This window comes from Actinophytocola sp. KF-1 (genome assembly GCF_054661535.1).
The window spans coordinates 344,076-401,252 of the sequence record NZ_BAAFVK010000003.1; the positions used below are offsets into that span (position 1 = coordinate 344,076).

Sequence of the window (57,177 nt, forward strand, 5' to 3'; positions counted from 1 at the left end):
AACCGGCCCCTCCCCTTCCTTGCTTCTTTGTGTGGGGATGGGTGGTGACCTCGTCCAAGCGGGGCCATAAATTGGACATCTATATAGTTAATTGATGATGCCTGTACTTGAAGGGGGAGTGGCGGCAACAGAGGACTGACCTCCCCGCGTTGGATGCCCCCAGGGCTGATGAGGCGGCCACCGGCTCGCCTGCCCACCCCCTCCTCGCCCCCCCGGAGATCGCTCCGCGGCGCGTCGAGCCCTCCCCCGGCCCACGTCTCCGCGGTGGCCCATGTCCCCTTCCCCGGCTTCGTGTGATCGCGGTCTGGACGGCGGCGATCTTGACCGATAGAATCGGAAAACTATATAGGCAATAGCTGTTTGCAGCATGGAGGGTGGAGCCAGTGGAGACCGACGTCGGTGAGGTCGGGCGGTTGTTGTTCGGCCGTCCGTGTCGGCTTCGGGTGGCGTTGTGGATCCACGCCCGCGGCGCGCGGCGCTTCTACCAGTCAGAACCACCCGACGAGGTGATCCCCCAGAGCGCGGCGGGCACCGAGCTGCGCCGGTTCGTGCACCTCGGCATGCTGACCGAGCACCGCGAGGCAGGCAGCCGCCGCGTCTACTACGAGACCACCAACAGCCCGCTGTGGAGCATCATCGTGGCCGCGGCCCGGGTCATGGGCCCGCCGAAGTGAGCTAGAACGCCGGCCACGGGATCGCGCGCCAGTCAGTCCCCGGCGTGGGGAACTCGCCGGTCGACAGCAACGCCGACAGCCGCCCCCGCAACGCCTTGACCTCGGCTTTCGTCACGTGTTCCGCGAGCGCCACGGACAGGTCGTCCAGTCCGGACTCCAGCGTCTTCAGCATGTCGACGACGTCGTCCGGCAACGGCTCGCCGACCCAGCCCCACAGCACGGTGCGCAGCTTGTGCTCGGTGTGCAGGCAGATGCCGTGGTCGACGCCGTACACCTTCCCGTCCGTGCCGTGCAGCACGTGGCCGCCCTTGCGGTCGGCGTTGTTCAACACCACGTCGAGCGCCGCCAGCAGCCGCACACCCGGGTGGTCCGCGTGCGCGAGCACGGCGGGCTCGCCGAAACGGTCGTGCGCGCGCAACACCATGCGCCACCCCGGCGGCAGATCCTCCGGCGCGCACACATCGACGAGGTCGTCACCCTCCTTCGTGTCCACCCACAGCTGCACCATGCCGGGCCCGAACGGACCGGACCGCAGCACGGTCGGCGGGATCACCGACAGGCCGGCGGCCTGCGACACGAGGTAGGAACCCACCTCGCGGCCGGCGAGCGTGCCGTCCGGGAAGTCCCAGAGCGCCCGCTCGCCGCTGACCGGCTTGTACACGCAGTGGGCGACCTCGTCCCCACCGGAGATCTCGCAGTAGAGGGTGGCGTTCGAGGCGTCGACCAGGCGCCCCTCGATCTCGATCCGTCCTCGCGTGAGCAGCTCGAGGACACCCGGGTCCGACGGCAGCAATCCCTATTCCGCCTCGTCGTCCTCGGTGCGCCGGTAGCCGTTCTGCCGGGGGCACACGTGCCCGGCCGGGTCGAGCGGCTCGCCGCACAGCGGGCACGGCTTGCGGCCCGCGTTGATCACCCGGTCGGCGCGCTCGGCGAACGCCCGCGCCTCCGCCGGGGTGAGGAACACGCGGACCGCGTCCGGGCCCTCCTCGGTGTCGTCGAGCACGATCGACTCGTCGACCTCGTTCTCGGTGATCGCCAGCAGTTCGATCACGACGGCACGGGTCTCGGAGTCCCACCCGAGGCCCATCGTGCCGACGCGGAACTCCTCCTCGACCGGGACGTTGAGCGGGTCGGCGTCGACGAGCTCGTCCGGCGTCTCGTCGGGCAGGTCCGCGCCGAACCGGCGGTGGACCTCCTCGAGGAGCGAGCCGATGCGCTCGGCGAGCACCGCCATCTGCTGCTTTTCCAGCGCGACGGACACCGTGCGGGCGCTCTCCGAGGCCTGCAGGTAGAACGTGCGGTCGCCGGGTTGGCCGACCGTGCCCGCGACGAACCGATCGGGCTGGCGGAAGACGTGAATTACTCGAGCCATGGCACCTCCGACCCTACGGCAAACGCCGCGTTCGAGCAGGTCTGTTCCCACCCCGACACGCTGGCCGGCGCAACCGTATCGAAGCCGCCCGGACCCACCACCGACCCGATCCCCCGGTTAGGGTCTCCGGCGTGGTGAAGATCGCGCAGTTCGGTAGCTGGGAGTCGCCCCTCACGGCGGAGACGGTGGCCACGTCGGGCGTCACGCCCAAGTGGGTCGACGTCCACGACGGTGTCGTGTGGTGGGCGGAGGGGAGGCCCTCCGAGGAGGGCCGCGTCGCGCTGATGCGCGAGGGACCGGACGGGACGCCGGTCGAGGTGCTGGCCGCGCCGTGGAACGTGCGGAACCGCGTGCACGAGTACGGCGGGCGGCCGTGGACGGTCATCGGCGACACCGTGGTGTTCACGAACTGGGCCGACCAGCGGATCTACGCCTATGACGGGTCAGGTGACCCGCGTCCGCTGACGCCGGAGCCCGCCCGCAGGCACGGTCTGCGGTACGCCGACCTCTCCCCCGGCCATGGCGGTATGTCCGTACTGTGCGTGCGCGAGACGATCACCGGGGACCGGCCGACCGACGTCACCCGCGACCTCGTCGAGGTCCCGCTCGACGGCTCCGGCCCGCGCTCGCTGGCCGCCAGCCACCACTTCATGAGCGGTCCCCGGGTGTCCCCGGACGGCACGCGCCTGGCATGGATCGGGTGGGACCACCCGAACATGCCGTGGGACGGCGCCGAGCTGTGCGTCGCGGAAACCGGTCAACCGCACCGCGTCCTCGCAGGCGGGCCGAGGGAGAGCGTGTGCCAGGCGGAGTGGGAGTCGGCCGACTCGCTGCTCGTGCTCACCGACCCGGACGGCTGGTGGAACCTGTTCCGCGTCGGTCTCGACGGCAGCTCGGTCAACCTCGCGCCCTGCGCCGAGGAGATCGGCGGGCCGCTGTGGGTCCTCGGCTGCCGCTGGTTCGCGCCGCTGGGCGGCGGCCGGTACGCCGTGCTGCGCTCGGACCGCCTCGCCGTGCTCGACGAGCGCAGCGGCACCGTCACCGACGTCGCCACCGACCTGACCGCCTGGTCGTCGGACTTGCGGGTCCACGACGGCGTGGTCGTGTCGGCGGCGGGCAGCCCGCAGCGGGAGGCCGCGGTGGTGCGGCTCGACCTCGGCACCGGCGTCGAGACCGTCGTGTCGGCGCAGCGGGAGGACGATCCGGACGACGCGTACCTGCCCGTCCCGGAGCACCGGGTCTTCACCAGCAAGGACGGCCGGGAGATCCCGGCGTACGTGTACCAGCCGCGCAACCCGGACTTCGCGGGCGAGGACGGCACCGCGCCGCCACTGCTCGTGCACGTCCACGGCGGGCCGACCGGCAAGGTCACCGACGTGCTCAAGCGCGACCTGGCGTACTTCACCAGCCGCGGCTTCGCGGTGGTCGCGGTGAACTACGGCGGTTCCTCGGGCTACGGGCGGGCGTTCCGCGAGTCGCTGAACGAGCAGTGGGGCGTCGTCGACGTGGAGGACTGCGCGACGGTCGCCGCCACGCTCGCCGCGGAGGGCGTCGTGGACGGCACCCGGCTCGCCGTGCGCGGCGGCAGCGCGGGCGGGTGGACCGCCGCGGCGTCGATGACGTCGGTGTCCACCTACGCGTGCGCCACGATCATGTACCCGATCCTCGACCTCACCGGCTGGACCCAGGCCGGTGGCGAGACACATGACTTCGAATCCCGCTACATCGAGGGCCTGGTCGGCACGCTGCCGGAGCACGCGGACCGGTACGCGGAGCGGTCGCCGTGCAACCACGTCGACCGGCTCGCCGGCCCGGTGCTGTTGCTGCAGGGACTCGAGGACGAGGTGTGCCCGCCGGAGCAGGCGGACCGGTTCGTCGCGAGCCTCGACGGGACCGGGCTGCCGCACGCGTACCTGACGTTCGAGGGCGAGCAGCACGGGTTCCGCCGCGCGTCGACGGTGGTCGCGGCGCTCGAGGCGGAACTGTCCTTCTACGGCCAGGTGTTCGGGTTCACCCCGCCCGGCGTGCCGGTGCTGGAGCTGAAGTCGTGACCCGGACCCGGCCCGGGCGGCTGCGTGCGGGCGACAAGGTCCGCCTCGTCGCGCCGGCCGGGCCGGTCGACGAGGCGCTGCTCGCACGCGGGGTGTCGATCCTGGAGAGCTGGGGGCTGGTCGTCGAGGTCGCCGAGCACGTGCTCGACCGGCACCCGTCGCTGCCGTACCTGGCCGGGCGGGACGTGCACCGCGCCGCCGACCTGCAGGCGGCGTGGTGCGACCCGTCGGTCGACGCGGTCGTGTGCGCGCGGGGCGGCTACGGGACGATGCGGATGGTGGACCTGCTCGACTGGGACGCGATGGCGCAGGCCGGGCCCAAGCTGTTCACCGGGTCCAGCGACGTCACCGCGCTGCACCAGGCGATCGGCGCGCAGCTGCACGTGGTGACGTTGTTCGCGCCGCTGATCGCGAGCGAGGTGTCCTTCGACGCCGGCGGGCAGAAGCACTTCCGGCAGACGCTGTTCGAGCCGGAGTCGGTGCTGACGCTCGCGGGCCCGAACTCGGTGTCGCTGAACGACGGTGTCGCGTCGGGGATGCTCGTCGGCGGCAACCTGTCGCTGCTGTCGTCGGGCGTCGGCGCCGGTGGCGAGTTCGTGCCACCGGACGGGTCGATCGCGGTGCTCGAGGACGTCAACGAGGAGCCGTACCAGGTCGACCGCATGCTCACGCAGCTCCTGCGGTCGGGCTGGTTCACCGGTGTGTCGGGCATCGTGCTGGGGTCGTGGACCGGGTGCGGTCCGCCGGACGAGGTCCTGGCCGTCGCGTCGGACCTCCTCGTGGGGCTGGGCGTGCCGGTCGTGTGGGAGATGGGTTTCGGGCACTGCGCCGACCAGCTCACGATCCCGCTGGGCGTGCGGGCCACGCTCGACGGGGACCTGTGCACGCTGACGCTGGACGAGCCCGCGCTGCGCTGAGCAGTCAGCCGAGTGCCGCGCGCATGGCGGCGCCCGCACCACCCACCACCGACGTGCCGTGGCCGACGCACACGGTGTCCGGGTCGAGGTCTGCCAGCATGCGGTACGACGCGAGCATCGCGTCGCGGTCGACGTTGAAGGCACCGGGGATCACGCCGGTCTCCGGCAGGCACGCGACGGTGTCGCCCGCGAACAGGACGTTGTGTTCGGTCAGGTGTATCGCGATGCTGCCCGCGGTGTGGCCGGGGATCGCCAGGACACGGGCGCCGTCGCCGAAGGGCAGTTCCTCGCCACCGGTCAGCTCGACGTCCACTGTGGACGGCGGGATGGTCATGGCGGTGATCCCCAGCTCCGTCACCCGTTCCCAATACGGGCGTTCGAAGTCGGTGATCACCGGCTCCGCGCGCGGGCGTTCGCCGCGCACCACGGGCGCGTCGGCGGTGTGGGCGTACACGGCCGCCCCGTCCCACGCCCGGATCTCGGCGGCCGAGCCGGCGTGGTCCTCGTGCCCGTGCGTGATCACGATCCGGCGGATCGCCGTGCGCGGCAGGCCCAGCGACTCGACCGCGGCCGCGATCGCCGGGCCGCTGCCGGAGATCCCGGTGTCGACCAGTGTCAGCTCGTCGTCGTCGCGCCACAGGTACGCCTGACCGAACTCGAGGTCGACCTGGTGCAGGCGCGGGAGCAGCCGGGTGATCTCCATGCGCCACAACCTAGGTCAGGTGACCCGATACCCGGCATCCGTTTCGCTGTCGGCGCATACCATGCTCCGATGGACGAACTGGGGCGTCGCGCCGTTCTCACCGCAGGTCTCGCAACCGCGCTCGCCGCCTGCACCACCACCGGGCAGGCACCACCCGCGCCCGCGCGGTTCGACCCGGCGGACTGGGACGACGTCCGCGCGCTGTTCCCCCTCGACCCGGACCTCGTGCACACCGCCGCGTTCGTCCTCGCCGCGCACCCGAAGCCGGTGGCCGAGGCGATCGAGCGGCACCGCGCGGGGCTCGACACCGACACCGAGGCCTACCTGCACAGCCACGGCACCGCCGAGGCGGAGCTCCGCAAGACCGCCGCGGCCTACCTCGGCGGCACCCCCGACCAGGTCGCGTTCACCGACAGCACCACGTTGGGACTGGGTGTCCTGTACTCGGGCATGCGACTGCGTGCCGGGCAGGACGTCGTCACCAGCACCCACGACTTCGCCGCCCACCACGCCGCGCTCGACCTCATGGCCCGCCGCACCGGCGCGACGGTCCGCAAGGTCCCGCTCTACGACGACCCGCGCACCGCCACCGCCGCCGACGTCGTGGCCCGGCTGCGGAACGCGATCACCGCGCACACCCGCGTCGTCGCGATCACGTGGGTGCATTCCAGTACCGGTGTACGGCTTCCCGTGCCCGCCATCGCCGCGATGCTCGCCGACGTCAACGCCCGGCGGGCGCCCGAGGACCGGGCCCTGCTGTGCGTCGACGGGGTGCACGGGTTCGGCGCCGTCGACATCGCGGTCGCGGACCTCGGCTGCGACTTCTTCTCCTCCGGCACCCACAAGTGGCTGTTCGGCCCGAGGGGCACCGGGGTCCTGTGGGGCCGGGCCTGGGAGGCGCTGGACCAGCACATCCCCACGTTCTCCGAGGGCCCCTCCCCCGGCGCCCGGTTCACGCCCGGCGGCTACCACTCGTTCGAACACCGCTGGGCGCTGAAGGAGGCGTTCGAGCTGCACGCGCGGATCGGCCGCGGCCGGATCGCCGAGCGCATCGCAGTACAGGCGACCCGGCTCAAGGAGGGCCTGGCGGAGATCCCGTCGATCACGTTGATCACGCCGGACGACCCGGAGATGTCCGCGGGCATCGTGTGCTGCGAGGTCGACGGCATGGACGCCTTCAACGCGGTCGTGGCGCTGCGGCAGGCCGGGGTCGTCGCGAGCGTCACGCCCTACGCACAGCAGTACCTGCGGTTCGGGCCGAGCATCGTGACCACGCCGGAACAGGTGGACAAGGTGGTGGCCGCGGCCAGCGCGCTCAGGCGGTAGGCAGCACGTCGCCGGTCTCCAGCAGCGACTTCAGGCTGGAGACGATCGCGGGCCAGCCCTCGCGGACACCGGACAGCGTGCGCTCGCCACCCTCGTGCACGACGGTCAGCTTCACCACCGCGCCCTGCTGCTCGAGCGTGAAGGTCACCGTGGAGCGGGCTTCGGCGGCCAGCGCCGCGCGGTCCTCCTCGGTGACGCCGACGCCCTCAGCCCACTCGGGGGTGTACGTGTGCCAGGTGTAGGCAAGTCGGGTGTACGGGTTCGATTCGAGCACGACCTGCTCGGGGTCCTCGATGCGGTGGCCGTTCTCGGTCCACGTCATGCGGGCGCCCTTGGCCCAGTCGGTCTCGAACGCGACGCCCCAGTACCGCGTGGTGAACGCGGGGTCGGTGAGCGCCTGCCACAGGCGCTCGGGCGTGGTGTTGATGTAGGTGGTGTAGACGAACTCCGGTGTGCTCACGGGGTGCTCCAACGCGGTCTTGAGGTCGGCGAGCGCCTGGACGCGCCGACGGTCGTACTGGGTGATCCAGCGGTCGGCGATGGCGTTGATCGGCTCCGCGTTGACGTAGTGCAGCTTCTCCCGGCCACGCCACACCGTGCTGACGAGGTTGGCGGCCTCGAGCACGGCGAGGTGCTTGCTGACCGACTGGCGCGCCATGTCCAGACCCGCGCACAGCTCGCGCAGTGTCTGGCCGTTGCGGTCGTTGAGCCGGTCGAGCAGCGCGCGGCGGCTCGGGTCGGCGAGTGCCTTGAAGACGTCGTCCATCCACGGTTCCGTTCAACATGCAGCCATCTGGCTGCATAATTTAGGCAGCCGAACAGCTGCAGGTCAAGCGATGATCACCTCACTGCCCACCGGCACGAAGCCCTCGCTCAGGAACGCGCGCAGCGACCGGGCGTTGCCCGGCGCCACCGCCGCGAACACCGGCTCCCCCGCCGCCACCAGCCCCAGCGCCTCCCGGATGAGCGCCCGCCCGGTGCCCGGGACGTCCGCCTCGACCGACATCTCCGTACGCCCCGCCAGCCCGACGGCCACCGTCACCAGGCCCCGCTCGTCGCCATACACCCGTACTTCGTCCCGCAGCGCACGCGCGTGCCGCACCCGGGGGTGGTCGTCGAGATCCACCCGCGCGGGCAGCACCCCACCGCCGGCCCCCGTCGCCACCAACGTCACGTCGAGCGTCCCGACCTCCCGCTCCCCCGCCAGGTACCGCAACACCTCCGGCCGCAGCGCCGACCCGAACCCGTCCAGCCCCGGCACCCTGCGCCCGGTCGCCAGGTACACCCGTCCGGTCAGCGACACCACGGCCGACGCACCACGCGCGAGCGGCGGCAGGTACACCGCCCTGCCGTCGGCGGGCGGGAACTCCCCGAGCGCCGCCGACCGCAACACCCCCAGCAGCGGATGACTCACGTCGAACCTCCCCCTCGATATGCTGTCGCGATGATGGACAGCGCCGCGACCCCGCCCAGGACGGTGTGCCACGGCTGCAGGCAGATCACCCAGTACCGCGCCGAGGACGGCGACGTGCGCCCCATGATCCTGCCCGGCTCCGGCGTGGTCTTCGCCGACAAGGCACCCGGCATCGTGGTCGAACTGCCGTGCCCCGTCTGCGACGAGGACCCCGGCTGGGACCACGCGTTCCTCGTCCCCGTCTGATCGCGGAACGGACCTTTCCGCGACGCCTGGCAGACTCCCCGCCATGCTCGACACCTCGGCCAGGCTCCTGCGCGTTCTGTCGCTGCTGCAGGCACGCCGGGACTGGACCGGGCCCGCCCTGGCCGAGCGGCTCGGCGTCACCACCAGGACCATCCGCAACGACGTCGAGCGGCTGCGCGCACTCGGCTACCCGGTGCACGCCACCCCCGGCGTCGCGGGCGGCTACCGCCTCGGCGCCGGGGCCGCCATGCCACCGCTGCTGCTCGACGACGAGGAGGCGGTCGCCGTCGCGGTCGGGCTGCGCACCGCCAACACCGTCACCGGGATCGAGGAGACGTCCGTCCGGGCGCTCGCCAAGCTCGAACAGGTGCTGCCCGCCCGCCTCCGGCACCGGGTCACGGCGTTGCAGCAGGCGACCGTGCCGGTCCCCGGCACACAACCCCGGGTCGGCGCCGAGGTGCTCACCACCCTCGCCGCCGTCTGCCGCGACCACGAACGCCTCCGGTTCGATTACGAGAACCACGACGGCGGCGCGTCCCGCAGGACCGTCGAACCCCACCGCCTCGCGCACGCCCGCGGCCGCTGGTACCTCGTCGCCTACGACCTCGACCGCGCCGACTGGCGCACGTTCCGGGTCGACCGTATGGCACCGAAGATCCCGACCGGGCCGCGGTTCACGCCCCGTGAACCACCCGAGGACGTCGCCACCTTCGTCGCACGCAACCTCGGCACCGCGACCTGGCGCTACCGGGCCACCGTCACCGTGCACGCCCGCGCCGAGGACCTCCTCGAACGCCTGCCACCCGGCGTCGACGTCGTCGAGGCCGAGGGCGACGTCTGCCGGATCGCCGTCGGCTCCGACACCCCCGCCATGCTCGCCGTCTACATCGGACTGCTCGACGCCGACTTCGACGTCACCGAACCACCGGAACTGGTGGCGGAACTGGCCAAGCTCGCCGACCGCTACGCCCGTGCGGTCGGCCGCACGAGCGCGTGACCGGCCCACGCCGACAACGCGATCGCCGCCACCATCAGCGGCCACTCGTACAGCAGCTGCTCCCCCGCCGCCGAGTACGGCGCCACCATGAACACCGACACGCCCGCCGCCACCGCGAGCCACTTCGGCCGCCACGGCACCGCGGCGCCCAGCGCGAGCGCCCACGTCAGGTACCACGGCAGCAGCGTCGCCGACAGCACGGCCACGAGCAGCAACGCGATCGCGGCCCGCCGCACCGCGGCCACTCCCCCGTCCCGCGCGAGCCACCACTGCCGCACCACCAGCACCACCAGCGCGGCGAGCCCGAGCAACCGGGTGACCGTGACGAACGGGTCCCGCGACACGTCGACGAAGATGCCGACCACGCCGTGCACCAGCTCACCGAGCGCCGTCGGCGGCGACAGCCAGTTCACCAGCCGCGACGAGGCGTTCACCTGCGTCAGCCACCCGAGATCCACCCAGGCCGCCACCGACACGACCGCGAACACCGCCACGAACACGCCCACCGAACACGCCGTGGCCCGCACGAAGTTCCGCCACCGCGTCGACTCCAGCCGCGCCGCCCACACCCACACCAGGAACGGCAACGCGATCCCCGCACTCGCCTTCACCGCCACGCCCAGCGTGACGACCGCGATGCCCAGCGCGTGCCTGCGGTCCAGCACCAGCAGCGTGCCCGCCGCGAGGAACCCGATCATCAGCAGGTCGTTGTGCGGCCCGCCGACCAGGTGCACCACCGTGAGCGGACCCGCCAGCAGCAGCCACGCGGCGACCGGCAGCCGTCCCCCGAGGTGCCGGACGAGCCCGGGCAGCGCCCACACCAGCAACGCGAGCCCCGCGACCTCGAGCAGCCGCGTGACGAGGATGCCCGCATACACGTGCGAGCCGACCAGCCACACCGTGCCCTTCGCGAGCAGGATGAACAGCGGCCCGTACGGCGCCGGCGTGCCCTGCCAGAACGGGTGGACGTTGTTCAGCAGCTCCGACCCGTGCCCGAGCACCGTCGGCGGCACCGTGAACGGGTCGTGCCCCGCCAGCGCCACCGCGCCCTGCGCGAGGTAGGAGAACACGTCGCGGGTGAACAATGCGGGCGCGAACAGCACCGGCACGGTCCAGCACGCCGCGGCCACCAGCACCGACCTGGTGCGTACGCGGTCGGCCAGCACCAGACGGCCGAGACGGATCCACGCCCACACCAGCAACCCGTAGCCCAGATAGGTCACCAGTTCGGCCAGCATGTGCCCGTGGCCGTAGTTCAACCAGTCAAGTGACCCGCCAAGGAACGGTTGCCGCACCGAGCCGGCCGCCGACGCGAAGCTCGCGAGCACCAGGACCACGCTGCCGACCGTGCCGAGCACGATCGTGCCCCTCGGGTGGACCGGGGCAGCGGGTACCGGGTCGGCCGTCTTGTCGGCCGTGTCAGCGCTCAACGCTCGCCCCGCGCGGCAGGAACGGCTCGCGTGCGGGGAAGAGGTTCAGCGGGTCACGGCGCAGCAGCGACAGCCCGGCCAGGATCGAGATGCCGGCGGCCACCGCCATGAACAGCCAGTCGTACAGCAGGTCGTCGCCCGCCGGGGTGTACGTCAGCACGTAGAACACGTTGAACGCCACCAGCACGGCCAGCTGGCGACGCTCCCAGCGCAGCGCGGCGGCGAGCACGAAGCCCCACACCAGGTACCACGGCAGCGTCGCGGGCGACAGCACGGCGAACGCGAACAGCGCGATCGCGGCCCGCCGGATGGCGTCCGGGCCGCCGTCGCGGGCGAGCCACCACTGCCGGACCAGGATCCACACCAGCAGGATCCCGCCCACGACCCGCATCAGGCTGACGAACCACACCTTCGGTGCGTCGACGAACACGCCCACCAGCCCGTGCAGGATCTCCCCCGCGCCGGTCGGGATGGACAGCCAGTTCACGATCGCCGTCGGCGCGTCGAGCGCGGTGATCCAGCCGAGGTTCACGCCGGACACGAAGGTCGCGGCCGCGAACGTCACCACGAAGATGCCGACCGACGCGGCGCACGCACGCGTGAAGTTGCGCCAGCGCGTGGACTCCAGGTGCCCTGCCCACACCCACACCAGGAACGGCAACGCCACACCCGCGGTCGCCTTCACCGCGACGGCGAGCGTCACCACCACCATGCCCAGCACGTGTCTGCGGTCGAGCACCAGCACCGTGCCGACGGCGAGCAACCCCACCATCAGGACGTCGTTGTGCGGCCCGCCGACCAGGTGCACGACCGTCATCGGCCCGGCGACCGCGAGCCACAGCGCCACCGGGAGCTTCCCGCCGAGGTGGCGCACCAGCCCCGGCATGGCCACCACCATCAGCGCGACGCCGACGACGAGCCCGAGCTTCATCAGCACGACGCCGGCGATCATGTTCGTGCCCGCGATCGAGATGACGCCCTTGGCCAGCAGGATGAACAGCGGCCCGTACGGCGCGGGCGTGGCCTGCCAGAACGAGTCGACGTTGTCCACCACCGGGTCGACGTCGAGGATGCCGGGGCCCACCGAGTAGGGGTCGTAGCCGTGCAGCGGCAGCGTGCCGTACGCGATGTAGAGGTAGGCGTCGCGGGAGAACACCGGCGGCGAGAACAGCATCGGGATCGTCCAGCACACCGCGGCGATCAGCACCGGCCGCGCGCCGACCCGGCCCGCGAGCACGTGGCGGCCGAGCAGCACCCACGCCCACACCACGAGCGCGAACCCGGTGTACAGCACCAGGGTCGCGAGGATGCGGCCGTGGCCGTAGCGGATCCACGACAGCGGACCGCGGCCGATCATCGGGTCCTGCGCGAGGATCGCGCCGGCACCGAGCGCGCTCACGAGGATCAGCAGGCTCCCGATGGTGCCGAGCGCGATGGTGCGCACCGGGAGCGCGGGCACGCGCCGTACCGGTGTCGGCACTGGGGTCGCGTCTTCTACGGTGCTCACTGCGGGGGGCACCCCGTGGGCGTCGGTGGTGGTTGACATGGCGGTCTGAGATTACACAGGCCGGTTGGTCCGTTCGTCGGAACGGTGGCGTTTCACCCGACGAGGCGTGCCGGGTACGACACCAGGGGTAGTGATCTTGATGCCCCTCTCCCCCTCTTTGCCGTTCGTGGACGCGCGGCGGCGTCCTCCGGTGGCCACCATCGGCCCGGTAATATCGGACATCAATATATTTAATAGAAGATTGTAATGTGGGGAGGCGGCGAAGCGGCTGGATCCGGGTTGACCACCCCGGCCTTCGCGTTCGCCGCGACGACGATCCCCCGTCGGAGGCATCGAGCGACGCCTCCGACGGGGATCCCTCCCCTCGTTGCCGTTCCGTGGACGCGCGGTCGCGCTCCCCCGGGGCCACCGCCGAGCAGACAACATCGGACATATATATAGTTGATATTAGTTATAAAGCGAGGCCCGCGGGGCACGGTTCAGTGCCGCCGCGGACCTCGGTCAACGATGTCCTGGCAGGGCTCACCCGCTCGCGACGTCGGTTTCCTTCGGCCGGGTGGACGGCAGCGCGGCCAGCAGCGACCGCGTGTAGGAGTGCTTCGGGTCGTTCAGCACCTCGTCCACGGGCCCGACCTCGACGAGCTCGCCCTTGTACATCACCGCGACGCGGTCCGCGATGTTCCACGCCAGGCCGAGGTCGTGCGTGATCACCAGTGCCGCGAGGCCGAGCCTGGCGCGCAGCCGCAACAGCAACGCCAGGATCTCGCCGCGCACGGACGCGTCCAGCGACGCCACCGGCTCGTCCGCCACCAGCAGTTTCGGCTCCAGCGCGAGCGCGCCCGCGATCACCACGCGCTGCCGCTGACCGCCGGAGAGCTGGTGCGGCAGCAACGGCATGAACTCCTCGGCCGGCCGCAGTTCCGCCGCGTCGAGCGCCGCCGCCACGTGCTCGCGTTCGTCGCCGGGGACGCGGTGGATGCGCAGGCCTTCGGCGATGGACTCGTACACGGAGTGGCGCGGGTTCAGCGCGCTCGTCGGGTCCTGCAGCACGAGCTGGACCTCACGCCGGTACGCCTTGAGCCCCCGGGTGGACCGGGGTACCGGCTTCCCGTCGTAGGTCACCTGACCTGACGTCGGTTCCTGCAGGCCGAGGATGGTCCTGGCGAGGGTGGTCTTGCCCGACCCGGACTGGCCGACCAGCGCGACGATCTCGCCGCGCCGCACGGACAGGTCCACGCCCGCCACCGCGTGGGTGACGCCCCTGGACCGGAAGGTGACGTGCAGGTCGGTGGTCCGCAGCAGCTCCTCCCCCGGCGACGGCACCGAGTCCGGGAGCGTGGTGGCGGTCGCCGGCGCGTACCGGGAGACCGGGTCACCGACCGTCGGGAACGCGGCGGCCAGCGTCTGGGTGTGGGTGTGCCGGGGGGCGGCGATGACGTCCGCCGACGGCCCCTCCTCCACCAGTTCGCCCCGGTACATCACGGCGAGCCGGGCGCACGTCGACGCGAGGACGGCCAGGTCGTGGCTGATCATGACCAGCCCGATGTCCTTCCTCGCCACCAGGTCCGACATGAGCGCGAGGACCTGGGCCTGCACGATCACGTCGAGCGCGGTGGTCGGCTCGTCCGCGATCACCAGGCGTGGCTCGCAGGCCAGCGCCATCGCGATCATGACCCGCTGCTTCTGCCCGCCGGACAGCTCGTGCGGGTACGCGTCGCCCTTCTCCGGTGGCAGCTCCACCTGCGCGAGCAGCTCGTCGACCCGCTTGCGCAGCGCCGAGGAGGACGGCGGGGTCTTGCTGTGCAGCTCGATCGGCTCGGCGATCTGGTCGCGGACCCGCCGCACCGGGTTCAGCGCGTGCATGGCGCCCTGGAACACGATCGCGGCCGACGTCCACCGCACGGCGCGCAGGCGTCCCCACTTCATGGCGGTGACGTCCTCGCCGTCCAGGAGGATCTGGCCGCGGATCTCGGCGGTGGGCGGCAGCAGCCGCAGCACCGACATGGCGAGCGTGGACTTGCCGCAGCCGGACTCCCCCGCCAGGCCCAGCGTCTCGCCGGGTTCGAGGGTGAGGTTGACGCCGCGGACGGCCTCGACGTCGCGGTTGCGGTACCGGACCGACAGGTCCCGCAGTTCGAGCAGCGGCACGTCAGCCCTCCCGCAGTCGTGGGTTGAGAACGGTCTCGAGCGCCCGCCCGCACATGGTGAACGCCAGCACGACGATGCCGATCGCGATGCCGGGTGGCAACAGGTACCACCACGCGCCCGCGATGATCGCCGAGTCGAGCCACGCGGACCGCAGCATCGAGCCCCACGACGGCCGCATCGGGTCGGGGTCGCCGAGCCCGAGGAACGACAGCGTGGACTCGGCCACGATCGCCGAGCCGACCGCGAGGGTCGTGTTCACGAACACCAGCGGCATGACCGCGGGCAGCACGTGCTTGGAGATCACGTGGAAGTGCCCACCGCCGAGCGCCTTGGCGCGTTCGATGTACGGCCGCGCCTCGATCGTGAGCGTCTGCGCCCGCACCAGGCGGGCCGCGGACGGCCAGGACGTCAGCCCGATCGCGAGGATGATCGTGCCGATGCCGCGTTCCAGCACGGTCGACAGCGCGATGGCCAGCACCAGCGACGGCAGCACCAGGAAGAAGTCGGTGACCCGCATGAGGCCCGCGTTCACCCAGCGGCCGTAGTGCGCGGCCATGATGCCGATGATCGTGCCGATCGCGATCGACAGCAGCGTGGCGACGAAGCCGACGGTCAGCGAGATCCGGGCGCTCCACAGCGTCAGGAGCAGCACGGACCGGCCGGGCCGGTCCGTGCCGAGCCAGAACTCGCCGCTCGGCGGTTCCAGGCGGCCGCCGGTCGCCTTGGTGACGTCGAGGCCGTCCCGGTCGGTGAGGACCGGCGCGAGGATCGCGAGCAGCACGATGATCACGAGCAGCGCGAGGCCGACCAGGCCGGTCTTCTGCTTCGCGTACTCGCGCCACCCGGCGGCGAACGCGGCGCCGCGGCGGCGCCAGGCCAGCGCCCGTGGCGATGGAGCGGTCATGCGGCACGCACCCTCGGGTCGAGCACGCGGTACAGCAGGTCCGCGAGCACGTTCATGAAGATCACCGCGCCTGCCAGCACGATGAAGGTGCCCTGCAGCAGCGGCAGGTCACCGACGCGGAGCGCGTCGTAGGTCAGGCGACCCAGACCGGGCCACGAGAACACGGTCTCCACGCTGATCGCGCCCGCGATCACGAACCCGAGGTGCAGGAACACCAGCGTGACCGTGGGCAGCAGCGCGTTGGGCACGGCGTGCTTGCGCCGCACCAGGTCGTCGCGCAGGCCCTTGGCCCGCGCGGTGGTGAGGTAGTCGGCGCCCATCTCCTCGATCAGCGACGACCGCATCACCAGCTGGTACTGCGCGTAGGTGACGGCCACCAGGGTGATCGTCGGCAGCACCATGTGATGGGCGATGTCGATGGCCTGGGAGAAGAAGTCCGGCGGGGTGTCGGAGTAGACGAGCCCCGCGGTCGGGAACAGGCCGGTCGTCGCCGCCATCAGCAGCATGCCCAGCCAGAACGTCGGGGTCGACCACAGGGTCAGTGCGACGCCGGTGGAGATCCGGTCGAACCGGCTCCCCCGCCGCCACCCCGACCGCGTGCCCATCCACAACCCGAGCGCCACCGAGATCAGCGTGGACACGCCGACCAGCAGCACCGTCGGCCAGAACCGCTCCTCGATCTTCTGCAGCACCGGCACGCGGTACACGTACGACTCGCCGAGGTCGCCGCGGAACAGGTCGCCGAGGTAGTTCAGGAACTGCTGCCACAGCGGCAGGTCGAGCCCGAACTGCCGCTCGAGGAGCGCGATCTGCTCCGGGGTCGCCGGGCGGCCCCTGGTCATCGTCGCGATCACGTCGCCGGGCAGGGCGCGGAAGAGGAGGAAGCCCAGCACGATCACGAGCGCGAAGCTGAGCAGGCCGCCGCCGATCTTGGTCAGCACGTAGCGGAGGGCTCCGCCACCACGGGTGGGTGGCGGAGCCTCTGCCAGTGCCTCCTCGGTCGGGGTGAGGATGTCCGACACAGTTGTCCTTTACCGGTTATTCGCGGTCGTCGGCCGTCTTGCGACGACCCCTGGCGACCAGCAGCCCGACGACGAGCACCACGACGATCACACCGCCGACGATGCCGAGGATCAGCCCGGTGTTGCTGCTGTCCTCACCCGCCGCGTCGGTGGTGCCCTCGCCGGACGCGGTGCTGCCGCCGTTCTCGAAGTTGGGGACCGGCCCCTCGCCCTTCGGGGTGGCGCCGTAGTAGCCCCACGCGCCCTGCTGGTTCATCATCACGCCGCCCTCGGTGGGCTGCTTCGGGAAGCCCTCGAACGCGTCCTTGCGGAACGCCTCGAGCGCGTTGTCGTAGCCCAGGATGACGAGCGTGGCCTGGTCGTAGAGCCGCGCCTGCATCTTCTTGACGATGTCGATCCGCTTGCTCCGGTCGAACTCCGACAGCTGCTGCGCGTAGAGGCTGTCGTACTCCTTGTCGCACAGGAACGAGTCCGGCGTGCCGCCCTTGCCCTCGGCGTTCGGCCGGTTGGCGCAGGTCTGCAGCGACAGGACGTAGTCCGGGTCCGGGTTCGCGTTCCAGCCCGAGAACGCCAGGTCGAAGTTGCCGCGGGTGGTGTCCTCGTTGACCTGGGTGTCCGACCTCGGCTCGATCGTGATGTTGATCCCGATCTCCTTGAGCCAGCCCTTGATGAACGGGCCCGCGTTCTCGTCGAGGTTGGCCTCGGCGTGCGCGAGGAGCCGGAAGTTCATCGGCTTGCCGGTCTTGTCGAGCCGGATGCCGTCCGGACCCTTCTTGTACCCGGCGTCGTCGAGCCGCTTGTTCGCCGCGTCGAGGTCGAACTCCCGCTTCTCGTCGCCCGAGGGCTGCCAGTGGAAGTCCTTGAACACCGGCGGGATGTAGCCCGCGGCCTCGGTCGCGTAGCCGCCCCACACCTTGTCCACGAGCGTCTTCGAGTCGATCGCCTGCGCGATGGCCCGCCGCAGCTCGACGTCCTTGAGCGCCGGGTTGCCGTTGCCGATCGGGGTGCCGTCGTTGGTGGCGGCGCCCGGGTTGATCACGATCTCGTTGAACCGGCGGTTCTCGGCCTGGTTGAGCTCGATGTTCGGGTCGCCCTGCAGCGCGTCGAACTGCGTCGGCGTGAGCCGGTTGATCAGGTCCACGTCACCGCTCTGCAACGCGGTCACCGCGGCGTCCGAGTTGCTGTAGTAGATGAAGTGCAGCTCGTCGATCTTGGGCGCGCCGCGCCAGTAGTTCTTGTTGGCCTTCAGCTTGGTGTACTGGGCCTCCTTGAACTCCGTGATGTAGTACGGCCCGCTGCCGACCATCGGGAACTGCGGCTCGGCGCCGATGTCGGCCACCTTCGACCAGACGTGCTCGGGCACGATCGGGATGTCGAGGGCCTCCATGGTCGCCTGCGGGACCTTGGTCTTGATCTTCAGCGTCCAGTCGTCGGTCGCCTCGACGGAGTCCCACTGCTGGACGTAGCTGCCGTTGGCGGTCTTGGCCGTGTCGTCGTCCAGCATCTTCTGGAACGTCCAGGCCGCGTCCTTGGCGGTGACCTGCTTCCCGTCCGACCACTTCACGTTCTTGCGGAAGTGGAAGGTCCAGGTGAGCTTGTCGTCGGAGGTCTCCCAGTTCTCGACGAGCGCGCCCTCCGGCGTCATGCTGCTCTGACTGTAGGTCGTCAGGAACTCGAACTGCGCACGGAGGATGTCGGTGCCCGTTCGGGTGATGGAGATGAACGGATTGAGTGAATCCACCTCCTGGGTCACCCCGACTCGGAGTATCTTGCCGTTCTGGCCGCTCGTCGCCTCGGCTGCCCGCTCGGGGGCGGGCGTCGCTCCGGCCGGCACCGCGACAGGTGCCGTGACCAGCAGCGATGCCGCCAGGGTGACACCGAGCCCCAGTAGCCTCGATCTCACGGATGATCACCTCTTCCTCGTAAGTTGAGAGGAAGTAACCACTTATGGGGGCTTGAAGTCAATCTGTGTCGGCAACGTGTGCCAAGACGTAACGTGTGCGGTTGTGCGGATCATGATTTCAGCCGACATGGAAGGCGCCAGCGGCGTCACCTGGACGGCGGACGTGGAAGTCGGAACCGAGCAGTGGCAACGGTTCCGGACGATGTTCACCAGTGACGTGAATGCCTGTATTGCCGGGTTGTACGCAGGCGGTGCGACCGACGTGCTGGTGAACGAGGCCCACTCCAGCCAGCGCAACGTGCTGCTGGAGGACCTCGACACGCGGGCCAGGATGCTCACCGGCAGGCACAAGCCCCTGTCGATGATGCAGGGCATCGACTCCGGGGTGGACGGGGTGGTCTTCCTCGGCTACCACACCGGCGCCGGGGTCGAGGGGGTGCTCTCCCACACCTACCTGCCCAACCAGATCACCGGCGTGTGGCTCGACGGGGTCCACGCGAGCGAGGGCAGGCTCAACGCCGCGCTCGCCGCGGAACACGGCGTGCCCGTGCTCCTGGTCACCGGCGACGACCTGACCTGCGCGGACGCCGGCGACTACGTGCCGGACGCGCGGACGGTCGCGGTCAAGGAGTGCGTGAGCCGCTACGCGGCCATCTGCACCCCGCCGACGGTGACCGCGGCGGCCATCGAGGAGCAGGCCAGGGCCGCGATGAGCAGGGCGGGACGTTTCGACGGGGCGGTCAGCGGGCACCGCATCGAGGTCGAGTTCGACGCGGCGCACCTCGCCGCGGCCGCGGCCGTGGTCCCCACGGTCGAGCAGCTCGACGTGCGGCGGGTCGGGTTCGACGCCGCGTCCATGACCGATGCCATGAAGGCGTTCAAGGTGGTCACCGCCATCGCGAGCGGTGCCGTGGAGGGAAGCTATGGGTGAACCGGCGGTAGAGGAGCTGTGCGCGGAGCTGATCAGGTTCGACACCACGAACCTCGGTGCGGGCAAGTCGCTGCTCGGGGAACGCGCGATCGCCGAGTTCGTGGCCGAGCACCTGACCGACGCCGGCCTCACCCCTGCCCTGCTGGAACGGGACCCGACGCGCACGAACGTCGTCGCCAGGGTCCCCGGCAGCGACCCGGACCTCGCGCCGCTGCTGGTGCACGCGCACCTCGACGTGGTGCCTGCCGACGAGTCCGAGTGGTCGGTGCCCCCGTTCGCGGGCGAGATCCGGGACGGGTTCGTGTGGGGCCGCGGCGCGGTGGACATGAAGGACATGTGCGCCGCGCTGCTGACCGTGCTGTCCCGCTGGTCGTCGGCGGGCACGCGGCCGAGGCGGGACATCGTGCTCGCGTTCGTCGCCGACGAGGAGGACACCGGCGAGTGGGGCGCGCACTGGCTGGTGGAGGAGCATCCCGAGCTGTTCGAGGGGTGCGCGGCGGCCATCGGCGAGTCGGGTGGCTACACCGTCCGCACGACCCACGCCGACGGCCGCGAGGTCCGCCTGTACCCGGTGGCGACGGCCGAGCGCGGCACCGCTCACATGCGGCTGACCGCGCAGGGCAGGGCGGGCCACGGTTCCCGGCGCAACGACGACAACGCCGTGGTCCGGCTGGTCGGCGCGCTGTCGCGGCTGGCGGCGCACCGGTGGCCGGTGCACCTCACCCCCGCGGTGCGGGCGTTCCTGGAACGGGCGGCGCCCGCGCTGGGTGTCGAGGTCGACTGGGACGACATGGACGAGACGCTGCGCCGCCTCGGCCCGGCCGCGAAGGTCATCGAGAACACCGTCCGCAACTCCACGACGCCGACGGTGCTGTCCGCGGGGTACAAGGTGAACGTCATCCCGGGCGTCGCGTCCGCGCTGGTGGACACGCGGGTGCTGCCCGGCACCGAGGACGACCTGCTGGCGGAGATCGACCGGATCGTCGGCCCGGGGGTGACGCGGGAGTTCGTGCAGCGCCAGCACGCCGTCCAGGCGCCAGTGGACACGCCGTGGTTCGACGCGATGGCCGACGCCCTGCGCGCGTTCGACCCCGAGGGTGTCGTGGTGCCGTTCTGCATGGGCGGCGGCACCGACGCGAAGGCGTTCGCCCGGCTGGGCATCGACTGCTTCGGGTTCGCGCCGCTGTTCATCCCGGAGGGCCACGACCACAAGCTGATGGCCCACGGCGTGGACGAACGCGTGCCGGTCGAGGGCCTACGGTTCGGGGTGAACGTGCTCGACCGGTTCCTGTCCACGGTATGACCGGTAGTGGTACCGGGAGGCCTCGGTGAACCCGAACCTCCCGTAGAGCGCGAGCGCGGCCGTGTTCTCCGCCCGCACGTGCAGCCAGGACCGCGTGATCCCCCGCGCCTGGCCGGCACGCAGCAGCCCGGAGAGCACGGCCGCGCCGTGCCCGCGCCGCCGCGCGTCCGCGCGCACGGCCATGCAGTACACGCCGCCCCACTCCCCGACCAGCGCGAGCCGCCCGACCGCGGCCACACCGCCCGCGTCGCGCACGGTCGCGTAGAGGGCGGGCCCACCGGAGAGGATCTTCACCGCGATGTCCAGGGCGGACCGGTCGCCGCGGCCGTCGACCCGCCACCACAGGTCGAGCCACCCGTCCGACGGCACGTCGGCGATCTCCACCTCCGCGCCGCCGTCGAGCCGGCCGAGCCTGGCGGTCTGGATCGACGTGGGCGACCCGAACTCGTACCCGCGCGCGGCCAGCAGCTCGTCCAGTCCACCGGGGCGCGCTGAGGGCCCGAGCTGAAAGATCACCGGCAGGCCCCGCGCGGCGTAGAGCCGCTCGACCTGCCGCAGTGCTCCCTCGAGGTCCGCGGGTGCCGCGGCGGGGATCACGGAGTTGGCGCGCTGGGTGACACCACCGGAGAACCGGGCCACCCACCCGTCCACCTCGACCTCGTCGAGGGCAGGCCATCCGGCACGCATCAGGTCGTCGAGCACACCGCCAGCGTAAACATGCACGCAACCGGATAGTCATACAGCCCACTTGTGTGACAGAAAGCGGCACGGCGGCGCCCACCAGCCACGACAGCGCTAATCTCCGTCCAAGGAGAGCCGCCATGTCCATGACCCGTGAGCCCATCGACGTCCGCGTCGGCGCGGGCACCCTCCGGTTCGGCGAGGTGCGCCTCCCGCTGCGCACCGTCCTCCTGGCGACGACGGCCGAACTCCACCCGGACCGCAGGCTGGTCGTGCGGAGCTACGCGCTCGGCGTCGCGAGGTGGCTGATCCCGGCGGCGATCGCCGCGGCCGTCGTCCCGGAAGCCGTCGAGGTGTTGATCAACCTGTGCGCGCTCGTGTGGTTCGCGGTCAGCGCCACCCGCCTCGCGGGACACCTCCGGGTGCGGCTCCACGAACTGACGGTGGCGACCACCACCGGCACGTACCGGATCCTCACCGGCACCGACGCGGTGGCGGTCGCCGAGCTGGCTTTCCGGATCATGGACGCGGTCCGCGACCCGCTCGTGGGATTCCACGTCACCACGGAAAACATCCGGCTTGCCGACGACTATCCCCGCGTCCGTGAGGAAAATCCCGCCAACCTGACCTGAGGCGCGGACTGGTCAAATACATGACAAATCCGGGTCGACCGCGCCCCCGCGCGCGGTGGAATGTGATCTTGGGCTAGCCTCCTCCGCATTCTCGACACGGAATGGAGGAATTTCCATGGCACTGAGCCACGAGGCGATCAATGTGCGGGTGAGCCAGCGAATTCTCTGGTTCGGTTCGGAGGCGTACCCGCTGCCGAACATCACGCGGACCAACACCCTCACGCTCCAGCCGAACCGCGGCGCCCTGATCCGCCAGTACGTGCTGTCGGTGCTCGTGACCCTGTTCGTGATGGGGATCGCGGGGAGCGCGGCACCGGGATCCGTTGCGGCACTGGTGATCCTCGGCGGACTCGCGTGGCTCGCGTACCGGACCTACCGGCTGGTCGAGCTGCTCAAGCTCACCCTGTACGTGCTGAACATCGAGACCGCGGCGGGGTCGCACCGGGGGTTGACCACGGACAACCCCAACGTGGTCGCGGACCTGCAGCTGCGCATCACCGACGCGATCAACAACCCGCACGCGGAATTCCAGATGCAGGTGGAGAACTTCCACGTCGGCGACAACTTCACCATGTTCGGGAACAACACCGTGAGCAGGGCGGCACGGTGAGCGGACAATTCCACATCGGCGACAATTTCACGATGTTCGGCACCAACACGGTGCACAAGGGGGATTCCTCCAGCCCACGGGAACCCGTCACCAGGCCACCGTCGAGTGTGGTGTGGACCGAGCCGCTGGTGTTCGTCAACTACCGCGGCCAGGACGAGAAACCGGCCGCCGACATCGAGGCGACGCTCACCCGCCGCCTCGGCCGCGGCGTGGCGTTCCGGGACGTGCGGATGCGCGCGGGCACGCGGTTCCCCCGCGAACTCAAGACCCGCGCCGCCCGGTCCGAGGTGATGCTCTCGATCATCGGTGAACGCTGGGACGACCCGCACACCCTCGCCCTGCTGCACGACCCCGAGGACTGGGTCCACCGCGAGATCGCGACCGCGCTGCGCTACCGCGTCCCGGTGGTGCCCATCCTCGTCGGCGCCCGCCCCCGCCTGTCGGCGAACCAGCTCCCCGACGACATCCGCCTCCTCGCCGACATCCAGGGACCCCACCTCTCCCGCGACTACGGCGAGGCGGACGTCGAGCGTCTGATCGACCGCCTGCTGCACGACGTCCCACCGCTGGCGACGGCCGCGTACCGCCACCACTAGGCACCTTCGAGGGTCGGCCAGGGTTCCGTCACAGTCGGTTGGGCTGCTGGTCGTGTTTCAGGTTTGGTGGCTGTCCTTCGTTGTGGGTTTTCCCTCCGGGGGCCTCGCCGGACGGGCTGGTCTCCGGGATGGCAGCGGGTCGGGCACGGGGTTGATTTGGCAGGGACGGGTGTCCGTTGTCTGCCTGCCATCCCGTCGACCTCCCACGGGCTATCACACCGCGTCAAGGGGGTCCGACGGCTTTGGGCACGGGGTTGCGTTGAGTTCGGGCCCGCTTGACGCGGTGTGATCGGGCTTCGCCAGGTCGACGGGATGGCAGGCACGCCTTTGTTGCGTGATGGGGCTTGGCCCCGCTCAGACGCCGGCGGAGGCGAACTGTGTCCGGTACAGCTCCTCGTACCGACCGCCGGTGGCCAGCAGCGACTCGTGCGTGCCGCGCTCCACGATCCGGCCGTCCTCGACCACCAGGATCAGGTCCGCGGCCCGCACGGTGGACAACCGGTGCGCGATCACCAGGGCCGTCCGGCCGGACAACGCCTCGGCCAGCGCCTCCTGGACGGCGGCCTCCGACGTCGAGTCCAGGTGCGCGGTCGCCTCGTCGAGGATCACCAGCCGCGGTCGCGCCAGCAGCAACCGCGCGATCGTCAGCCGTTGCCGCTCGCCACCGGACAGCCGGTAGCCGCGCTCCCCCACGATCGTGTCCAGCCCGTCCGGCAGCGACCGCACCAGGTCGGCGAGCCGGGCACGTGACAGCACCTCCCACAGGTCGGCCTCCGACGCCCCCGGCGCGGCGAACAACAGGTTCGACCGCACCGACTCGTGGAACAGGTGCCCGTCCTGCGTCACCATCCCCAGCGCGTCCCGCAGCGACGCGAACGACAGGTCCCGCACGTCCACACCAGACAGCCGCACGGCGCCTTCGTCCACGTCGTAGAGCCGTGGCACCAGCGACGCGATCGTCGACTTGCCCGCGCCCGACGACCCCACCAGCGCCACCAGCTGCCCCGGCAACGCCCGGAACGACACGTCGTGCAGCACCTCGACCCCGCCGCGGGTGTCGAGCTTCGCCACCTCCTCCAGCGACGCCAGCGACACCGCGGAAGCCGCCGGGTACGCGAACGAGACGTGGTCGAACTCCACCGACACCGGCCCGTCCGGCACCGTGACCGCGCCGGGTTTCTCGTCGATCAGCGGCGCGAGGTCCAGCACCTCGAACACCCGCTCGAACGCCACCAGCGCGCTCATCACCTCCACGCGCGCGCTCGCCAGCGCGGTCAGCGGCGCGTACAGCCGGGTCAGCAGGAACGCCAGCGACACCACGGCGCCCGGCTCGAGCGTGCCCGCGAACGCGAACCACCCGCCGACCCCGTACACGAGCGCCAGCGCGAGCGCCGACGACAGCGTCAGCGCGGTCACGAACACCGTCTGCACCATCGCGGTCCGCACCCCGATGTCCCGCACCCGCTTCGCCCGCACCGCGAACTCCGCCGACTCGTCCGCCGGCCTGCCGAACAGCTTCACCAGCGTCGCGCCGGGCGCGGAGAACCGCTCGGTCATCTGCGTGCTCATCACCGAGTTGTGGTTGGCCGCCTCGCGTTCCAGCCGGGCGAGCCGGGCGCCCATCCGCCGCGCGGGCACCACGAACACGGGTAACAGCAGCAGCGCCAGCAGGGTGATCTGCCACGACACCCCGACCATCACGACGAGCGTCAGCGCCAGCATCACCACGTTCGACAGCACACCGGACAGCGTGTTGCTGAACGCGTTCTGCGCGCTTACCACGTCGTTGTTCAGCCGCGACACCAGCGCCCCGGTGCGGGTGCGCATGAAGAACGCGACCGGCATCCGCTGCACGTGGTCGAACACGGCCGTGCGCAGGTCGACGATCAGCCCCTCACCGATCCGCGCGGACAGCCACCTGGCGACCAGCCCGAGCCCCGCCTCCGCCACGGCGATCACCGCGATCAGCACCGCGAGGACGACCACCAGCCGCAGCGACGACCGCGCGACGATCGCGTCGACCACCCACCCGGCGAGCACCGGCGTCGCGACCGCCAGCACCGCGGTCACGACCGACAGCAGGAGGAACCACGCCAGGAGTCTTCGGTGCGGCCGCGCGAACCCGGCGATCCGGCGCAGCGTCGCCTTCGAGAACGGACGGCGGTCGTCCGTCGCGTTCATCGTGTTGTACAGCGACATCCACGCTGTGGTCTCCATGTCCATGACGACACCCTCGCACGCACCACCGACAATTTCGGAAGCCGGACGTTAGGTGCTCGACCATGGTGGAGGTCAAGCGGGACGGGCCAGGCCGATCGGGTTCCCGTCCGGCAGCACCCCGGACGCCCACACGGCGGCGGCCGACGGCGTCAGCGCCTCGACCACCTCGTCGGCAGGCAGGTCGTCGTGCCACGCGGCGGCGTCGGTCAGCTCCTCCACCGACTCGAGCACGTCGGCGCCGGTCATGGTCAGCCCGTCGGCGTCGAGGAGCTCCCGCTCGACGAGCGACTCCCGCGCCGCCGCCCACGCCGCCGGCGACCAGCCACGCGCGTTCCGCATGACCTCCGGGTCGAGCCCCTTCGCCACCACCTGCAGGTGCAGCGCGTCCAACCCGGAGAGCCCCGCGGTCACCAGCGCGGCCACGTGCCCGTCGCCGCGGTGCTCCCGCAGCGTCGTCGCCAGCTGCCACATCGCCTCGACGGGGTCGTCCGACAGCGGCAGCGCCGCGTTCGCCGCGCCCAGCGGCCTGCCGGTCGGGTCCAGCGCCACCGGCGACAGCAGGGCCACCGCGGTCGCGCACGCGCCGGCGTCCACCCCCACCGTCCGCAGCACCTCCGCGCACACCGACAGCCGCGTCGCGAGGCAGTCCGCCGTCGACGCCCGCGTCCACGCCGAGGGCAGCGACCTGGCCACCATCGCGGGCTCGAACCCGGCGAAGGCGCCCACGACCGCTCCCGCGCCGACCGCGCCCAGCGGGGCGGCGCGGAACGCGAAGTAGGTGTCCCAGAAGCCCTTCAACCCGATCGCCTTGCCCGCGGCCCGGACCTCGGGCGCGAAGTACACGACGGCGTGGAGGGGCTCGACGACGGACCAGAGTTGGCGCGAGGGGTGCATACGAGGATTCTGCACCCAATAGGATCGCGGCCCTCCCCCTCGTGATCAGGAGCGCACTTGAGCAGCCCCGGCTTCTTCTCGTCGTTCGAGAACACCGATCCTCCCCTGACCTGGATCGATGCCACCGACGTCGACCGGAGCGGCGCGCCGAGAGCCGAGGGCGCCACGATGACCACCCGCGAGGGCAGAGGACCGGGCAGGCCGGCCACCGCGAAGCCCGGCGTCGGGTTCACCGGCCTGCGTGCCCTGCGCTACCAGGGCAGCCACAGCGCACGCGGCCCGGCGCGGGTCACCAACAAGCTGTTCCTGCTCGACCTGCCGATCGGGCCGGACACCGAGCTGACGTACGTGGTCTTCCCCGAGCCGCTCGGCGAGGACCTGCGGTTCCCCAGCACGTACGTGGCGCTCGACCTGGCCTTCTCCGACGGCACGTACCTGAGCGACCTCGGCGCGGTCGACCAGCTCGGGTTCCCGTTCACCGCGCACGGCCAGGGCGAGTCGAAGGCGCTCACCCCGAACCAGTGGAACGCGCGGTCGGTCCGGGTGGGCGCGGTCGCCGAGGGCAAGGTGGCGGTCCGCGCGCTGCTCACCTACGACAACCCGGACGGCCCCGCGGACTTCGCGGGCTGGCTCGACGACATCGCCATCGCCGACCGCCCCCTGCCGTCGACCCGGCCGAGGCCGGTCGACCACGTGCTCACCACCCGCGGCACCGACTCCACGAAGGCCTACTCGCGCGGCAACACGATCCCCGCCACGTCGGTCCCGCACGGCTTCACGTTCTGGACCCCGGTCACCGACGCGGGCGCGACGGGCTGGCTCTACAGCTACCACCGGCACAACAACGACCGGAACCTGCCCGCGCTCCAGGCGATCTCCGCGAGCCACCTGCCGAGCCCGTGGATGGGTGACCGGCAGACGTTCCAGGTGCTGCCCTCCGCCGCGCCGAAGCGGCCGAGCAGCCGCAGGCGCAAGCGGGCGCTGACGTTCCGGCACGGCAACGAGCTCGCCCGCCCGCACCACTACAGCGTGCGGTTCACGAGCGGCATCACCGCCGAGGTGGCGCCGACCGACCACGCGGCCCTGATGCGCTTCACGTTCCCCGGCGAGGACGCCAACCTGGTCTTCGACAACGTCACCCGGCACGGCGCCGTCACCGTCGACCCCGTGGCGGGCACGCTCACCGGCTACTCCGACGTCCGAAGTGGACTGTCCGAGGGCGCGGGCAGGCTGTTCGTGTACGCCACGTTCGACCGCACCATCGCCGCCACGGGCAGGCTCTGGCGCGGGTTCTCCCGCCGCGTCAGCGGGTACGTGAGGTTCGAGCCGGACATCACCGGCCCGACGGTCGTGACGATGCGGATCGCGACGTCGCTGATCAGCGTGGCGCAGGCCAAGAAGAACCTGTGGCTGGAGATCGCGGACACCGACACGTTCGAGTCCGTGCGCGACCGCGCGGCGGACACGTGGGACGAGCTGCTGTCCCGCGTGGAGGTCGAGGGCGCGACCGAGGACCAGCTGGTCACGTTGTACTCCAACCTGTACCGGCTCTACCTCTACCCCAACCGCGGCCACGAGAACACCGGCACCGACGAGGTCCCGTCGATCGCGTACGCGAGCCCGGTGTCACCGCCGGCGCGCAGGGACACGCCCGCGCACACCGGGAAGACCGTCCAGGCCGGGAAGATCTACGTCAACAACGGTTTCTGGGACACCTACCGCACGGTGTGGCCCGCGTACGTGCTCCTCACCCCGAACCACGCGGGCGAGCTGATCGACGGGTTCGTGCAGCAGTACCGGGACGGCGGCTGGATCGCCCGCTGGTCCTCCCCCGGCTACGCGGACCTGATGACCGGCACCAGCTCCGACGTGGCGTTCGCCGACGCCTACCTCAAGGGCGTGCGGAACTTCGACGTCCAGGCCGCGTACGAGGCCGCGCTGCGCAACGCGACGGTCGCCCCGGACCGGCCGGGGGTGGGCCGCAAGGGCATCGACCGGTCGATCTTCCTCGGCTACACGCCGGCGAGCACCGCGTTCGGTCTGTCGTGGACACTCGAGGGCTGCCTCAACGACTTCGCGATCGCGGGGCTCGCGCACGCGCTCGGCGACACCGAGTACCACGAGTACTTCCTCGACCGCGCCCAGGGCTACGTGCACTCGTTCGACCCGAGCACCGGGTTCTTCCAGGGGCGCAAGGAGAACGGCCGCCTGCGGCACGCGCCGAACCAGTACGACCCGCGGGCGTGGGGCGGCGACTACGTGGAGACCAACGGCTGGAACACCGCGTTCAGCGTGCCGCACGACGGCGCGGGCCTCGCGGGGCTCATGGGCGGCCGCGCCGCGCTCGCCGCGAAGCTCGACGAGTTCTTCGCGACGCAGGAGACCGGCCGTGCGCGGGGCGCGTACTGGACGACGATCCACGAGATGACCGAGGCCCGGGACGTCCGGATGGGACAGTACGGGCACAGCAACCAGCCGTCGCACCACATCCCGTACATGTACACCTACGCGGGCGCCGCGTGGCGGACGCAGGCGACGGTCCGCGAGGTGCTGTCCCGGTTGTACGCCGGCAGCGAGATCGGGCAGGGCTACTGCGGCGACGAGGACAACGGCGAGATGTCCGCGTGGTGGCTGTTCAGCGCGCTCGGCATCTACCCGCTGCGGGTCGGCAGCCCCACGTACGTGATCGGGTCGCCGTTGTTCCGGCGTGCCGTGGTGCGCATGGACAACGGCAACGAGCTCGTGGTCAACGCGCCGGAGAACAGCCGCGACAACGTCTACGTGCAGAGCCTGTCGGTGAACGGGACACCGTGGGACAAGGTGTACGTGCCGCACTCGGTCATCGCCGACGGCGCTGTGCTGGACTTCCGCATGGGCCCGGAACCGTCGCGGTGGGGCTGCGGGCCGGACGCGCTGCCGCCGTCGCTCACCGCGGCCGACGCGGTGCCCAGGACGATGCACGACATCACGTGCACGGTCGACGGCAGCGGCGAGGGCAGCGACGGCATCAACGTGGCGCCGCTCTTCGACGACAACAGCCGCACCCAGGTCACGTTCCGCACGCCGAGCCCGTGGCTGGCGTTCCGGCTGCCCGGCGAGGGCGCGATGGTGCGGTACTACACGCTGACCTCGGGCACCCGGGGCGACGACCCGCGGTCGTGGACGTTGCGCGGGTCGGACGACGGCGCGCACTGGACCGTGCTCGACGAGCGCACAGGCGAGGAGTTCCGGTGGCGTCGCCAGACCCGCCCGTTCTCGGTGGCGAACCCCGGCACGTACCGGCAGTACCGGCTCGACATCACCGAGGGCTCCGGGGCGCCGACCGTGACGCTCGCGCAGGTGGAGCTCCTGGCACGGTGAAGGGCGGTCCCCACGGGGGAACCGCCCTTCGTTCGCGAATCCCGGTCAGCCGCGGCGGGAGGCCTCGAACTGCTTGGCCGGGCCCTGCATCGAGAGCACCAGCGCGATGATCGGCATGACCAGGAACACGAGCGCGATCACGGCACCCGTCACCAGCCACACGACACCCAGCAGGATCTGCAGGCCGTTCGCGATCAGCATCAGGTTGCCCGCCGTGCCGCTCATCGCCTTGACCCCGGCCCAGATCAGCAGGCCGGCGCCGACGACGCCACCGATGGTGAGGATCCACAGCAGCGCGAGCATGCCCTCGTCGACCTCGACCCCGGCGAGGGACTCGTCCTTCGCGCTGGTCACCGCGCCGGCGAGCGACATCATGAGGATCGAGGAGATGAGCGTGATGCCCGCCTGCACGAAGTCCAGCACCGCGGCGGCCGTGACGGTGCCCGGCCGCGTGGTCGGACCGGACGAGTACTCGGCCGGTGCGGGCGGCATGGCGCCGTAGCCCTGGTTGGCGTCGCCGGGCTGCTGCCCGTACGGCTGTGACATGTCGAATTACCCCTCTTCGGTCGCGGACCCTAGTGCCCGCGACGGGACTGCAGGAACTGCGTCGTGCCGGCGCCCAGCGCCATGATGAGGCTGATCGCCGGCATGATGGCGAAGAAGATAGCGATGCCGATGATGACGCCCTTACCGGCATCGATGATGTCGATCCCCTGCGAGTCGATCGCGGCGAACCGGATGATCCAGGCCAGGGAGATCGCCAGCTCGAGACCGGCGCCCGCGATCAGCAGCGTGCGGCTCTTGCCGCCCATGATCTGCACGCCGCCGCCGATCAGCAGCCCGGCGCCCACGAGCTGCACGATGATGAGGAGCCAGCCGAAGGCGGCGTCGCTGCCCGCGCCGGACGAGTCGCCGCTGGCGGCGCCGGCGAGCATGAGGATCGTGGGGATCAGCGTGATGCCCGCCTGGACGTAGGCGAGGACGGCGGCGGCGGTGACCGTGCCGGGCCGCGGGATGGGTCCGCTGCTGTACTCGGCCGGGGCGGCGGGCATGCTGCCGTACTGGTGGGAGGCGGCGGGCTGGCCGTACGGGTTGCTGTGCGGGTACCCCTGCGCCGGCTGGCCGTAGGGCGGGCTCTGCGGGTAGCCCTGGGCCGGTTGCCCCTGGCCAGGCGTCTGTGGGTACCCCTGTGGGACCCCGCCCTGGGGGTACCCGCCCGAGGGGTCGGGCTGCTGGCCGTATGGCTGTGTCATTGCCACTCCTATGATGCCGCCGCAGCGGGGACGTGAGTGCACAGATACTGGCACAGACGCCGCTGATCACCGCGCGCTTTGACCCATATCGTGACGCCTTTTCACCGCCCGTGCAGACCCGGGTCAGGATGCGCTGCCGGTGGCCCCTCCCGGCACCGCGTCACCCGGACGAGGACCGTCCGGTTCGGCGGGTTGCGGCTTGGCCGGCACGATGCTGGCGAGCTCGCCGCCGTTGTCGTTCATCCGCAGCACGAACGGCCTGGTCTCGGTGTACTGCACGACCGAGACGGACGCCGGGTTGACCACGATCCGCTGGAAGGTGTCGAGGTGCTGGCCGAGCGCGTCGGCGAGGATCGACTTGAGGACGTCACCGTGGCTGCACAGCAACCAGACGGCCTCGTTACCGTGTGCGGCGGTTATGCGCGCGTCGTGCGCCCGCACCGCGGCGACCGCGCGCGTCTGCACCTGGGCAAGCCCTTCCCCGCCGGGGAACACGGCCGCGGACGGGTGCTGCTGCACCACCGACCACAGCTTCTCCTTGGCGAGGGTCTTGAGCTCCCGGTTCGTCCACTCGCCATAGTCCACTTCGGACAGATCGGGCTCGGTGACCGGGGTGAGCCCGCGCGCGGCGGCCAGCGGGGCGACGGTCATCTCGCACCGCAGCAGTGGCGAGCACACGATCTCCGCGACCGGCACGTCGGCCAGCCGTCCGACGAGCGCGTCGGCCTGCGCGCGCCCGGTCTCGTCCAGTTCGATCCCTGGTGAGCGGCCGGCGAGGACGCCGGAGCCGTTCGCGGTCGAGCGGGCATGCCTGAGGAGTACGACGGTGGCCACGGCGCCAGACTAGCCGGAGGCGATCAACGCGCCGCCGGTCACGGCGCGGGGCCGGCGTCCGGCGCCAGCACCCCGAACCCGACCAGCACGAACAGCAGCACGCCCAGCGCGATCCGGTAGATCACGAACGGCAGGTAGCTGTGCGTCGAGATGTACCGCATCAGCCACGCGATCACCGCGTACCCGACCAGGAACGCCACGACCGTGCCCAGGATCGTCGGGCCCCACGCTGGCGCGTCCGCGCCGCCGATGTCGGTGAGCTTGTACAGCCCGGAGGAGAACACGGCGGGCACGGCCAGCAGGAACGCGTACTCCGTGGCCTGCGGCCGCCGGTAGCCGAGCAGGCGGCCCATGGTGACCGTGCCGCCGGACCGCGACACGCCGGGCACCAGCGCGAGCGCCTGCGCGAACCCGTAGGCGAGGCCGTGCGGGATCGTCAGGTGGTCGAGCGAGTACTTCTTCTGGCCGAGGTGGTCGACGACGCCGAGCAGGATGCCGAAGACGATGAGCGTGGTGGCGATGAGCCGCAGGTCACGGAAGGCGTGCTCGATCGAGTCCTGGAACAGCAGGCCCAGGACGGCGATCGGGATCGTGCCGACGATGACCAGCCACGCCATGCGCGACTCCGGGTCGTCGCGCCAGGTGCGTGGCCTGCGCAACGACCGGAACCACGCGGCGAAGATCCGGCCGATCTTCTTCCGGAAGTAGATGATGACCGCGGTCTCGGTGCCGATCTGCGAGACCGCGGTGAACGCCGCTCCCGGATCGTCCCAGCCCGCGAAGGCCGCGCTGATCCGCAGGTGTGCGCTCGAGGAGATGGGCAGGAATTCCGTCAGTCCCTGGATGAGACCCAGAACGATGGCTTCGAGCCAGCTCAACTACCTACTCCCGCGAGATCCAGAGCCTCCACCGCGACGCGCAGGGCCGCGATGCTGTGCTCAAGATCTTGCAGTACCGGTGAGACGGTCAGTGTGGTGACCCCCGATTCGGCGAGGGCCTGCATCTTCTCGGCGATCCGCTCCTTGGGGCCGAGCAGCGCGGTCTGGTCGAGGAAGCCGAGCGGCACCTTGGCGGCGGCGCCCGCGTAGTCCTTCGCGAGGTAGCGGTTCTGGATCTCGGCGGCCTCGGCCTCGTAGCCCATCCGGCAGGCGAGGTTGTTGTAGAAGTTCTGCTCGCGGCTGCCCATGCCGCCGACGTAGAGGGCGGCGTAGGGCCGGATCTGGTCGGCGGCGGTCCGCCAGTCGTCGCCGACGACGAGCGGCGACGTGGGCACGACGTCGAAGCCGTCCATCGTCTTGCCCGCCTTCTCGCGGCCCTTGCGGATGAGCTCGATGGACTCGGGGCCGTACTCGGGCGAGTAGAAGATGGCGAGCCAGCCGTCGGCGATCTCGCCGGTGAGCTCGAGGTTCTTCGGGCCGATGGAGGCCAGGTAGATCGGGATCTCGGCGCGGTGGGGCGCCACGATGAGCTTGAGCGGCTTGCCGGGGCCGTCGGGCAGGGGCAGCGTGAAGTGCTTGCCGTCGAAGCTGACGCGCTCGCGGCGCAGGGCCTGCTTGACGATGGCGACGTACTCGCGGGTGCGGCCGAGCGGCTTGTCGAACTTGACGCCGTACCAGCCCTCGGACACCTGCGGGCCGGACACGCCGAGGCCGAGCCGGAACCGGCCGCCGGAGAGCGTGTCGAGCGTGGCGGCGGTCATGGCGGCCATGGTGGGCTGGCGCGCGGGGATCTGGAGGATGGCGGAGCCGACGTCGATCCGCTCGGTCTGCGCCGCCACCCACGACAGCACCGTCGGCGCGTCCGAGCCGTACGCCTCCGCGACCCACGCCACCGAGTAGCCGAGCCGGTCGGCCTCCTGGGCGAGTTTCAGGTTGTTCGCGTCGTTGCCCGCACCCCAGTAGCCCATGTTCAGTCCGAGTCGCATGCACGGACCATACCGTCAATTGGCGCTCCGCCAATTGTGATGTCGGTGAGTCTGCCAGCGAGTACGCGGACCTGCCCGTACCCTTCGCCCGGTGGAGCAACGACACCTCGGGCACAGTGGGCTGCGGGTGTCCAGGATCGGCCTGGGCACCATGACCTGGGGCCAGGACACGGACGCCGACGAGGCCGCGAGCCAGCTCGTGGCGTTCGCCGACCTCGGCGGCACGCTGGTGGACACCGCCGACGTCTACGCCGACGGCGAGGCCGAGCGGATCCTGGGCGGCTTACTCGACGACCTCGTGCCGCGCGAGGACCTGGTGATCGCGACCAAGGCGGTCGCGCGGCGCGGCGACGGCCCGTTCGGTGGCGGCGCGTCCCGGGGTGCGCTGCTGTGCGCGCTCGACGGCTCGCTGCGCAGGCTCGGCGTGGACCACGTCGACCTGTGGCAGCTCCACGCGTGGGACACCGCGGTGCCGCTCGAGGAGACGCTCTCCGCACTCGACGCCGCCGTGACCAGCGGCAAGGTCCGGTACGCCGGCGTGTCGAACTACAGCGGGTGGCAGCTGGCGACCGCGGCGACGCTGCAGCGGCACAAGCCGGCCGCGATCGTGAGCACGCAGATGGAGTACTCGCTGCTCGAACGCGGGATCGAGCGCGAGGTCGGGCCCGCCGCGGACTACCACGGCGTCGGGCTGCTCGCGTGGGCGCCGCTGGGCCGCGGCGTGCTGACCGGCAAGTACCGGGCCGCGACCCCTGCCGACTCGCGCGGCGCGTCCGCGCACTTCGCGCCGTACGTCGACCACCACCGCAACGAACGGGCGGCCCGGATCGTGCAGGCCGTGGTGACGGCGGCGGACGGGCTCGCGACCTCTCCCCTGTCGGTGGCGCTGGCCTGGGTCCGGGACCGGCCCGGCGTGTGCTCGGCGATCGTCGGCGCGCGGGACACCGGGCAGCTGCTCGGCTCGCTGGTGTCCGAGGAGCTGACGCTGCCCGCCGCGATCCGCGCCGCGCTGGACGACGTCTCCGACGTCGAGCTGAGCTACCCCGAGCGCCGCCTCGTCTGACGCTCCGTCATCGGACCGTTGCGCAGTTCACACAAACCGGGCATCGTATGCAGTATGGAGTATGCAAAGTTGTCGCGTCGCTCCCTGCTGGGTCTCGGTGCCGCCATCGCCATCGGGACCGCCGCCGACGCGACCTTCCCCGCCTCTGCCGCTCCCCTCACCCCCGCCGACCCCTGGCAGCGCCTCGTCACCGGCAACAAGCGGTTCGCCGCGGGCCGGTCACGCCACCCGCACCAGGACCCCGCCCACCGCGTGAGCCTCGTCGACGCACAGCACCCGATCGCGTGCGTCCTGGGCTGCGCCGACTCCCGCGTGCCCGCCGAGATCCTCTTCGACCAGGGGCTGGGCGACCTGTTCACCGTGCGCGCGGTCGGTGAGGTGCTCGACGACGCGGTCGTCGGCAGCATCGAGTACGCCGTCGGGCACCTGCACGTACCGCTGGTCGTCGTCCTCGGGCACTCCGGGTGCGGCGCGGTGAAGGCCGCGATCGACCTGGCCGGCGGCACGAGCGAGGTGACCGGGTCGGTCGACACCGTGGCCCGCGCGATCGAGGCCACCGTCCGGGCCACCCCGCCGGACCCGGACGGGACGGCGTTCCTGGCCGCCTGTGTCCGCAACCAGACCACCAGGGTCGCCGAGGAACTCGTCCGCCGGTCACACACGGTGGCGGCGGTCCGCCCCCGGATCGTCACGGCCGTGTACGACCTCCGCAGCGGGCGTGTCACGGCCCACTGACTCACCCGGCCGCCACGACACCCCGGACAGGGGTTAGCGTCCAGTGCGCATTTAGGGGATGCTGGACAGATGTCCCGTCGGCGCGACACGGGTGCGCCGGCGAGACCCGGGGTCGTGTCGGAGGTCGATGTTGCGTCGCAAGGTTGCCGTGCTGCTGGTGGTGTGCGCGGCGGTGGGCTCGGGTTGTTCCGCCGAGCAGCAGGGCGACGAGCTGATGGTGACCGACAACCCGGTCGCGGCCGTCGCCGCCCAGTCACCGCCCGCCGCCACCAAGCCCGCCGGCACGGTCACGGCACTTGCCGACGACGTCGTCGCCATGGCGTACGAGCCGAAGTCCGGCACGCTCGCGGTCGCGGGCAAGGACACGGTCCGGCTCTACCCGCTCACCGACACGCTCGGTGAGCCGAAGACGGTGCCGCTGGCGGCCGGGTCGCTCACCGTCGACGGCGGCGCCTTCCTCGCCGCGGGCGCGAACAAGGTCGTGCGCGTCGCGGTCGACGGCACCACCAGCGACGCGGGCACGTTCCGCGGCGAGCCGGTCAGCACCGCCACCTTCGACGGCCGCACCCTCGTGGCCATGCGGGACGAACGAGCGGTCGCGATCGTCGACGACGCCAAGGTCCAGCGGATGATCAGCGGCGACATGATGAGCGCCGACCAGGTGCTGTCGACCGGCAAGGGCGCGGTCGTCCTGGACCGGCTGCGCAACGCCGTGTTCGAGCTGGACGTGCCGGGCGCGTCGATCTCCCAGGGCCTGCGGGCCGGCAAGGGCGCCACGAACGGCGTCACCGACCGGTACGGCCGGGTGCTCGTGACCGACACGCGGGGCGGCGCGCTGCTCGCGTTCTCCCTCGACCCGCTGCTCCTGCGCCAGAACTACCCCGTGCCGGGCGCCCCCTACGCCATCGCCTACGACCGGGAACGCGACCTGGCGTGGGTGACGTTGACGGAAACGAACCAGGTCGTCGGCTACGACGTAGCCGGTGAAGAGCCGAAGGAGAAGTACCGGTTCCCCACGGTGTCCCAGCCCAACACCGTGGCGGTGGACCCCGGCTCCGGGCGCGTGCTGGTCGCGTCCGGCACAGGAGATGGGATTCAGGTGATTGCCATATGAGCTCTGAGGTGGTCGACGGGGACTGGGAGTACCGGCCGCTGCGCCTCCCGCCAGGGTTGTCGCGACGTGCAGCGGCCACGCAACTGTCCATCCACGCCGAGTTCGCCGGCTGGGAGCTGTCCAACGTGCGGCTCTACTCGGACGGGAGCAGGCGGGTGCTGCTGAAGCGCAAGCGGGCCCGCGGTCTCCTGCCGGGGCTGAGCACCTAGCGGACCGGCCCCGCTCACCCGCCGTTCTGCGGCGGGAGGTTCTGGACGCCCTCCCACACCGCGCGCGCTCCCGCGTCGCCGACGCGGTAGACGTGGATGCCGGTGCCGACCGCGAGCCCGACGGTCAGCACCGCGAGCACGATCATGACCAGCGCGGGCGCCTTGCGCGGCTCCCCGGTCAGGGCTTCTTCCGCGCCACCGGCGCCGACCGCCACCTTCGCGGGCGCCTTCCGCGCCGCCATCGTGTGCACGACCATCAGCGCGCCGAGCGCGACCGTCAGGCCGAGCGCCCACCAGATCATCAGGTCGGCCAGTTCCTCGTGCGACCGCACCAGCGGGCTGGTGCCGACCCGGTTCTCCAGGTTCTCGCCGCTCTCGGTCGCGACCGGCACGAGCGCCGTGGCCACCGCGGAGGCCGCGAACGCGAGCCACCCGAACCGGCGCCGCGCCGCGGGCCACACCGCGCTCAGCACCGCGCCGAGCGCGGCGAGCACGAGCAGCACCACCACGAAGTGCACGACCAGCGGGTGGAGCGGGAGACCGCCAATGAATTCGGGCACGTTACCTCCGTCTGTCGTCTCGTCGACGGCTCGTTACGCGCCGCTTGCCCGAATGGTTCACCCGTGCAGCGCGGCGCGCACCTGGGCGACGATCCGCGGCAGGACCTCGGGCACGGCCTCGAGCGGCAGCATGTGCCCGGCGCCCGGCACGGTCACCGAGTGCCCGCGCACGGTGTCGGCGAGCCTGCCCGCGTGCCCGGCGGGCACGAGCCGGTCCTTCTCCCCCACCATCGCGACGATCGGCCGGGTCGCCACCACCTCGAGCGCCAGGTCCAGCACGTCCCGGTCCAGCGCGGGCCGGAACAGCGCGACCGTGCCGGGCCAGTGCTCCGACACCATCTCGGCGACCAGCCGGGCGTCGTCCGGGTCGGGGTCGTCGCCCAGCAGCAGCCACCGCAACCCGATGGTGGTGGCCTTGTCGATGCGCCGGTGCACCTCGTCGACGAGCCGGGGCCCGAGGATGGCGTGCAGGTCCTGGACCAGCCTGCCGAGCGGTCGCGGCAGGGTCTCGGCCACCCAGCCGACCGAGGTCGACAGGAACAGCAGCGCGCCGATCCGGTGCTCGGCGAGCAGCCGGTGCCGCGCCGCCATCACCATCGCGACGTGCCCGCCCATCCCGTGCCCCACGACGACGACCGGCCCGTGCGGGATGGCCCGCTCGACGACCTCGGCCATGTCGTCGGCGAGCTGCTCGAGCGTGGCGGTGGCGTCGTCGGCGGGTGAGGACTCCCCGTGCCCGCGGTGGTCGTAGGCGACGACCTGCACGGAGGTCGTGGCGGGCAGCAGGGTGCGGATCTTGTGCCAGACGCGCCGGTCCTGGGCGTAGCTGTGCAGGAGCAGGACGGTGGCGGTCGCGTCGGGGTCACCCTCGCGGACGAGGGCCAGGGTGGCCCCGTCCGCGAGGGTGAACCGCTCGGTGGTCGTCAACAGTTCTGGAGGAACCGATCGAGCACCCGGGTGCCGAACCGCACCGCGTCCACGGGGACGCGCTCGTCGACGCCGTGGAACAGGGCGGTGAAGTCCAGGTCGGCGGGCAGCCGCAGCGGCGCGAACCCGAAGCACCGGATGCCCAGCGTGTGGATCGCCTTGGCGTCCGTCCCGCCCGAGAGGACGTACGGGATGGTCCGCGCCCCGGGGTCCTCGGCCTGCACAGCGGCGGTCATGGCGTCGACGAGGTCCCCGTCGAAGGTCGTCTCGACGGCCGGCAGCCGGGACACCCACTCCCGCTCCACGTCAGGCCCGAGAAGCTCGTCCACCTCGCGCAGGAACGCCTCTTCCCGGCCGGGCAACACCCGGCAGTCGACGACGGCCTCAGCCACCGAAGGGATGACGTTGGCCTTGTACCCGGCGTTCAACATGGTCGGGTTGGCGGTGTCACGCAGCGTAGCCCCCACGACACGCGAGAACGGCCCCAGCTTGGCAACCGCTTCACCTGGGTCGTCGAGATCGAACTCAGCCCCGGTCAGCGCGGTCACCGACTCGAAGAACGCCCGCAACGAGTCGGTCACGACCAGCGGAAACTGGTGCGCCCCGAGCCGAGCGACAGCCGCGGCGAGCTTCGTGACGGCGTTGTCGTCATGCAACATCGACCCGTGCCCGGCCCGCCCCCGAACCCGAAGCCGCATCCAGGCGATCCCCTTCTCGGCGATCTCGATCGTGTAAGCGCGGACATCCTCCCCCAGGGTGACGGAGAAGCCACCCACCTCACCCACAGCCTCGGTAACCCCCTCGAACAGATCCGGCCGATGCTCGACCAACCACTGCGATCCGTAGTGCCCACCCGCCTCCTCATCAGCCAAAAAGGCGAACACAAGGTCCCGAGGAGGGACAACCCCGTCCCGCTTGAACCGCCGAGCGACAGCCAAGGTCATGGCGACCATGTCCTTCATGTCCACGGCCCCCCGCCCCCAGATGTAGCCGTCCTGCACGGCCCCGGAAAAGGGATGAACCGACCATTCGGTCGCGTCAGCCGGCACAACGTCGAGGTGCCCGTGGATCAGCAAGGCCCCACGCGAGGGGTCACTCCCGGGCAGCCGAGCAAAGACGTTCCCTCGCCCAGGCGCCCCAGACTCGACGTAGGTGGTCTCATACCCCACCTCCTCAAGCTTCCCGCGAACGTACTCGGCAGCAGCCCGCTCCCCAACGGTCGTAGCAAGCTCCCCGGTGTTGCTCGTATCGATCCGGATCAGCTCGGACGTCAACTCCACGGCCTCGTCCTGGGCCAGCTCAATCAGCTCGGTCACGTGGGACTTCCTACCATTGCGGCCCCCCTGCGAGCCCGCTGGAAGACGTCCGCTACGCTATGCGCACCACAGAGTCCGAGTGGCGGAATGGCAGACGCGCTAGCTTGAGGTGCTAGTGCCCGACAAGGGCGTGGGGGTTCAAGTCCCCCCTCGGACACGCACATTATTCACCCGCATCGAAATCTCAGCGGTGGAACCCCCTGGCTCATACAGAACCTGCAGGCCTGTGCCTGCATAGAGTTCGGCCAGCTTCTCTCTACTAACCCGGCTCAACGTTGCGGGCACGTCTCCCAACGAGTCGATGCGTGCATACGCCTCGGCAGCTTCCATCAGGTTCGGCGCAGGTGTGTTGTTGATCTCTGCCTGTGCCGCTGCCCGCTCCGCTTGAGCGGTGTTGATCGCCTCCACGAGCGAGGACGGATCGATGCCCGCAGCGATCGGCGCATGGAACCTCCGGATCTCTGCCTCGGCCTTGGCGAGCCGACGTTCAGCCGCCGCCGGCCGCTCACCTTCTGCCCAGCTCCATCCTGTGAGGCCACGAGCGCCGCAACGGTCCTGTCAATGTGGTCTCGGTGGAAGAGTTCGGCGAACCACCCGTTGACCGCCTCCCGGATCGTGTCCTCACGGAGGTAGACCGCTGCCGGATGCGTTGCCAGCGCAGGAGATCCCGGTGCGAGCGTCCGAGCCGGACACCGGTAATACATGGCGTGCTTACGTGGACTTCCCTCCATCTTCCGCTTGCAGATCGCGCACCGGATGCGCCCGCGGAACAGGTAGTACTGCTTGACCGGCCGCGCCGAGCGTTCCGTCTTTCGCGCGGTCCGCAACTCATCAGCGGCCTTGGAACGACGAAGCAACTGCTGCGCACCCGGAGATCATCTCTGTGGAGGACTTCGCGCAGGCTCAAGGTCTTCTGCTTGGTCCACCGTCCGAAGATGTGCTGCCTTGCCAACCGTCGGCGAGCCGGTGCGTGTTCTGCTCCGGCCGCCGTGCCGACGGGCACGGGATGCGGTCCTGTTGAGCCCGTTCGCAATCGCCCGGTCACCAAGCCCGGCCAGGTACTCGGTGAAGATCCGCCGCACCACCTCGGCCGCTGGCTCATCGATCGCCAGGACTCGCAGCCGATAGCCCTCCGCAGCCTTCCGCGGTTCGGGTGCGGGCCGCCGTCGACAACCTTGTATCCGTACGGCGTCCGGCCACCCTGGTGCCGGCCCTCGTTGATCACCTGCGCATCCATGGCGGCACGCACCCGAGCCTGGACGTGCCGGCGTCCGATTCGCTCATCCCGCCGAGCACGCTCATCAGCACCTTGTGCGACGGATTCCGCGCATCGAACTTCCCGCCCAGCTCCGGCACCCACAGGTCCATCCCGTAAGCGGCGAACCGCGGCGCGATCAACGAGAACTGGTTACCGAACCAGCACCCCGTGCCCTCCCCCACGACCACCGCGTTCCACCCCCGGTCCGGCCGCTTCAACGCGGCCAGCACCCGAGGCGCCTCCGCCCGCCGCTCCCACGGCACCGACCGCGACTGGCCCACGTCGAAGAACTCGGCAACGACCTCCCCGCCGAGCGGCCCGACGAACTTCGACGCGTTCCCCAACTCGCCAGGTGCCCGGCCGCGTCCCAGTCCTTCCCTGCCTTGAAGTCCGCCACGTACAACCGCGTGTGCGGGTCCAGCGCCAACCCCGCCGCGGCCAGCCGAGCGGCGAACGTCTTGCCTGCCGAGGAATCGCACCCACGTCATACGCACGATGGCCAGGTGCTCAACTGCCTGGTCGATCCGACCAGCGTCGCGCTCGCTAAGGGCGAGCCGGTACCGGATCCATCCCGTGTGAGGATGGTGTTCGCCCAAGACTCGGACCCTGGCGAGCAGCACCCCCCGAACACCGCGGTCGCCCGTTCCGCGTCATCGGCGTCGCGGGTCCGCACAGCGATCGCGCACCAGGTGCTGAGCACGTCGGGTGATCGTGGCCCAGGACGCGGATTCGGTTGGCGAGTACCTCTTCGAACAGCTCGATCGCTCGTGCGCGCTCGCCGTGCCGGTATGTCCAGGCGGCGCGCAGTTGCCGGACACGCAGCGTCTCGTGGTGATTGAGCCGTGCACCCGCGTGACATCGTCGACCAGTTCGCCGAGCCGCCACCGCCTCGGCGTAACTGCACGCCTCGCCGACCGGTCGGCCTTCGAGCACACTGCAGGTGTGGTGTCCATCATGACCATGAAGATGTCGAGGCAGAGCACCACGAGCTGCCACGGCCCTGCCCGGTCCGCGCCCGCGCCGACGGCTTCCGGCTCTGCGGAGATCTCGACGATCACCCTGTTGCCCGTGTCCGCGGCACCTTCCTCACTCGGTCCGTCTCCGATGGGAACGGCCACTGACTTCGCGCGCAGACGAAACGTCAACGCACCCCACCGGTGAGGTACCACAACGTCACGCCTGCGAAATGCCAGGGCGGATCATCTCGCGCGCTCTCGTATGGTGAACGGATGTCTGACCGTACGGACGTGGCTCCACCGTGGGGCAACGAGATCCACGAGGAAGTCACCGGACACGTTGTCCAGGCGCACACGATCAACGGGGGCGTGCATTTCGGTGGTACCCGTCGGTACCGGCTGGCGCCGATGCCGGTGCCGCGGACCGGTGCGTCCGCGGATCTGCCGTTGAGTCAGCTGCTCATGGCAGACAAGGGAGTCGTGGCGTTCGCGGGCCGCAAGGCGGAGCTGGCGACGTTGCACCGGTGGCGCGACGAGCCGGCCCGCGCGGCCTTGCTGTTGGTGCACGGGCCGGGCGGACAGGGCAAGACGCGGTTGGCGGCCGAGTTCGCGGCGGAGTGCGGGCGAGCGGGCTGGGCGGTGCTCGCGGCGTCGCCGGATCCCGGTGCGTCGTCAGAGGCTGGAGCCGGGGACGGGAACGCCGGCAGGCTGGTGGTGGTGGACTACGCCGACCGCTGGCGGGCAGAGGACCTGCTGGCGTTGGCAGCGGATCCACTGTGCGACGACACGGTGCCGGTACGGCTGTTGCTGGTCGCGAGGTCCGCGGGGTGGTGGGCCGAGCTGCGTCACGAGTTCGTCCGCGGTGACTGGCGCACCGGCGAGCTGCGGCTGGGACCGCTGGCAGTCGCGGTGTCCGCGCGCCGCGCGCTGTTCGACCGTGCCCGGGACCGGTTCGCCGCGATCCTGGGCGTGCCGGACGTCGAGCGGGTCGAGTGCCCGGCCACCGTGTCCAGAGACGAGTTCGGGTTGGTGCTGGCGGTGCACATGGCGGCGTTGGCCGCTGTCGACTCGCATGCCAGAGGACTGCGGCCGCCGGACGATCCGGTCGGGATCTCGGCGTACCTGCTGGATCGCGAGCGTGCGTACTGGCGCCGGGTGGCGGGCAGTGGGCGGCCGTGGGTCGGGCAGGACACCATGGCGCGTGCGGTGTTCGTCGCGGTGCTGACCGGCGCCTTGCCGTACGACGACGCCGTTGGCGCTCTCGACCGCGCACAGGTGTCGTCGAGCCGGGCGCTGGCCGCCGACGTGCTTGCCAGTCACAAGACGTGCTACCCGCCGACCGACCCGGGTACGGTGCTGGCGCCGTTGTACCCCGACCGGTTGGCGGAAGACTTCCTCGCGTTGCTGGTCCCGGGGCACGGCATCGACGCTCACGTGGCTGATGCCTGGACGGTCACGGCGCTGCCCCGGTTGCTGACCAGCTCGCAGTCCGACATCGTCCGGTCTGGGCTCACGGTGCTCGTCGAGGCCGCGCGGCGCTGGCCCCACCTCGTGCACGAACAGTTGGACCCACTGCTGCGCGCGCATCCCCAGCTTGTTCTCACCGCCGGTGGTGCGGTGCTGGCGGCGCTCACCGACCTGACCGAACTCGACCAGGGCGTCCTCGCGGCGATCGAGCCGTTCCTGCCCGCGGGCCGGCACGTGGACCTCGACGTCGGCAGTGCGGCGCTCGTCGAGCGTCTCACCGGTCATCGGCTCACCGAGAGCGGGCCCGCCACGCGCGCCCTGCTCTTGGCGAGGCTGGGTGAGCGCCTCTCGTTGGCCGGCCGGTTCGACGAAGCGGTGGCGATGGCGCAGGAGGCGCTGCGCATTCGTCGTGCGCTCGCGGAGGTGCTGCCGGAGATCTTCCGGCCGGAGCTGGCGCGTTCGCTGCTCGGTCTCGGCATGCGGTTCGGTGAGATGCGGCGGTGGCACGACGCTCTCCCGGCCGTGGAAGAAGCACTCGACATCTACCGATCCCTTCCGCACCCGGTGCGGGAGGAGCTGGCCGCTGCCTTCGACGCACAGGGAGCCTGTCTGTCCGAGCTCGGCAGGGACGCCGAAGCGTTGCCGGCCGCGGAGGAAGCGGTGCGGATCTGGCGTGAGCTCGGGAACCCCAGCAAGTTGGCGGAGGTGTTGCACAACCTCGCGATCAAGCTCGGCAACCTCGGCCGGTTCGACCAGGCACTGGCCGTCGCGAGGGAAGTACTCGACATCCAACGTCCGCTGGCCAGGATCAGCCCGCACGAGTTCCAGCCATACGTGGCTCTCACGCTCAACAGTGCCAGTAACTACCTGTCCGGACTCGGCAGGCACGACGAATCGCTGGCGATGGCGGAGGAGGCGGTCGCCATCTACCGCGGCCTCGTCGACGTGCGTCCGGACGCGTTCCGCGCGGATCTCGCCCGAGGGCTGCACACGCTCGGCAGGGCACTCCACATGCTCGGACGGGTGGCGGACTCCCTCGCCGCATCGCGGGAAGCGGTGGACATCTATCGCGAGTTCGCGGACGCACCGGCGTTCTTGCCCGCGCTCGCCCTCGTGCTCGACGGATTCGCTCAGGACCTGTCCGACATGGGTCACCACGACGAGGCGGTGGCCGCCGCCACCGAAGCGTGGACGATCCGCCACAACCTGCCGGAGTCCCGCCCTCATCTGGCCCACGCTGCCACGCGGTTGAGCCGCGTCCTGTCCCAGGCTGGACACCACGACCGTGCGCTGCCCCCGGCAGAGGAAGCAGTCGCGACCTGCCGGCTCCTGCACGCGGCCGATCCCACGACATATGCCCCCGAACTCGCCGAGGCACTCAACGCACTCGGCAACCGACTGTCCGCCGCGGGCCGCAAGGCCGACGCCGCCGCGGTGACCGGGGAGGCGGTCAGCCTGCACCGCACGATCGGGCAGGACGCGTGGCTGGCCGGCACGTTGTACAACCTGGCCACCCACCTGATCGCGACGGATCGTGCCGCGGAAGCCCTGGCGGCAGCGGAAGAAACGGTCGCGCTCTACCGCATGCTCGACGCCCCCGAACATGAGCCCAAGCTGGCCCGGGTGCTGAGCGAGCTCGGTACCTTCTTGTGCAAGGCCGACCGCCTCGGCGAGGCACCGCGGGTAACCGAACAGGCCATCGAGATCTACCGGCGACTGGCCGTGGACGAGCCGGCGTTGTACCTGCCGCACCTCGCCAGATCGTTGCGGAACAGCTGCACCTGGCTCGCGATCGCGAACCGGTGGCAGGAGGCGTTGACCGCGATCGAGGAATCCGTCGCCATCACGCACATGTTGACCGGCGCCGGCTCAGAGGATGAGGTGTCCGCCAACCTGCTGGCGCTGGCCCGCCGCCAGGTTGGCGGACGGCGGAGGAATCGGTAGCGCCGGCCGCGGCACCGTAACTGTTCGATCACTGGGGAACAATGTCCGGCAGGAGTCGTCGCTGGAGGAATTGCATGACATGGCTCGACCGCGATCGAACCCCTGCGTTGTTCGCGATAGGGACGTCGGTTGTCAGCGGTCTCATTTCCCTCGCCATCGGCAAGTTCATGACCGACGCGCCGAGGAATGTGCTGGTCGTCTGGGTGGTCGCGGTTGTCGGCACCGTCGTGCTCGTCGTGCTCGCCGGCATCCAGGTGATTCGCCGTGCCCGCAAGCGGGCGCGGCGCGTTTTCTTGATCGTCTCGGCGTTCGACCAGAAGTACTACGTCGCGGAATTCGTGCGGCAGCTGACCAACGCCTTGGACCGGGCCAACATCGATCTGGTGCTCAAGGTGCCCGACCGCGATTCCGACGCGAGCGCGCAGGCCCATCTCCTCGAGCGGGTGCTGGAAAGAAAGCATGACTACATGGGCGGCGTCATCTTCGCCGGGGAGGTGGATATCCTCCGCGACGACCTGGCGATGTTCTGCCGGAAGTCACGCCTGCCTGTCGTGTTCACCGACCTGGAGCCCTTCCCGGAAGACGAGTATCCGGAGAACAGCGTTTACGTCGGCTACGACACCGCGGAGCTCGGACGGCAGGCGGGTTGGTGGCTCGTGAACCACCTTCGCGGCTTCCGGCGCCCTCGGGTTCTCATCATCGCGAGCCGCGAGCACGCGAGCAGACAGGAGGAATGCGCGCGGATTCTGCGAGCCGAACTCAAGGGCGTGGAGGTCGTCATCGACGACACCTGTGACTTCATGCGGTCACGCGCGCGCGACGCTGTACTCAGACACGTCAAGAACCTCCGTCCCCAACAGTGTCTGCACGCCATCTTCTGTACCGACGACGAGATGGGACTCGGCGTACTCGAAGCGCTGAAGACGCCTTCGCCGCTCACCGCGTCCACGGTCGTGATCGGGATCGACGGGGTGGTGGAGGCCAGGTCACTGATCGACAGCGGCACCAGTCCCTTCACCGCGTCTGTCGTCCAGAACACCCACCAGCTCGCGCTGGGCATCCTCGACTCACTGGTCAAGATGCACCGCGGCCGCCCTTTACCCAAGCGCAGGGTGCTGAAAGCCTCGATCTACGAGACCGGTCGCTAGCACCGACATCGGTGTGGTGGGGCGGAGTTTCATGCGCCGCGGGAGGGAACCGCTGTGTAGTGATCCGCCAGCCAGCCGGTGGCGGTGTGGTCCCCGCGTTTGGTGAAGATGGCCGCGCCACGAGCCGGAGCGTCGGCGGTGTCCGGGCTCGGTGTGGGGCATTCGGTGGTGGTGGTTCCGGTGATCGGCACGGTGTGGGTGGTGGAGCCGGTCCAGGTGGTGAGGGTGCCGGTGATGACGCCGGTGGCGTGAACGTGACCATCGGTGATGGTGAGCTGGGTGCCGGTGGTGCGTTCCCGTAGGAGTGCGGTGTAGTCGGCCGGGGTGAGCTGGCAGTGGCGGGGCGCGGTGGCGTGGGGCCAGTCGGGGGCGGTGATGCCGCGGCTGGTGGCGGCGGCCCAGAGTTGGGGTACCAGGTCGTTCGTCTTGAGCGGGCCGGCCATGTGTTCGCACATCCAGAGCAGGCGGCCGGCACCGCGGGGTGGGGCGCAGCGGCGCCAGCGGACGCGGCGGGCGAGGTCGGCGGCGACGATGGCGATCCAGGGGTGGGTGGTGGCGAGGTAGCCCTGGGCGCCGAGCCAGCCGAGGTAGCGGGGCGCGGCCTCGAGGACCGGGTAGAGGGTGCCGGCGGGGATGCCGGCGATGGTGCGGCTGGGACGGGCGAACAGTTCCGGTGAGCGGGCGACCAGCATGAGCGCGGCTTGCGCGAGGTCGCCGGGTTCGATCGCGGCTCCGGCGCCGAGACCGGTGACCGCGGTGGTGGAGCCGATCAGGTCCTGGCGCCCTCCGGCCTTGCGGATCGTGGCGACCGTCGGCCGGAGTGGTTCTGCGACGGGTGCTCCGGCGAGTTCGGGCACGAGTGTCGCGATGGACTCGATCAGCCAGTCCTCGGCGGTGTCCGGATCGCTCGGGACGGGGAGGGTGGCGAGGTCGGCGCGGAGCTGGGCGCCGACGCGGGTGCCGACCATGAGCCGGGCGGTGAGCTTGCCGAGTTCGGTGACCGCGACGCCCTCCGTCTGGTCGGGGCGGGTGACACCGGTCAGGTAACCGGCGTCGAGGAGGAAGTCGACGGCGTCGGTGACCGGTTCGGTGTCCTCGTCGCCCTGGTGGTGACACAGGGTGCGCAGCCACCACTGCTCGGCGTCCTCGACGCTGGTGATGCGGCCCTGGAGGACCTCGGCGAGCACGTGGTCGGGCAGGGTGTCGTGGATCTGGGAGTAGACGGTGTAGCCGTCGACGAGCGCGCCCTGCCAGTCGGCGCGTTCGTTCTCGGTGGTGATCAGGTAGGCCCAGCCCTCCCGCTCCCCCGCGCCCACCCGGCCGGCGCGGCCGAACATCTGCAGCACCGTGGCGACATCGAGGTCGTCGAGGCCGACCCTCGTGTCGCGGACGACGACCGCCCTGGCCGGCAGGTTCACCCCGGCCGCGACCGTCGTGGTCGCCACCAGGACGTCCCAGTCGCGGTCGCGGAACCGGGTCTCGGCCTCGCGTTTGAACTCCCAGTCCTTGTAGTGCAGCCCGACCCGGGCGGCGGCGCAGAGCTGGTGGACGCGGTCGATGTCGTCGAGGTGCACGCCGGCGACGTGCTGCCCGCGTGCCGCGGCGAGCGCGAGCGCGGTGGCGCGGACGTTGGGTTTGGTGCCGCAGAACACCAGCGCGCTACCGCCGTCGTCGGTGATCCGCTGGACGAGGTCCACCGCGACCCGGGTACGCAGGTCGGAGTCGGTCTTGCGGTCCGAGGACGCCGGAATCATCGGGAGCTGCCAGGTCAGACGGGAGGGCCGCCAGGTGGTGGTGACCAGTTCACCGTCGAGCCACTCCGCGATCTCCGCGGCGTTGGACACCGTCGCGGACAACCCGACGATCCGCACCGGCGAGTCCACGCCCCGCACCCGCGCCAGCAGCGCCTCGAGGAGCGGGCCGCGTTCGGCGGCGCCGAGGAGGTGGATCTCGTCGACGACCATGCACCCGACCTCGGCCAGCGCGGTCTGCAACGAGCTCGCCCGGCACATGGCCTCGAACTTCTCCGTCGTCGCCACCCACAGGTCGGCCTCGCGGACCTTCTCGACGTCGACGCTGTACTCCCCCGACAGACGCTCGACCCGCAGCCCCTTCCCGCGCCACGTCTCCAGCTCGCGGTCCAGCTCGTCGGTCAACGACCGCTGCGGCACGAGCCACGCCGCCTTCCGCCCCTCGGCGAGAATCGCGCGCAGCACCGCGAGCATGCCGACCACGGTCTTGCCCGCCCCCGTCGGCGCCGTGATCACCAGGTGATCGCCCGTGCCGAGCACCAGCGGAGCGGCCTGCGCCTGGGCCGGGTTCAGCGTGGGGTACGGCAGGTAACCCAGCCACTCCCCCGGCACCAGCTCCGCCGTGGGCACGTACGGCTGGTCCTCGTCCTGGCTCGTGGCGGCGTGCGCGTCCCACATCGCCTCGAACGCGTCCCGCGCGTCGTAGGCCGGCTGGTCCACCACCCGCGAACCCCAGTCGGCATGCAGCCCGCCGGCGCTGGTCAACGCCACCGTCACCGACAACGGCAGCGCGTCACCGCTGCCCGGGTCGACAGTGGAGACGATCTCCTCCTCGACCCAGTGCGGCACCGACCGCACCTCGGCACCGGCATCCGCCAGCCGCCGTCCGAGCTGCTCGAACGCCGGAGCGGCCGGAAGCAGCACCCGTACATCGGTGCCCGCGGGCAGGCTGGGCAGCACCGTCGCGGGATTCGCGATCTTGCGCCAGTACAACCGCCGTGTCTCCGGCGGCGGTTTCACCACCTGGACACGGACCGGACCCGTGCCCTGCCTGCGACCACCGTCACGCGACGTGCCGAGCATCCACGACGCGACCTCGCCGGCGCTCACCGCGCGGATGCGCGATCCCGGCGACGGCGAACAGTCCCTCCCCGGTAGGGCTGCCACCCGCGCCCGGCCGCCTCTGGCGCGAGCCCGGCGGTCAGGTGGCTGGGGAGCCCACCGGTTCCGCGGCCTGTCGTCGGCTGGGTTCGTGCCGTCGGCCGCCGAGGCGGCGAGGAGGCCGGCCCGGACCTCGCCCACAATGCTCGATCGCGCCACCTTCAGCTTGCGGGTGGTGAACGTCGCCGGGCACGCCGGGCAGACCAGCGCCGCCTGCACCCGCGGCCGGCCCTTCTGCTCGTACACCCGGCTGAACCCGTGCAAGGAGCCCGCGCAGCGCGGGCACGGCACCTCGGTCTCCCGCAGGTACTCCCAGCCCGGCAACGCGAACCGCGCCACGACCGGGGACGGACGCACCCCCCACCGCGCCTCGGCCAGGCCGGGGACGCTCGTGTCACCCCGGGCCGTCACCGCACCCGCCTTGACCGTCGCGCCGCGGGCCACGAGGTCGGCGTGGGTCTTCAACCCGAGGTCAGGGAGCGTGAACGACGCGGGACACGCGGGGCAGACGACCGCGACGTAGCGGTAGGTCTTCCCAGCGCTCTCGTACGGCTTGCGCATGGTGTGCAGCTCGCCATGGCAACGGGGGCACACCACGTCGACCGTGCCCTCGTACGACCAGCCCGGCGGGTCGAACCGCTCGATCGCCGCGGCCGGCCGCACTCCCCACCGCTGTTCGGCGAGATCCGCGACCGACAGGTCGTCGCGTCCCCCGGCCTGCTCACCACTCAACTCACGTCCCCCATCGTCACGGTCGGACCACCCAGCGTAATAGGACGTGGATGAGCGACCGATCCACGCCGGGCTGGGCTCCCCGTCGGCGGTAGCGTTCCCGGCATGGCATCCGCACCCCGGCTCACGCTCAACGATCTGCCGCCGGCCGCACGGGCGATCGCGTCAGCGACGACCGACGGGATCGCGGCCGCGCAGGTCGGCGACACGGCCGCGTTCGACGACGCCTGCAGCCGCCTCCTGCTCGCCGACCCCGAGCACGTGCGCGTCATCCTCGGCGACACCGTTCGGCTCCTGCTCGAGGAGGTGCTCCCGGACGGTCTGGACGGCGACGACCTCCGCGAGATCATCCACCGCAGCGCCCGGTCGGCGGCGCCGTGGTTCCCCGGTGTCGACCCCGGCGTGATGGTCGTCGTTCTCAGCAGCGCGCTCGGGATCCACCCGGACACCCCGCCGGAGCCCAGCGCCGGGGAGTGGCCGCCGGAACTGGACGACCCGTGGGACGCGGTGCCACCACGACCGTCGGCGTCCGCGGTCACCCAGCACGCCGTCATCCTCCTCGCCGACCTGCTGGCTGTGCGCGGCCGCCCGGTGCGCGGCTACTTGGAGGCCGCGTTCACCGAAATGGCACGACGGGAAACCGTCGAGCAGCCCTGAGCCGCACCGCCCGCATCACCGACACGGACGGCCAGAGCGGTCGGCCCGGGACGTGCGACGCCGTGGTCACGTCCCGGCCGGGGTGTTCAGCGCGTCCCGGATCGCGGACAGGAAGGCCGCCGCGCCGGCGCCGTTGACCATGCGGTGGTCGTAGGCCAGGCCCAGGTCGGTCACCGCCCTCGTGCGCGGGGTTCCTGTGGGGGTCAGGACGACCTCCTCGTGGACGTCGGCCAGGGACAGGGCGCAGGTGACGCCCGGCGGGATGATCGGCTGGGCCATCACCACACCGGGGCTGTTGTTGAGTGCCACCAGGAGGTTCATGCCCGTCAGGTCGTCCTCGCGGAGGGTGGTGCGGAGGGCCTTCATGCGCAGCTCCGCCAAGGAATCCGCGATGTCGCTGACCGACGACGTCGACGCGTCGCGGATGACCGGCGTGTACAGACCGGTGCCCACGTCCACCGTCACGCCCACCGCGGGGGCGTCGGACTCGTGGACGAGACCGTCGGGGGTGCGGGTGGCGAAGACGTGCGGGTGGGTCTCGTGCAGGCCGGCGACCGCCTTGATCAGGAGTGCCGCCAGGTCGACGGCGGCGCCGGTCTGCTCGGTGAGCAGGCGGGTCCTGGCCAGCGCCGTGTCCACGTCCACGCGCAGCACCGTGAAGGCCGCCGGGATGTCGCGGTGGGACGCCGTCACGACCTCCGCGACCCGGCGCTGGGTCGGGGGCAGCGGGTGGCCCTCGGCGCGGCGCGGGAGTTCGGGCGGGGCGTCAGGTGGGGTGCCGGTGTCGAGCGTCAGGTGGCCGATGGCGGCGCCCGGTGCGCAGTCGGTGCCCGCCGCCACCGCGTGCCGGAGTGTGCCTGCCCGCTCGGCCGTCACCTCCTCGGTCGCCTTGGACGTCTCGACCACCGCCACCGGGTCACCCGCCGCCACCGCGGTCCCGTCGGCGACCAGCCACTCCACGAGCTCGTAGGTCGCGTCGTTGTTGTTCAGCTTCGGGACCCGGACGGCGCCTGCCGCCACCGGCTCGGCCGCCACCGGCACGTCCCGGGGTGCGGTGTCCGCCAGCAGACGGGTCCGGATGGTGCCGGCGCCCACCAGCACCTCGTTCTCCAGGTGTGGTGCGGCCGGGATGACGCGGTCCGCGGAGTTGATCAACCGGACGGGACCGGAGAGCAGGTGCCACGCCGTGTCGTACAGCCTGGTCGCCACCTCCGCGCCCCACGTGCCGCCCGCCGTGCTCTCCTCCACGACCCAGACCGCGGCCGCCCCGGCCACGAGCTCGGTCAGGTCCGCCACCGCGACCGGGTACAGGCGGGACGGGACCAGCACCTCGACGTCGCGGCCCTGGTCGAGCAGCGACCCGGCCGCCTCCAGCGCCCGGTGTGCCACCCCGCCGGGTGCGATCAGCAGCACCGGCGGACCGGACGCGCCCGGGACGTGGACGCGCGCCCAGTTCCCGCCCTCGCCGATCAGCTCGAAGCGGAAGCGGCCGTCCACCTCCCCGTCGCGGAACATCCGCCGGGTGTAGAGGACCTTGTCCTCGAACAGCAGGCACGGCCGTTCCGCGGCGATGGCGGCCGCCAGGACGTCCGCCGCGTCGTGGAACGGGGAGAGCTCGTACAGCGCGAGGTTCGGGATGCCGATGAAGTGCTTCTGCACGCTCTGGCTGTGCGTGGCGCCGTACCCCCGCCCGCCGCCCACGGGGCAGCGGACGACCACGCGCATCGGGACGTGGGTGCCGTACATGGTGACCGACTTGGTGGCGAAGTTCAGGATCTGGTCGAACGCCAGGCCCGCGAAGTCACCGAACATGATCTCGACGACCACCGTGTCGCCGCACAGCGCGAGACCGCTCGCGACGCCGACCACGCCGTTCTCGCTGAGCGGGGTGGACAGCACCCGGCCGGGGTACGCGGTGGACAGGCCCTTGGTGACGCGGAACGCGCCGCCGTACGGGTCGGCCACGTCCTCGCCCAGCAGGAACACCCGCTCGTCCCGCGCGAACAGGCCGTGCAGCGCGCGGTTCAGGTTCTCCGCCACCCGTTCTGCACGCGCGCCCTGGCCGGTCACCGCGCGCTCCCCGCAGCGAGCGGGCGGGCGAGGACCGCCGACACCACGGCGTCCACGCGCTGCCGGGCGCGCTCGTCCGCCGCCGCGAACTGCGCGGGGAAGTGGCGGGCGTAGCCGGTGAGCCAGTCCTGCGCCCACAGCCTGCCGACCTCCTCGGCCGGGCGGGTGTCGTCGCCCTTGCTGTGGGGGCCGAGCCGGGTGGTGTGAACCACCAGCACGTGCGGGGCGTGGCTGTCGCGGACGCGGGCCACGTGTGGCGCGGCCTCGGCGCGGATCGTGGTGATGTCGGTGGAGTCCGTCTCGCTGACGCTGACGCCGAAGGCGGCGGCGCGAGCGGGGATGGTGCCCGCGAGCTGGTGTTCGGTCGGCGTGGACTGGGCGATGCGGTTGTGCTCGACGACCACGAGCAGCGGTACCCGCCACAGCGCCGCCATGTTGAGCGCCTCGTACACCGCGCCCTCGCCCCAGGTGCCGTCGCCGATGTACGCGGCGGCGATCCGCGCCTGCCGGGTGTGCTTGTAGTGCAGCGCGACCCCGACCGCGGCGGGCACGCTCTCGCCCTGCACGCCCGTGGACAGGAAGCGGTCGCGACGCAGGTGCTGGCTGCCGCCGACCCCGCCGCACACGCCGCCCTCGCGACCCGTCAGCTCGGCCAGCAGACCTTCCGGGTCGGCGCAGTGCGCGAGGTAGTGGCCGTGGCCGCGGTGGTTGCTGAACACGAAGTCCCCGGCCAGCAACGGCGCGAGCGCCACCGGCACGTACTCCTGGCCGAGGCAGGTGTGCGTGGTGCCGCCGACCTCACCCGCGGCGAACAACCGCAGCACCTGCTCCTCGAAGCGCCGGATCAGCACCGCGAGGTCGAGGTCGTCGTCGGGTAATCGGCCGGGCGGGACGCTCATTCGGCGACGTCCCTGCCGCGCAGGAACTCGCTCAGGTCCCCCACCGACCGGATGGCCCGGATCTCCCTGGGGGTGAAGGACACCCGGTACGCGTCCTCCACGGCCGCGACGATCTGCAGGTGCTTCAGGCTCACCCACTGGGCGGTGGTGGCGGGCCCGGTGTCGGGACTGATCTCGGCGACGGGGATCTCGAGCACGTCGGCGACGAGCTGCGCGAGCCGACTCGGCATCGACACCCCTCTTCCGTGGCAGGACCGGGCGTGATCGTAGGCAGCGGCGACGCCGCCGTGTCAAGACAGCAACCGGCCGATCAGACCTCCAGAACCGTGCAGGCCCAGTGCATCCCGCGGCCCATCGACACCAGCGCCACCTTGTCCCCGGGCCGCAGCTCGCCGGCGGCGACGTGCCTGCTAAGGCAGAACAGCTGGTCGGCGGCGCCGAGGTGGCCGTGCCGGGCGGCCAGGTCCCGGTTCGTGCGTGACAACGGGACGCCGAACGCCTCGGCGAGGGAGGTCATCGCGCGGGCGTTGTCGTTCACCAGGACCAGTCGCGCCAGGTCCGCGACGGTGACGCCGGCCCGTGCGCACGCGCGCTCGGTGACGCGCACGGCCCGCTCGTCGAGCTCGCGTGCGAAGCCCTGGAAGACCTCGGCGTCGTAGTCGAAGAACTCCATGACGTCCCAGACGTCCCGCACGCGCGGCGGCTCGTCCGCGGCCGACCCGTCGAACGGAGCGGCGGCGCCGCCCTCGTCCATCCGGTAGAAGCGCGCGTACCGGCCGTCCGTGGCCACCTCCGTGGCCAGCCACCGCAGGGACGGGTGGTCGCGCCTCGCCACGACCCCGACCGCGCCGTCGGAGAACACCATCGGCTGGACGTCCATCCGGTTCCAGTACGCCTCGCAGGTGCGGTTCGCCGCGACGACCAGCGCGGTGCGGTAGCCGGGGTGGGTGGCGAACCGGCCCGCGACGGTGTCGAGGCTGACCACGCCGGTGGTGCAGGCCTGGGTGAGCAGCACCGCTTCGGCCCCCGTCGCGCCGAGGCGGTGGCACAGCTCGGCGGCGGCGTCCCAGTACAGGTACTCGACGACGTCGGTGACCGCCAGGACCACCAGGTCCACCTCGGCGGCCGGGACGTCGGCGGCCGTCAGTGCCGACGTACCGGCCGCCACCGCCAGGTCGGTGAGGCCGGTCTCCGGCGGGCACCGGTGCACCGTCTCGTAGCCGTGACCGAGGACCCGGTGCACGTCGTCGGTGTACTCGGCGACCACGTCGGCCACCGCGGCCGGTTCGCCGAGCGCCTCCCCGAAGGAGACCAGTCCGAAGCTCATGCTGCCTATCATGACGCGGTGATCGACGAGCACCGCACCGAGTTGCCGGGGACGGGGTGGCAGGTGTGGCGCTCGGCGCTGGTCCGGTCGGCCGGCTTCCCGGTGACGGGCATGGCCCGGTTCGCCGCCCCGGCCCTGGCCGAGGTCGCCGACCGGTTCCTGGACGGGGCCGCCACTGCGGAGGAACTGCGCACGGCGTTCGAGGCCGCCGCCCGCGCCCTGACCGCCGCGGTCCACGACACCGCCGCCGATCCCGCGTTCCGCACCGCGCTGACGTGGCAGAACGCGGGCGCGCTGAGCGCGGTGGCCAGTGTGCTGCGGGACGGCCGGGACGCGGTCCGCACCGAGCGCAGGCGGCGCACCCGCGAGGACCTCGTCGCGCGGTACTGGCAGCGGTACTGCCTGAAGAACGACACCGTCGGTTTCTTCGGCCCGATGTGCTGGGGCGAGATCGGCACCGGTGAGCAGGCCGTGTCCGCGACACCGGGCCCGGGTCTGGTGCGCGCGCGCCACGTGTTCTTCGAGTGGTGGGCGCTGGTCGCGATCAGCGAGCGGATCGCGGCGGACCCGCGGGTCGCGCCGTGGTTGCCGGTGCGGCTCCAGCCGCACCTCACGGTCCGCGGCGCCGACCTGCTGGCCCCGCACCGGCCGCCGCAGCCGCTGTCCCCGCCCACCGCGCGGCTGCTGGCCCTGGCGGCCCGGCGGTGCCGGGTGGCCGACCTCGTCACCGACCTGGTGACCGGCATCGGCACCGACAACGACACCGGGTTCCGGCGTGCCGCGGACGTGCACGTCCAACTCACCGAGCTGGTCACCCGCGGGGTGCTCCGGGTCGGCTTCGACCTGCCGATGGACCTCTCCGCCGAGGACGCGCTGCGGGCACAGCTCGCCGACGTCGACGACGAGGACGCGCGTGCCTGGGCGTTCGGCGAGCTGGACGCGCTGTCCGCCCGCCGCGACGCGGTGCGGGACGCGGCCGGTCCGGAGGAGCTGGCGACCGCCATGGCCGCGCTCGACGAGCGGTTCACCGCGCTGACCGGGCAGCCCGCCCGCCGCCGCCCCGGCGAGCCCTACGCCGGCCGGACGCTGTGCCACCTGGACACCACGCGGGACCTCGACATCGCCTTCGGCAGCGAGGTGCTGCGGCGGCTCACCCCGCTGGAGCCGCTGCTGCGTTCCGCGCGCTGGCTGACCGCGGCGATCGGGAACGCCTACCAGCACGCGCTGCGCGGCCTGTACGCCGACCTGACCGCCGGGACCGGTGCCGAGGAGGTCCCGCTCGCCGACCTCTGGGGCCTCGCCCAGGGCGTGGTGTTCGGCGCGGGCTCCCCCGCCGCCGCGGTGACCGAGGACTTCCTCGCTCGCTGGCGCGGCGTGCTGGGGCTGGCGGACGTCCCGCCCGGCACGCGGGAACTGCGGCTGTCCACCGCCGAGCTGGGCGAGCGGGTGGCCGCCGTCTTCCCCGCCGACGCACCCGGCTGGGCGGGCGCCCGCGTGCACAGCCCGGACCTGCAGCTCTGCGCGACCGACCGGGAAGCGCTGGCGCGCGGCGAGTTCACCGTCGTGCTCGGCGAGCTGCACATCGCGATGCCCGCGTTCGACACCCACTTCTTCGCGCTGGGCCACGGGGATCCGGCCGCGCTGCTCGCCGCCATGGCAGAGGACCTGCCCGACGGGCGGGTCCGGCTGCTGCTGCCCGCCGACTGGCCGCGCCACTCGGCCAGGAACGCCGAGTGGCTGCACGGGCCGCGCGACGTGCAGCTGGGGTTCGTGCCCGCGCCCGGCGCGGACCCCGGCAGGCTGGTGCCGGTCACCGCGCTCACCGTCGGCCCCGGGCCGCACGGCCTGCGGGTGCGCGCGGACGACGGGCGGCAGTGGCCGGTCCTCGACGTGTTCGCCCAGCTCTTCGACTACCAGGCGTGGGACACCTGGAAGCTCGCGGGCACGGCCGGGCACACCCCCCGGGTCACCGTCGACGGTCTGGTGCTCGTCCGGGAGACCTGGCGGGCCACGGTCGGCGAGACCGGGCTG

At 71.4% G+C, this 57,177-nt stretch carries 51 protein-coding genes and 1 tRNA gene (1 of these 52 cut by a window edge); 22 read left to right on the forward strand and 30 right to left on the reverse strand.

All coding sequences use genetic code 11. The annotated features are described in order from the left end of the window. Positions 1-383 precede the first annotated feature (383 nt). Positions 384-674 carry a hypothetical protein gene (locus tag ACYQ77_RS11510; RefSeq protein ID WP_459710199.1) on the forward strand — a complete coding sequence of 97 codons (291 nt, stop codon included), beginning with the start codon at positions 384-386 and terminating at the stop codon, positions 672-674. Position 675: 1 nt separating this feature from the next. Here the strand turns inward: ACYQ77_RS11510 and ACYQ77_RS11515 are convergent, their stop codons facing one another. Both ACYQ77_RS11515 and ACYQ77_RS11520 read right to left on the reverse strand, forming a co-directional pair. After that, positions 676-1,467: an SCO1664 family protein gene (locus tag ACYQ77_RS11515; protein ID WP_459710200.1), complete on the reverse strand. Its 792-nt coding sequence runs from the start codon at positions 1,465-1,467 to the stop codon at positions 676-678. Positions 1,468-1,470: 3 nt separating this feature from the next. Beyond that, positions 1,471-2,046: a DUF3090 domain-containing protein gene (locus ACYQ77_RS11520; protein ID WP_459710202.1), complete on the reverse strand. Its 576-nt coding sequence runs from the start codon at positions 2,044-2,046 to the stop codon at positions 1,471-1,473. A 131-nt stretch (positions 2,047-2,177) separates the two neighbouring features. Here ACYQ77_RS11520 and ACYQ77_RS11525 point away from each other — a divergent pair, with 131 nt between their 5' ends. Together ACYQ77_RS11525 and ACYQ77_RS11530 are read left to right on the forward strand one after the other, a co-directional pair. Next, positions 2,178-4,097, forward strand: a complete 1,920-nt coding sequence (locus ACYQ77_RS11525) for a S9 family peptidase (RefSeq protein WP_459710204.1) — start codon at positions 2,178-2,180, stop codon at positions 4,095-4,097. Further along, a complete protein-coding gene (locus tag ACYQ77_RS11530; RefSeq protein WP_459710206.1) occupies positions 4,094-5,014 on the forward strand; it encodes a S66 peptidase family protein in 921 nt (306 codons plus the stop codon). The genes ACYQ77_RS11525 and ACYQ77_RS11530 overlap by 4 nt, the downstream gene beginning before the upstream one ends. Positions 5,015-5,018: 4 nt before the next feature. On the opposite strand, the gene ACYQ77_RS11535 is transcribed toward ACYQ77_RS11530, so the two are convergent. Then, on the reverse strand, positions 5,019-5,717 hold the full coding sequence (locus ACYQ77_RS11535; RefSeq protein WP_459710208.1) for an MBL fold metallo-hydrolase: 699 nt from the start codon (positions 5,715-5,717) through the stop codon (positions 5,019-5,021). A gap of 69 nt (positions 5,718-5,786) precedes the next feature. Here ACYQ77_RS11535 and ACYQ77_RS11540 point away from each other — a divergent pair, with 69 nt between their 5' ends. Further along, positions 5,787-7,043, forward strand: a complete 1,257-nt coding sequence (locus ACYQ77_RS11540) for an aminotransferase class V-fold PLP-dependent enzyme (protein WP_459710210.1) — start codon at positions 5,787-5,789, stop codon at positions 7,041-7,043. On the opposite strand, the gene ACYQ77_RS11545 is transcribed toward ACYQ77_RS11540, so the two are convergent. Both ACYQ77_RS11545 and ACYQ77_RS11550 read right to left on the reverse strand, forming a co-directional pair. Continuing rightward, positions 7,033-7,809, reverse strand: coding sequence for an ArsR/SmtB family transcription factor (locus tag ACYQ77_RS11545; protein WP_459710212.1), 777 nt, complete (start codon positions 7,807-7,809; stop codon positions 7,033-7,035). The two genes, ACYQ77_RS11540 and ACYQ77_RS11545, sit on opposite strands and share 11 nt — an antisense overlap. Before the next feature lie 63 nt (positions 7,810-7,872). Continuing rightward, complete coding sequence (locus ACYQ77_RS11550) at positions 7,873-8,457, reverse strand: N-acetyltransferase (RefSeq protein ID WP_459710214.1); 585 nt, start codon at positions 8,455-8,457, stop codon at positions 7,873-7,875. A 30-nt stretch (positions 8,458-8,487) separates the two neighbouring features. Here ACYQ77_RS11550 and ACYQ77_RS11555 point away from each other — a divergent pair, with 30 nt between their 5' ends. Then, entirely contained in the window at positions 8,488-8,703 is a 216-nt protein-coding gene (locus tag ACYQ77_RS11555) for a hypothetical protein (RefSeq protein WP_459710216.1), read from the forward strand. Between the two features lie 43 nt (positions 8,704-8,746). Continuing rightward, on the forward strand, positions 8,747-9,700 hold the full coding sequence (locus ACYQ77_RS11560; RefSeq protein ID WP_459710217.1) for a helix-turn-helix transcriptional regulator: 954 nt from the start codon (positions 8,747-8,749) through the stop codon (positions 9,698-9,700). Here ACYQ77_RS11560 and mptB (ACYQ77_RS11565) read toward each other — a convergent pair. The 6 genes from mptB (ACYQ77_RS11565) to ACYQ77_RS11590 all read right to left on the reverse strand — a co-directional run bounded on the left by mptB (ACYQ77_RS11565) (position 9,667) and on the right by ACYQ77_RS11590 (position 18,614). After that, positions 9,667-11,130, reverse strand: coding sequence for a polyprenol phosphomannose-dependent alpha 1,6 mannosyltransferase MptB (mptB, locus tag ACYQ77_RS11565; RefSeq protein ID WP_459710219.1), 1,464 nt, complete (start codon positions 11,128-11,130; stop codon positions 9,667-9,669). The genes ACYQ77_RS11560 and mptB (ACYQ77_RS11565) overlap by 34 nt on opposite strands. Beyond that, positions 11,120-12,676: a polyprenol phosphomannose-dependent alpha 1,6 mannosyltransferase MptB gene (gene mptB, locus ACYQ77_RS11570; protein ID WP_459710221.1), complete on the reverse strand. Its 1,557-nt coding sequence runs from the start codon at positions 12,674-12,676 to the stop codon at positions 11,120-11,122. The genes mptB (ACYQ77_RS11565) and mptB (ACYQ77_RS11570) overlap by 11 nt, the downstream gene beginning before the upstream one ends. Before the next feature lie 483 nt (positions 12,677-13,159). Then, on the reverse strand, positions 13,160-14,785 hold the full coding sequence (locus ACYQ77_RS11575; protein ID WP_459710223.1) for an ABC transporter ATP-binding protein: 1,626 nt from the start codon (positions 14,783-14,785) through the stop codon (positions 13,160-13,162). 1 nt (position 14,786) lies between these two features. After that, the gene (locus tag ACYQ77_RS11580) at positions 14,787-15,689 is read right to left on the reverse strand and encodes an ABC transporter permease (RefSeq protein ID WP_459710225.1); all 903 of its coding nucleotides are present in this window, start codon (positions 15,687-15,689) and stop codon (positions 14,787-14,789) included. Further along, positions 15,686-16,702 carry an ABC transporter permease gene (locus tag ACYQ77_RS11585; protein ID WP_459710758.1) on the reverse strand — a complete coding sequence of 339 codons (1,017 nt, stop codon included), beginning with the start codon at positions 16,700-16,702 and terminating at the stop codon, positions 15,686-15,688. Before ACYQ77_RS11585 ends, ACYQ77_RS11580 begins: the two co-directional genes overlap by 4 nt. A gap of 25 nt (positions 16,703-16,727) precedes the next feature. Continuing rightward, positions 16,728-18,614 carry an ABC transporter substrate-binding protein gene (locus tag ACYQ77_RS11590; protein ID WP_459710227.1) on the reverse strand — a complete coding sequence of 629 codons (1,887 nt, stop codon included), beginning with the start codon at positions 18,612-18,614 and terminating at the stop codon, positions 16,728-16,730. A gap of 112 nt (positions 18,615-18,726) precedes the next feature. Here ACYQ77_RS11590 and ACYQ77_RS11595 point away from each other — a divergent pair, with 112 nt between their 5' ends. Both ACYQ77_RS11595 and ACYQ77_RS11600 read left to right on the forward strand, forming a co-directional pair. Then, complete coding sequence (locus tag ACYQ77_RS11595) at positions 18,727-19,545, forward strand: M55 family metallopeptidase (protein ID WP_459710229.1); 819 nt, start codon at positions 18,727-18,729, stop codon at positions 19,543-19,545. Next, positions 19,538-20,848, forward strand: a complete 1,311-nt coding sequence (locus tag ACYQ77_RS11600; RefSeq protein WP_459710231.1) for a M20/M25/M40 family metallo-hydrolase — start codon at positions 19,538-19,540, stop codon at positions 20,846-20,848. The genes ACYQ77_RS11595 and ACYQ77_RS11600 overlap by 8 nt, the downstream gene beginning before the upstream one ends. Here the strand turns inward: ACYQ77_RS11600 and ACYQ77_RS11605 are convergent. Beyond that, positions 20,801-21,550 (reverse strand): GNAT family N-acetyltransferase, encoded by a 750-nt coding sequence (locus tag ACYQ77_RS11605; RefSeq protein ID WP_459710233.1) that lies wholly within the window; start codon positions 21,548-21,550, stop codon positions 20,801-20,803. The genes ACYQ77_RS11600 and ACYQ77_RS11605 overlap by 48 nt on opposite strands. Positions 21,551-21,669: 119 nt before the next feature. On the opposite strand from ACYQ77_RS11605, the gene ACYQ77_RS11610 reads away from it, so the two are divergent. The 3 genes from ACYQ77_RS11610 to ACYQ77_RS11620 all read left to right on the forward strand — a co-directional run bounded on the left by ACYQ77_RS11610 (position 21,670) and on the right by ACYQ77_RS11620 (position 23,367). After that, entirely contained in the window at positions 21,670-22,161 is a 492-nt protein-coding gene (locus tag ACYQ77_RS11610; protein WP_459710235.1) for a hypothetical protein, read from the forward strand. Between the two features lie 115 nt (positions 22,162-22,276). Then, complete coding sequence (locus ACYQ77_RS11615; RefSeq protein WP_459710236.1) at positions 22,277-22,771, forward strand: DUF6232 family protein; 495 nt, start codon at positions 22,277-22,279, stop codon at positions 22,769-22,771. 32 nt (positions 22,772-22,803) lie between these two features. Next, positions 22,804-23,367 (forward strand): TIR domain-containing protein, encoded by a 564-nt coding sequence (locus tag ACYQ77_RS11620; RefSeq protein ID WP_459710238.1) that lies wholly within the window; start codon positions 22,804-22,806, stop codon positions 23,365-23,367. Between the two features lie 354 nt (positions 23,368-23,721). On the opposite strand, the gene ACYQ77_RS11625 is transcribed toward ACYQ77_RS11620, so the two are convergent. Further along, positions 23,722-25,566, reverse strand: coding sequence for an ABC transporter ATP-binding protein (locus tag ACYQ77_RS11625; RefSeq protein ID WP_459710760.1), 1,845 nt, complete (start codon positions 25,564-25,566; stop codon positions 23,722-23,724). 93 nt (positions 25,567-25,659) lie between these two features. Further along, positions 25,660-26,481 (reverse strand): SCO6745 family protein, encoded by an 822-nt coding sequence (locus ACYQ77_RS11630; RefSeq protein WP_459710240.1) that lies wholly within the window; start codon positions 26,479-26,481, stop codon positions 25,660-25,662. A gap of 168 nt (positions 26,482-26,649) precedes the next feature. Between ACYQ77_RS11630 and ACYQ77_RS11635 the strand changes: the two genes are divergently transcribed. Further along, a complete protein-coding gene (locus ACYQ77_RS11635; RefSeq protein ID WP_459710762.1) occupies positions 26,650-29,841 on the forward strand; it encodes a GH92 family glycosyl hydrolase in 3,192 nt (1,063 codons plus the stop codon). Between the two features lie 45 nt (positions 29,842-29,886). Here ACYQ77_RS11635 and ACYQ77_RS11640 read toward each other — a convergent pair whose 3' ends face one another. From ACYQ77_RS11640 to ACYQ77_RS11660, 5 genes are all read right to left on the reverse strand, one after another. After that, complete coding sequence (locus tag ACYQ77_RS11640) at positions 29,887-30,387, reverse strand: hypothetical protein (protein ID WP_459710242.1); 501 nt, start codon at positions 30,385-30,387, stop codon at positions 29,887-29,889. 29 nt (positions 30,388-30,416) lie between these two features. Next, positions 30,417-31,094, reverse strand: coding sequence for a hypothetical protein (locus tag ACYQ77_RS11645; protein WP_459710244.1), 678 nt, complete (start codon positions 31,092-31,094; stop codon positions 30,417-30,419). A 123-nt stretch (positions 31,095-31,217) separates the two neighbouring features. Then, positions 31,218-31,928 (reverse strand): histidine phosphatase family protein, encoded by a 711-nt coding sequence (locus ACYQ77_RS11650; protein ID WP_459710246.1) that lies wholly within the window; start codon positions 31,926-31,928, stop codon positions 31,218-31,220. 38 nt (positions 31,929-31,966) lie between these two features. Next, a complete protein-coding gene (locus ACYQ77_RS11655; protein ID WP_459710247.1) occupies positions 31,967-32,806 on the reverse strand; it encodes an undecaprenyl-diphosphate phosphatase in 840 nt (279 codons plus the stop codon). Further along, positions 32,803-33,852, reverse strand: coding sequence for an LLM class F420-dependent oxidoreductase (locus tag ACYQ77_RS11660; protein ID WP_459710249.1), 1,050 nt, complete (start codon positions 33,850-33,852; stop codon positions 32,803-32,805). Before ACYQ77_RS11660 ends, ACYQ77_RS11655 begins: the two co-directional genes overlap by 4 nt. 91 nt (positions 33,853-33,943) lie before the next feature. Between ACYQ77_RS11660 and ACYQ77_RS11665 the strand changes: the two genes are divergently transcribed. The 4 genes from ACYQ77_RS11665 to ACYQ77_RS11680 all read left to right on the forward strand — a co-directional run bounded on the left by ACYQ77_RS11665 (position 33,944) and on the right by ACYQ77_RS11680 (position 36,973). After that, a complete protein-coding gene (locus tag ACYQ77_RS11665; protein WP_459710251.1) occupies positions 33,944-34,915 on the forward strand; it encodes an aldo/keto reductase in 972 nt (323 codons plus the stop codon). Positions 34,916-34,969: 54 nt separating this feature from the next. Next, positions 34,970-35,650, forward strand: a complete 681-nt coding sequence (locus ACYQ77_RS11670; protein WP_459710253.1) for a carbonic anhydrase — start codon at positions 34,970-34,972, stop codon at positions 35,648-35,650. 127 nt (positions 35,651-35,777) lie between these two features. Continuing rightward, complete coding sequence (locus ACYQ77_RS11675) at positions 35,778-36,764, forward strand: YncE family protein (protein WP_459710254.1); 987 nt, start codon at positions 35,778-35,780, stop codon at positions 36,762-36,764. Continuing rightward, entirely contained in the window at positions 36,761-36,973 is a 213-nt protein-coding gene (locus ACYQ77_RS11680) for a DUF5703 family protein (RefSeq protein WP_396112717.1), read from the forward strand. The genes ACYQ77_RS11675 and ACYQ77_RS11680 overlap by 4 nt, the downstream gene beginning before the upstream one ends. Positions 36,974-36,987: 14 nt before the next feature. Here ACYQ77_RS11680 and ACYQ77_RS11685 read toward each other — a convergent pair whose 3' ends face one another. Genes ACYQ77_RS11685 through ACYQ77_RS11695 form a run of 3 tightly spaced genes read right to left on the reverse strand, consistent with a single transcriptional unit; the run spans position 36,988 to position 39,776 of the window. Further along, on the reverse strand, positions 36,988-37,533 hold the full coding sequence (locus ACYQ77_RS11685; RefSeq protein ID WP_459710257.1) for a DUF2231 domain-containing protein: 546 nt from the start codon (positions 37,531-37,533) through the stop codon (positions 36,988-36,990). A gap of 57 nt (positions 37,534-37,590) precedes the next feature. Next, positions 37,591-38,460 carry an alpha/beta fold hydrolase gene (locus ACYQ77_RS11690; RefSeq protein WP_459710259.1) on the reverse strand — a complete coding sequence of 290 codons (870 nt, stop codon included), beginning with the start codon at positions 38,458-38,460 and terminating at the stop codon, positions 37,591-37,593. Then, positions 38,457-39,776, reverse strand: coding sequence for a M20/M25/M40 family metallo-hydrolase (locus tag ACYQ77_RS11695; RefSeq protein ID WP_459710261.1), 1,320 nt, complete (start codon positions 39,774-39,776; stop codon positions 38,457-38,459). The genes ACYQ77_RS11690 and ACYQ77_RS11695 overlap by 4 nt, the downstream gene beginning before the upstream one ends. A gap of 73 nt (positions 39,777-39,849) precedes the next feature. On the opposite strand from ACYQ77_RS11695, the gene ACYQ77_RS11700 reads away from it, so the two are divergent. Further along, positions 39,850-39,933 (forward strand) — tRNA-Leu (locus ACYQ77_RS11700). Between the two features lie 172 nt (positions 39,934-40,105). Here the strand turns inward: ACYQ77_RS11700 and ACYQ77_RS11705 are convergent. The 3 genes from ACYQ77_RS11705 to ACYQ77_RS11715 all read right to left on the reverse strand — a co-directional run bounded on the left by ACYQ77_RS11705 (position 40,106) and on the right by ACYQ77_RS11715 (position 41,378). Further along, entirely contained in the window at positions 40,106-40,507 is a 402-nt protein-coding gene (locus ACYQ77_RS11705) for a hypothetical protein (protein ID WP_459710764.1), read from the reverse strand. Positions 40,508-40,651: 144 nt separating this feature from the next. Further along, positions 40,652-40,861, reverse strand: a complete 210-nt coding sequence (locus ACYQ77_RS11710; protein ID WP_459710262.1) for a hypothetical protein — start codon at positions 40,859-40,861, stop codon at positions 40,652-40,654. A 136-nt stretch (positions 40,862-40,997) separates the two neighbouring features. Continuing rightward, on the reverse strand, positions 40,998-41,378 hold the full coding sequence (locus ACYQ77_RS11715) for a hypothetical protein (protein ID WP_459710773.1): 381 nt from the start codon (positions 41,376-41,378) through the stop codon (positions 40,998-41,000). A gap of 361 nt (positions 41,379-41,739) precedes the next feature. Here ACYQ77_RS11715 and ACYQ77_RS11720 point away from each other — a divergent pair, with 361 nt between their 5' ends. The 3 genes from ACYQ77_RS11720 (at position 41,740) to ACYQ77_RS11730 (ending at position 46,549) form a co-directional block, all read left to right on the forward strand. Then, positions 41,740-42,195, forward strand: a complete 456-nt coding sequence (locus ACYQ77_RS11720) for a hypothetical protein (protein WP_459710264.1) — start codon at positions 41,740-41,742, stop codon at positions 42,193-42,195. A 704-nt stretch (positions 42,196-42,899) separates the two neighbouring features. Then, positions 42,900-45,401, forward strand: a complete 2,502-nt coding sequence (locus ACYQ77_RS11725) for a tetratricopeptide repeat protein (RefSeq protein ID WP_459710266.1) — start codon at positions 42,900-42,902, stop codon at positions 45,399-45,401. 74 nt (positions 45,402-45,475) lie between these two features. Then, the gene (locus ACYQ77_RS11730) at positions 45,476-46,549 is read left to right on the forward strand and encodes a sugar ABC transporter substrate-binding protein (protein ID WP_459710267.1); all 1,074 of its coding nucleotides are present in this window, start codon (positions 45,476-45,478) and stop codon (positions 46,547-46,549) included. 29 nt (positions 46,550-46,578) lie between these two features. On the opposite strand, the gene ACYQ77_RS11735 is transcribed toward ACYQ77_RS11730, so the two are convergent. Next, entirely contained in the window at positions 46,579-50,193 is a 3,615-nt protein-coding gene (locus ACYQ77_RS11735) for a DEAD/DEAH box helicase (protein ID WP_459710268.1), read from the reverse strand. 105 nt (positions 50,194-50,298) lie between these two features. On the opposite strand from ACYQ77_RS11735, the gene ACYQ77_RS11740 reads away from it, so the two are divergent. Next, entirely contained in the window at positions 50,299-50,850 is a 552-nt protein-coding gene (locus ACYQ77_RS11740; RefSeq protein WP_459710270.1) for a hypothetical protein, read from the forward strand. A gap of 66 nt (positions 50,851-50,916) precedes the next feature. On the opposite strand, the gene ACYQ77_RS11745 is transcribed toward ACYQ77_RS11740, so the two are convergent. From ACYQ77_RS11745 to ACYQ77_RS11760, 4 genes are all read right to left on the reverse strand, one after another. Next, on the reverse strand, positions 50,917-52,920 hold the full coding sequence (locus ACYQ77_RS11745) for a 2-oxo acid dehydrogenase subunit E2 (protein WP_459710272.1): 2,004 nt from the start codon (positions 52,918-52,920) through the stop codon (positions 50,917-50,919). Further along, on the reverse strand, positions 52,917-53,819 hold the full coding sequence (locus ACYQ77_RS11750) for a thiamine pyrophosphate-dependent dehydrogenase E1 component subunit alpha (protein ID WP_459710274.1): 903 nt from the start codon (positions 53,817-53,819) through the stop codon (positions 52,917-52,919). The genes ACYQ77_RS11745 and ACYQ77_RS11750 overlap by 4 nt, the downstream gene beginning before the upstream one ends. After that, entirely contained in the window at positions 53,816-54,049 is a 234-nt protein-coding gene (locus tag ACYQ77_RS11755; protein ID WP_459710275.1) for an acyl carrier protein, read from the reverse strand. The genes ACYQ77_RS11750 and ACYQ77_RS11755 overlap by 4 nt, the downstream gene beginning before the upstream one ends. An 80-nt stretch (positions 54,050-54,129) precedes the next feature. After that, entirely contained in the window at positions 54,130-55,146 is a 1,017-nt protein-coding gene (locus ACYQ77_RS11760; RefSeq protein WP_459710277.1) for a 3-oxoacyl-ACP synthase III family protein, read from the reverse strand. Between the two features lie 18 nt (positions 55,147-55,164). Here ACYQ77_RS11760 and ACYQ77_RS11765 point away from each other — a divergent pair, with 18 nt between their 5' ends. Beyond that, positions 55,165-57,177, forward strand: the 5' portion of a protein-coding gene (locus ACYQ77_RS11765) for a lantibiotic dehydratase (protein ID WP_459710279.1). Its footprint extends 321 nt past the window's final position; the window shows 2,013 of its 2,334 coding nt (coding positions 1-2,013); the start codon lies at positions 55,165-55,167; its stop codon lies off the right edge, out of view.

Excerpts from the sequence above, each read along its gene's own strand:
- ACYQ77_RS11520 (WP_459710202.1), bottom strand. The coding sequence starts at position 2,046 with ATGGCTCGAGTAATTCACGTCTTCCGCCAGCCCGATCGGTTCGTCGCG.
- ACYQ77_RS11535 (WP_459710208.1), bottom strand. The coding sequence starts at position 5,717 with ATGGAGATCACCCGGCTGCTCCCGCGCCTGCACCAGGTCGACCTCGAG.
- ACYQ77_RS11540 (WP_459710210.1), top strand. The coding sequence starts at position 5,787 with ATGGACGAACTGGGGCGTCGCGCCGTTCTCACCGCAGGTCTCGCAACC.
- ACYQ77_RS11545 (WP_459710212.1), bottom strand. The coding sequence starts at position 7,809 with ATGGACGACGTCTTCAAGGCACTCGCCGACCCGAGCCGCCGCGCGCTG.
- ACYQ77_RS11555 (WP_459710216.1), top strand. The coding sequence starts at position 8,488 with ATGATGGACAGCGCCGCGACCCCGCCCAGGACGGTGTGCCACGGCTGC.
- ACYQ77_RS11560 (WP_459710217.1), top strand. The coding sequence starts at position 8,747 with ATGCTCGACACCTCGGCCAGGCTCCTGCGCGTTCTGTCGCTGCTGCAG.
- mptB (WP_459710221.1), bottom strand. The coding sequence starts at position 12,676 with ATGTCAACCACCACCGACGCCCACGGGGTGCCCCCCGCAGTGAGCACC.
- ACYQ77_RS11580 (WP_459710225.1), bottom strand. The coding sequence starts at position 15,689 with ATGACCGCTCCATCGCCACGGGCGCTGGCCTGGCGCCGCCGCGGCGCC.
- ACYQ77_RS11595 (WP_459710229.1), top strand. The coding sequence starts at position 18,727 with ATGATTTCAGCCGACATGGAAGGCGCCAGCGGCGTCACCTGGACGGCG.
- ACYQ77_RS11600 (WP_459710231.1), top strand. The coding sequence starts at position 19,538 with ATGGGTGAACCGGCGGTAGAGGAGCTGTGCGCGGAGCTGATCAGGTTC.
- ACYQ77_RS11610 (WP_459710235.1), top strand. The coding sequence starts at position 21,670 with ATGTCCATGACCCGTGAGCCCATCGACGTCCGCGTCGGCGCGGGCACC.
- ACYQ77_RS11615 (WP_459710236.1), top strand. The coding sequence starts at position 22,277 with ATGGCACTGAGCCACGAGGCGATCAATGTGCGGGTGAGCCAGCGAATT.
- ACYQ77_RS11620 (WP_459710238.1), top strand. The coding sequence starts at position 22,804 with ATGTTCGGCACCAACACGGTGCACAAGGGGGATTCCTCCAGCCCACGG.
- ACYQ77_RS11625 (WP_459710760.1), bottom strand. The coding sequence starts at position 25,566 with ATGTCGCTGTACAACACGATGAACGCGACGGACGACCGCCGTCCGTTC.
- ACYQ77_RS11630 (WP_459710240.1), bottom strand. The coding sequence starts at position 26,481 with ATGCACCCCTCGCGCCAACTCTGGTCCGTCGTCGAGCCCCTCCACGCC.
- ACYQ77_RS11635 (WP_459710762.1), top strand. The coding sequence starts at position 26,650 with ATGACCACCCGCGAGGGCAGAGGACCGGGCAGGCCGGCCACCGCGAAG.
- ACYQ77_RS11640 (WP_459710242.1), bottom strand. The coding sequence starts at position 30,387 with ATGTCACAGCCGTACGGGCAGCAGCCCGGCGACGCCAACCAGGGCTAC.
- ACYQ77_RS11645 (WP_459710244.1), bottom strand. The coding sequence starts at position 31,094 with ATGACACAGCCATACGGCCAGCAGCCCGACCCCTCGGGCGGGTACCCC.
- ACYQ77_RS11660 (WP_459710249.1), bottom strand. The coding sequence starts at position 33,852 with ATGCGACTCGGACTGAACATGGGCTACTGGGGTGCGGGCAACGACGCG.
- ACYQ77_RS11670 (WP_459710253.1), top strand. The coding sequence starts at position 34,970 with ATGGAGTATGCAAAGTTGTCGCGTCGCTCCCTGCTGGGTCTCGGTGCC.
- ACYQ77_RS11675 (WP_459710254.1), top strand. The coding sequence starts at position 35,778 with ATGTTGCGTCGCAAGGTTGCCGTGCTGCTGGTGGTGTGCGCGGCGGTG.
- ACYQ77_RS11680 (WP_396112717.1), top strand. The coding sequence starts at position 36,761 with ATGAGCTCTGAGGTGGTCGACGGGGACTGGGAGTACCGGCCGCTGCGC.
- ACYQ77_RS11705 (WP_459710764.1), bottom strand. The coding sequence starts at position 40,507 with ATGGAGGGAAGTCCACGTAAGCACGCCATGTATTACCGGTGTCCGGCT.
- ACYQ77_RS11730 (WP_459710267.1), top strand. The coding sequence starts at position 45,476 with ATGACATGGCTCGACCGCGATCGAACCCCTGCGTTGTTCGCGATAGGG.
- ACYQ77_RS11740 (WP_459710270.1), top strand. The coding sequence starts at position 50,299 with ATGGCATCCGCACCCCGGCTCACGCTCAACGATCTGCCGCCGGCCGCA.
- ACYQ77_RS11750 (WP_459710274.1), bottom strand. The coding sequence starts at position 53,819 with ATGAGCGTCCCGCCCGGCCGATTACCCGACGACGACCTCGACCTCGCG.
- ACYQ77_RS11755 (WP_459710275.1), bottom strand. The coding sequence starts at position 54,049 with ATGCCGAGTCGGCTCGCGCAGCTCGTCGCCGACGTGCTCGAGATCCCC.
- ACYQ77_RS11760 (WP_459710277.1), bottom strand. The coding sequence starts at position 55,146 with ATGAGCTTCGGACTGGTCTCCTTCGGGGAGGCGCTCGGCGAACCGGCC.